Origin of the sequence: Streptococcus catagoni (assembly GCF_011421425.1) — a bacterium.
GTDB lineage: Bacteria > Bacillota > Bacilli > Lactobacillales > Streptococcaceae > Streptococcus > Streptococcus catagoni.
Genome location: NZ_WPCW01000002.1, coordinates 1 through 57,671, shown reverse-complemented (window position 1 = coordinate 57,671; position 57,671 = coordinate 1). Strand labels below are relative to the sequence as shown.

Here is a 57,671-nt window from a genome sequence, read left to right as displayed (position 1 = left end):
AAATTTCACTAAATTCCTACACCATTTCCCAGCCACTTGTTGTTTTAGAACCAAAACGCAATTTAGTTTTGTACTGCCAGCCATCAAGATTATCAAAATACATTTTAGCCTTTACCTTAATTCTTCGCTGGTCATTATCTGTTGGAAAAATTTCTGAAACCATATCTCTCATATTTACTTTATCTCTTGGAGTATCTCCGTTCCATTCTATCTGATCATTTGCATCCCGATAGGCAGTTCCCTTTTCTTCAAGGTCATAATAGTAATTTCTTCTATCGTGACTTTTAACAGATTTACTGTAAAAATCAGATGGAATGTAGGTTTCCAGATACCAGTTGATGCGCTCTATCACATCGTCAACGTACTTGTATTTTTCTCGTTCGGTAGCAATGAGTTTTCCATTTTCTTCAAAGTCATCATAATAAAGTTTACTATTCTCATAATATGATCTATAATAATTCCCCCAAATAGCAACTAAATCATCTTCTGAAATTTTCTTTAACTGCTCATTACTTGAATAGTTTACTTTTACGGGAATGAAGCGACGGTCTCCAGTTGCGTCCCCTAAGTGTTGAGTGTGGTTTGTAGTTCTAGTGTAGACAAAATCAACATTTGACCGTTTAGTTGTTCGCCCATATGGTGGACGATATGAAACTTTTGTCATTGTGATAGCCCGCTTCACTTCCTCAAAAGTACTTTTATGAGTGGCTACTAATTCATCATCATTGACAACCCAAGCACTGACCATTTTTATCAAATCATCCTTGCTATTGAATGTGCTGATTTCTTCGTAAAAACCTAAGAAGATTTGTCTTAAGAAGTTTGTTTTCCCTGCTCCTTGTTTACCGACTAAATCTAAGCAATAGTCAAACCGAACAGATGGCTCTAACACCCTTGCAATTGCTCCTCGAAAGAACAAATCTAAAACCACTCGATTGTACTCATTATCATCAATATTGAGGTATTTTTGAATAATTGGAAAAGGGTCAACATCTGGTGCATTAATTCTAGCTTTAGTGAGAAAGGATTTAATTGGATTGATAGAATTTTGTAAGGCAATAACTTCAACTTCTTCGGCTACTTCATGAGATTTAAAGTCAACATAATATGTATTGCTAATATACCCTGCTATTTGATTACTCACAGTATCATCAAAGAACCCTTTTTTTATTTTAGAGTTTTGTGGTAGGTTTCTATTATCTAGAATTTCAATCTCATGTGTGTTCTCGTTATAGCTGAATAAGTTCATCAAATTTTCATCAACTCTGGTCAAAATTCTAGTAAGATTTGCCCTACACTTTTGGACTTTATCTTTTTCTGTAACAATTAGTCCAGCCCATTTTGAAATATCAGTTACATTTGATTTTTTATTTTTTTTATCTTCAATTACATCATTAGTAATTAGGTCAAGTTCTTCTAAAACGTCTGTCATTCTACCCCCTTATATGTTTGATTCATCCTTTCTAAAAATAATTTTGAAAGTTCTTTGTTTGGTATCGTTAAATTTGTAAATAATTGCATTGTCTCATCATATGAGTAACCACTAAGGAAGAAGAGTTTTATAAAGTTAATAACATCTTTTCTTTCTCTTATTCCGTATGCTATCCAGTTAAAAACATAACCATTAATAACAACTCCAGAACCTACTCTTAACTGTGATAACACTTTTGTTTCAATCTGGTTCAGTGCCTGTATTAACTCTCCCTTAATACTTGCTACCTTTAACGGACGAACCAATTCCCAACCGTCTACAATTAAGCTATCTAATGGATCGTACTCTGTCACTTGGACTTTTACACCTTTGTAACTATAATTGATTAGTTCCACGTTTGGTGGCTTCCAATAGGTCAATAGAATATGCTTCCCTTTTTGCAATAACCTTGTAGGATTATCTTTCAGGAATGGAAATGCTGATAAAACATCAGTATGAAATTGTAGATTAATCATATCCATAGCATCACCCCTCAACGCCAAAGAATGACATCAAATCGTCAATTAGATAGAATTTTGTCCTTGAATCGTTGTAAGGTGGGATATAAGGTTTCAACCCCATTGACTCCCACTTGTCGATAGTTGGAGATGAAACTTTCAATTCTTCCATTATTGTTTTTTTACTAATGATTTTTAAGGCTCTTGGTTTTTGTTCTTTCATTACAGAAAGAGTTTTACTCATTTTATGAGTTAGATCGTCAATTTTACTCATGACATAGATATCTAACAAGTTTGGAGTAACTGAATTTCCGCTCACTCTGATTGTGTTGTATAACTCAATGACATTTTGTAAGCCATTGAGTTGTTCTGTCATTTGATTATTTGCCATAACTTCTCCCCCTTAATTGAAGTATCTACCCTGAGACTGAATATAAGCCCCATAGCGTGTGCTTACTGGTCTAACTGGTGTTTGCTTATCGTCCTCAATTTCTATGACTGTATAGCTCTTAAAATGGCTAAGAATGGCAGATAAGACGATTAGAAGAATGACCATTATGATCGCTTGTGCAGGTGTTAAATTTAGTTCATTTATCATTTCTAAACCACTCTAATTCTTTTTCATCATCAGCATTCAATAAATAGCAAGCAATTTCATCAAGTTTGCGGAATAGTTTTTCATTGATTGCATAAGTGGTATTAAGGTATTTGGTAATCATAAACATGAATGTTTCAGTGTCTTTGCGTTTTATAACCTCTAAACCTTCAATAGTAATATTGGCTAAGTCAATTTCATTGGTAAGCTCGTTAAGTTCTGCGCCAAAGGAATGTAATTCCTTGACAGTTAATAATACTTCATTAGTTTTCTTTTCCATGTTCTGAATCTCCATTTTTTGTATTATCCAGTTGTTAGATACTGGTAAACTCCCGTTGTAGCTTGATTTTTCGTGCCTTATTTGTTATAATATAAACAAATAAACTTTTACTAACGCCCTAAATTTATGCTTGCCTGCAAAATTTTGTGCTTAGTGTTCTGTAATTAAAAGCCTTTTCCAGTCGTCCAAACTTTGGAGGCTTTTTTTAATAGTCTTTTGCTAACCACTGCATGGCTTTTTCATAAACAATATTTTTGACATTGCCAGCTAAGGTGATTTTTTTGAAAGTGATAGGGTTTATCCCAATTTCTTCACTAGCTTTTTGGGAAGTAAGCATTAAGTCTGCCTGCTTTCTCCTAATAGCTCTAGCTTGTTCTTCAGAAATTTTCATTTAGAACGCTCCTTTCTAGTAAAGTATTACTTTACAAAAATAATATTATCAAGAAAATCTTTATAAGTCAATACTTTGTAAAAAAAAACTTTATTTTTAAAAAAATTTGTGTAATAATAAATACGAGGTGAAATATGAATAGACTAAAAAAACTTAGAAAAGAAAAGAAGCTAACTCAAGACGAACTATGTTTAAAGTTATCTGAATTTTATAAAGACGATTCTGATTTTAAAACAATCTCTAAAATGAATATTTCAAATTGGGAAAATGGAAAACATGAAATAAAACAAGATAAAGCAAAATATCTAGCAAATTATTTTGGAGTCCCAGTTTCTTATCTCTTAGGTTTAGAAGATATGACAATACGTGATTCACTCACTACACTCGCTGGGATGCAAAATGGTAAAATAGTTCCAGATCCCGACTTTATCAATAAAGAGAGTCAGAAGCAAAAAGAATTGTTTGATAACATTAGAATTCAAATGAATTATGAAAATAAACGATTGAAATTAATTGATATTGAGAAAAATCAAGAACGGGCTAAAATATTACTAAATTTAGTTCATGATTTCCAATTAGATATTTATAAGAACTTATTAAACAGAGAAACAGAACTTTCACAGAATGAAGAAGTGGCAGTTGATAAAATGTTATCTGACTTAAAAATTTACAGCGATGAGTTCCTTGATTTGATAAAATTGATTTCTGAAGCAAGAAAAAATCTTAGATAAATAGACTAGTTCTTCTAACTGACCGAAACCGTCTTTAAACTAAACCAATCTAACGCCCTAATGCTTGCCTGCAGATGTTAGAAAGGTTTTAAAATGAAAATTACAGAATACAAAAAGAAAAACGGTGCAACTGTGTATCGTTCTCAAGTCTATTTAGGTATCGATGTTGTTACTGGTAAGGAAGTAAAAACTAGGATAACCGCTCGAACAAAGAAAGAACTCAAGCTGCTAGCAAAGCAAAAACAAAACGAGTTCATAAGAAATGGATCTACAGTTCATAGTGAAATTAAAATCAAAAGCTACAAAGAACTTACTGACTTATGGTGGAATAGTTACAAGAATACTGTGAAACCAAACACGGTTGGCAGTGTCTCATTGCTACTTAAAAACCATATTATCCCAACTTTTGGAGACTATAAGCTTGATAAGATAACAACTCCATTAATTCAAAATAAGGTCAATAAATGGGCAGATAAAGCCAATAATAACGAGTCTGGTGCTTTTGCTCACTACGACAAATTACATGCTTTAAATAAGCGTATATTGCAATATGGAGTAACTATGCAACTGCTGGATAATAACCCAGCATTAAACGTTGTCTTGCCTCGTAAGAAAAAGAGAGAAAAAACTAGTCTGAAGTATTTTGATAATACTGAACTGAAAAAATTTCTTGATTACTTAGAAAATCTTGACCAATCAAATTACAGATACATGTTTGAAATTACTCTTTATAAGTTTTTATTGGCAACTGGATGCAGAATAAATGAAGCTTTAGCTTTAAGTTGGTCTGACATTGACCTTGAGAGCTCAAGTTTATCAATTACAAAGACACTTAACCGTTATGTTGAAGTAAATACCCCTAAGTCACAAGCTAGTATCAGAACTATTGATATAGATAAGGCTACCGTCTTAATGTTAAAACAATACCGAAACAGACAAAGGATTCAAGGTCTTGAAATTGGACTTGTACCAGATATTATTTTCTCTGATTTTATTAATAAGTATGTTAACGATCAGACGCTTTATACAAGACTAAGAACACACTTCAAACGAGCTGGGGTTTCCAATATTGGTTTCCATGGCTTTAGGCATACACATGCAACCTTACTTTATAATGCTGGTATTGACACTAAGGCTCTCCAACATCGACTTGGACATTCTACAATCTCAATGACATTGGATACTTATTCCCACTTATCAAAAGAGAACGCAAAAAAAGCCGTCTCATTCTTTGAAACGGCAGTTAATTCTTTATAACTCAGCTAAAATCGAAGCTAATGCTATTTCCCATATTTTACACATCAAAAAAAGCCTATTAAATAGGCTTTTAAAGTGTTTAATATAAGAATTAAAGCATTTTGTTGTAGAATTCAACGACAAGTGCTTCGTTAATTTCTGGGTTAATTTCATCACGTTCTGGAAGACGTGTTAATGAACCTTCAAGTTTTTCAGCATCAAATGATACAAAGGCTGGACGTCCAAGAGTTGCTTCAACAGCTTCAAGGATTGCAGGAACTTTCATTGATTTTTCGCGAACTGAGATTACTTGACCTGGTTCAACGCGGTATGATGGGATATCAACGCGTTTTCCGTCAACAAGGATATGACCATGGTTAACGAATTGACGAGCTTGACGACGAGTAGTTGCAAGACCTAAACGGTAAACAACGTTGTCAAGACGACGCTCTAAAAGAACCATGAAGTTGAAACCAAGAGTTCCTTCTTTGATTTTTGTAGCTTGTACGAATAAGTTACGGAATTGTTTTTCACCTAAACCGTATGAAAAACGTAATTTTTGTTTTTCAGCAAGTTGCAAACCGTACTCAGAAAGTTTGCTACGGTTGTTAGGACCGTGTTGACCAGGTACGTAGTTACGACGTGCTAATTCTTTACCTGTGCCTGTAAGTGACAAGCCAAGGCGACGTGATTGTTTCCATGATGGACCAGTATAACGTGACATATTAAATGTCCTCCTCTAAATTTTTTGAGGAAATAACTGTTTGAAAAATCCTGATTCGTGCAGGGGGTTTTCGCCTAAACAGCAAAGGTTACTTGAATAGTTAACCACCTGTTGACGAGCTTCATATCTTTCTGCTGTTATTTCACACGAGTCTCATTGTAACACATATTAGATAGTAAGTAAAGAGCTTTCCAATAATAGCTTAAAGAAAAAAGTAAGTCTATAAACCTACTTCCTAATCTTCATCAAAATAACGAATCAGTGTTTTTTCAGTTAGAATATCTGAATAAGTGTATGATTCAACATAAGCATTTCGAACTACCCCAGCCTGTTCAGGATGGTCATTGTACTCAATGATAAACAATGATGGGTAAACTTCAATGAGACGTCCAATCTTGTTTTTTTCTCTTTTTCTTCCATTTTCAAGAGTTAACTCAACTAATTGACCTTCGTGAGCCTTAATATCCTCTTTGATTTTTTTCATTTTTGCAACATCTGCAAATGCATCACTCATTATTTTTCCTCTTATCTCTCTTCAAACTGTGCTATGCTAGAAAATTTATTATACTCTTTTTGGAACATTAATTTAACGGTTCCACGCGCACCTGAACGGTTTTTTTCCAGAATAACCTCAATTGTATTATCTTCAATGCTATCTTCTGGATCTTCGCCTTCTTTTCGATAGTAGTCATCCCTATAAAGAAAGGCTACAATATCAGCATCTTGCTCAATAGATCCTGATTCCCTAATATCTGACAATACTGGCCTTTTATCTTGACGTTGTTCAACTCCACGAGAAAGCTGACTTAAGGCCACTACCGGAACCTTCAACTCTTTGGCAAGAATCTTCAATTGTCTTGAAATATCCGAAACCTCTTGTTGACGGTTTTCAGGTTTTGTTCCTGTGATAAGCTGCAAGTAGTCAATTACAATTAAACCTAGACCATCTTCAACTTCTTGTGAAAGCTTGCGAGCCCTAGCTCTAATTTCAGTAATCTTAATTCCAGGAGTATCGTCAATATAAATTGGAGCCTCTGCTAGAGCTCCTTGAGCAATAGTCACATTATTCCAATCCTGCTCTGTTAACTGACCAGTCCTCAAATGATGCGAATCTACCATTCCCTCTGCTGCAAGCATCCGGTCAACCAAACTTTCTGCCCCCATTTCAAGAGAGAATATGGCTACAGCTCTTTTTTGCTTGGTGCCAACATTCTGAGCAATATTTAAGACAAAGGCTGTTTTACCCACAGCAGGACGAGCTGCTAGGATAATAAGTTGATCGGGGTGTAAACCTGTTGTAATCTTGTCCAAATCACGAAAACCAGTTGGTAGCCCAGTAACATCACTTGTCTGTTTAGAACGAATTTCTAAATTCTCATAGTTTACTTTTAAGACATCTGATATTTTACGAAATCCACTACGATTGCTATGCTCATTGATTTCAATAAGTGCTCTTTCCGCACCAGCTATAATTTCTTCAGAGTCTGAACTACCTTCATAGGCTAGGTTTACAGTATCTGTCAACCTGTAAATAATGTCACGAAGCATTGCCTTTTCGGCAACTATCTTAGCATAATACTCAGCATTGGCACTGGTTGGAACACTATTGACCAATTCAACAATGTAAGATAGGCCTCCAATATTTTGAAGATCTCCTTGATCATCCAGCACTGTTCTGACAGTGGTCGCATCAATAGCGTCATTACGATCACTAAGAGTTATCATGGCCCGAAAAATTATTTTATGTGAATATTTATAAAAATCGTCTGGACTAATGAACTCTCGAACAGTTATTAGTTTCTCAGGTGATATGAATACTGATCCTAAGACTGATTGCTCCGCTAACAAATCTTGAGGTTGTACTCTTAGTTCTGGTACTTCAGGCAATCTTAATACCTCCAAATATTATAGCCATCATTTATGCATCAACAATTTTCAACTTAATTTCAGCACTCACTTCTTTGTGCAATTTAACCGGTACCTCAATAAGACCAATAGCACGAATAGGATGATCCAGCTGAATATGTCGCTTATCAATAGTGATATTAAATTGATTTTTTAATGCTTCAGATATTTTCTTTGTTGTAATAGAGCCAAAGGTACGACCATCTGGTCCTACTTTTTCTGTGAACTGAAGAACTGTCTTTTCATCTTCAAGAGCTTTTTTTGTAGCTTTTGCTTCAGCTAATAATTCAGCCTGCAACTTTTCTTCGGCTTTTTGTTTTCCTTTAAGTTCACCAATAGCTTGATTACTTGCTTCTTTTGCTAAATTTTTCTTAAGAAGAAAATTTTGGGCATAGCCAGTTGGAACCTCCTTAATCTCGCCTTTTTTACCCTTACCTTTAACATCTTGTAAAAAAATAACTTTCATTACTCTACCTCGTTTGTTTCATTTATTGTATTGGTAATTGTTTCGATTAACAATTCTTTAACACTATCAAAATCCTTATTTTCAATTTGGCAGGCAGCTAGGTTGAAATGTCCACCACCACCTAATTTTTCCATGATCCTCTGAACATTTATCTTACTGCGACTCCGAGCAGAGATCACTATCTTATCCTGTGACGACTTGACCATAGCAAAGCTGGCTTCAATACCTGCCATAGATAACATGGTATCGGCTGCCTTACTAGCAATGACATTAGAATATTGTTGGTCTTTGGGACCTGTCGCAACAATGATATTATCAGCAAGCCTTTCACCACCAAGGATAATTTCATTTATTTTTTTATATTCATCAAAATCAGTAGCAGAAATTTGCTGGATTTCAACACTATCACTACCTCTATTTCTTAAGTAACTTGCTACATCGAATGTTCTACTTGTTACCCTTGTTGAGAAGTTTTTGGTATCTAGCATAATACCAGCCATTAAGATGCTGGCTTGGATCTTACTTAAGCGTTTTTTGGCATTTTGAAATTGAATTAATTCTGTTACTAGCTCTGCAGCACTACTTGCTCCGCTTTCAATAAAGGTTAAAAGAGCATTCTCAGGGAAATCATCATCACGCCTATGGTGATCAACAATAATCACATCATGAAACATCTTATAAAACTCTCGTGATAAGGTTAAAGACACTTTAGAGTGATCCACCATCACCAAAAGAGATTGATCAGTTACTAATCTCATAGCCTGACTGACACTAATTAATCTGGTCTTACCATCTGCTTGCAGCCTCTCAACAGCCCTTTCAATATCTGCACCCATATCAGTTGGATCGTAGACAACAAAGCTATTTTCGATAATATTACTAGCAAAGAATTGCATGCCGACAGCAGAACCCAAAGCATCCATATCAAGCTTCCTGTGGCCGACCACAAAGATATTTTCAACGGTCTTAATCCGATCAGAAATGGCCGTCATCATTGCTCTGGTTCTCGTTCTAGAACGTTTTATGGTTGACACGGATCCGCCACCAAAATAAATAGGTGTTTTGCTATCATCATTTTCTCGGATGACCACCTGGTCACCCCCACGAACAAGGGCAATATTGAGATTTTCTAAGGCCACCGAACCAACCTCATTATGGTTCTTTTGACCAAAGGAAATCCCCATACTCAAGGTCAACCTTAATTGCTGCTCTTGAGCTTCTTTTCGAAATACTTCTAAGACAGCAAACTTATCATCCATTAAATCCTTTAAGATATGGTAGTCCGTAAAGAAATAATAGCGATCCATATTGACACGTCGATAAAAGATATGTCTACTTTCCATGAATTCAGCAATGAAGTTAGCCACAAAACTATTTATTTTAGAAACATCTGCATCTGTAAGGTTATCAGTAATATCATCATAGTTGTCAATTGAAATAATCCCAATAACGGGACGCAACATACTAGAATCAATAGATTGACGATTCCCAATAAAGGCATCAAAGAAATAGAAAACACCCGATGACTCATCTATATAGGAGGTATAGCGGTTACTGGAAACCTCAAAAGTTTGAGAGATATTTCCTTTACGTTTTTCAATGATAATATCTTGAATTAAATGCTCATCTAGTAAACCGTTTTCATTTGTGAAAATCAATTCAGCATATGGGTTATACCATTCAACTTCATTAGTTTCCAAATCAAATTGAATAACGCCAACCGGCATTTTATCTAAAAGCGTTTTTAAATTATTTTCCGTTTGCTCATTTAATTTTTCAATATGATCAAGTTCTGATAGTTCATAAACCTCTTTTTGATACCAGAGGAGGGCCACTACAAATAATAGCACAAGAAAAATAGCCAATAAAATCAGCATTTCTGATTGCATGATTCTAACACAAAGTGCTAGCAATCCAAATAAAATTAAACCCATCATTATTAAATGAATGGTTTCAAAACGAAATCTTTTCATCTTTTAACCTCTTAAAGATTCATTATAACATAAAACAGCCCTGAAATACAGAGCTGTCCTTGCCTATTGTGGTTACAATTTGATGACTATTTAGTTCTTGCGACGAGCCTTGCCATTTCCTTCAAGATAAACCATTAAAATAGAGATATCAGCAGGGTTAACACCCGAAATCCGGCTGGCCTGTCCTAAGGTTTCTGGGGCAATCTTCTTGAATTTTTGTCTAGCTTCTGTAGCAATAGAATCAATAGCATCCCAGTCAATTGTTTTAGGAATCCGTTTTTCTTCCATACGTTTCATCTTAGCAACCTGATCAAGTGCCTTTTTAATATAACCCTCGTATTTGATCTCAGTTTCTAGTAGTTCAATGAGTTTAGAATTGAGCTCCTCTTCAGCAGGCCCAACAAAGGAAACTGCGGTTTGGTAATCAATACCTGGACGACGCATAAATTCCTTAGCAGTCATAGCATCAGTCAAGGGCTTAAAGCCTAAAGCTACAATCTTATCATTAGTTTCTTTAATTGGTTTTAATTTGATACCATCAAGTCTTCTTAATTCATTTTCAAACTGCTTCTTTTTAAGGCAATAATGAGTCCAGCGAACATCGTCAACTAATCCAATCTCTCTTCCAATCTCAGTTAGACGTAGATCAGCATTATCATGTCTCAAGATCAGGCGGTATTCAGCACGAGAGGTTAAAAGACGATAGGGTTCAAGGGTTCCCTTTGTCACCAAATCATCAATCATTACACCAATATAAGCATCACTGCGTTTCAAAATCAGCTCTGGCTTACCTTGAACTTTAAGAGCAGCATTAATACCAGCAACTATACCCTGACCAGCAGCTTCCTCGTAACCAGAAGTACCATTGGTTTGTCCTGCTGTAAATAGCCCAGCTATAACCTTTGTTTCAAGTGTTGCACGCAATTGATGAGGTAGAACAATATCATATTCTATGGCATAACCAGTTCGCATCATTTCTGCATTTTCAAGACCCTTAATGGAATGAAGAAGCTCTTTTTGAACATCCTCAGGTAGACTAGTTGAAAGCCCCTGTACATAGACTTCCTCAGTATTTCTCCCTTCTGGTTCTAAGAATAATTGGTGTCGATCCTTGTCTACAAAACGAACAATTTTATCTTCAATTGAAGGACAATAACGTGGACCAACTCCCTTAACAATACCAGAAAACATAGGAGCCCGATATAAATTGTTATTAATAATATCGTGACTATCCTTATTAGTGTACGTTAACCAACATGGAATCTGATCTTTTAAATAGTCTTCATCACGAGACATAAAGGAAAAATGATTTGGCATTTCATCACCAGGCTGTATTTCAGTAGCCTCATAATCAATTGAAGAAGCCTTGACCCTAGGTGGGGTTCCTGTTTTAAAACGGCCAATTTCAAGTCCCAATTTTTTAAGGTTATCTGCTAAAGTTACTGAAGCAAGACTGTTATTGGGTCCTGAAGAATATTTTAATTCTCCTAGAATGATTTCTCCACGAAGAGCAGTTCCTGTAGTCACGATAACAGCTTTTGCAGAAAATTTCTGACCTGTTGCCGTTAAAACGCCAACAACTTTTCCATCCTCAACCAAGATATCATCAATAATGCTTTGACGAAGTGTCAGATTCTCTTGCTTTTCAACTGTTTTTTTCATTTCTAAAGCATAAAGAGACTTATCAGCTTGAGCACGTAGAGCCCTAACTGCTGGGCCTTTACCGGTATTAAGCATTTTCATTTGAATATAGGTTTTATCTATATTCTTACCCATCTCACCACCCAAGGCATCAATTTCTCTGACAACAATCCCCTTTGCGGAACCACCTATAGATGGATTACAAGGCATAAAAGCCAACATATCAATATTAATAGTTGCTAGCAAGGTCTTACAACCCATTCTACTACTTGCTAAGCTGGCTTCAACGCCTGCATGGCCAGCACCAATTACAATTACATCATAGTTTTCTGTATAATCATGTGTCATTTTAATCTTTCCCTATTCCTTTTACTTCTCTATTGACAATATGCTTGACAGTCCCATTCCATTTTGCCAATTCTTCTTTCAAAAACTCTGGAACAACATTTATCTACTTTAATTGGCTAAAGGCTACCCATTCACATTGTCTTAATTCTTTATTTTCAAGCATTTGCAGCGGTGGACTTGTCTCTGCTTCAGCAAAATAATGAAATTCAATATTATGCCATTTTTGCTGGCCACTGGTAAAATGATTTTCAACAACAAAAGCTAGTTGCTTATTACTAATACCGATTCCTAGTTCCTCAGTTGTTTCACGTGAAACTGCCTCATGGCTGAGCTCTCCAAACTGAACAGCCCCACCAACTGTATAATAGATATCTTGGTCTTTTACCAGTAAGACATGCTGATTTTTCACTAGTAAAAGAGAGCTTCGAACTTCCATTACTTTATCTTTTATCACTAACCGAAAATCTTCTACCATTTTATTCTCCACTGCAATAAAAAGGTCAAAACCCTAGGAATGTAAGCCAAAAAGGCCTACAATTTCCATGAGCTTTGACCATCACGCTGTTGTTACTATTATTTTATCAAAAGTTCTATTTTTGTCAATATAATACCTGTCAAGATTTTGTAAACTTAATTTACGCTATCGTAAACATTCTGTAAATCATCAATTCAACTTAAAAGCTCCGCGGATTCCTAAAAGCAACATCTGAATACCAATTGTTGTTAATATCAAACCCATCATCCGTGTAATGATACTCATTATGTTTTTACCCAGAAAGTTGGCGATTGGTTTGGCACTTAAGAGTAATAAATAAGTCAACAAACATAATAAAAAGAAAGCTAGTAAGGTTAGTACTTGATTTTCAAACTTCCCTTCGGATAGAGTGATAGCTGTAGCAATAGTCCCTGGACCAGCAAATAAAGGCATGGCCAAGGGAGAAGTAGCAATACTCATAGGATCGTTTGGTGTAGCATGTTCAATGTTCTTAGAGCCAGGAGAGTGGATCCCATTTATCATGTGATATCCTGTCAAGGCAACCAATATTCCACCTGCTATTCTTAAGGCATCAATTGTAATCCCAAATAAGGTAAAGATAAATTGTCCACTCAAGGTTACCAGTGCAATAATAACAAAAGCAATGATAAGACTTTTTCTTGCAATTTTTTTCGAAATGTTTTGATCATCATCTGCAACCAAGGCTATATAGGCTGGTAAATTTGATAAGGGATTCATAATGGCAAAAAATGCCATAAATATTAAGACAAATTTTGAAAGCATAATTTCTTCCTCTATAACTCACTTTTCAAATATATTGACAAGCTTTACCATCTTGATAAGCCATATCAATAATACCGCCGCCTAAGCATTCTTTATCTTGATAAAAGACAACTGCTTGCCCAGGAGTAATGGCCCGTTGAGCTTCAGCAAAAATAACCTCTGCTCTGTCACCCTTAACATGAACACTTACCTTTGAATCTGGCTGTCTATACCTAAATTTAGCCGTGCATTCCATTGTAAACTCTTCTGGCATATCTTTTGTAAAATGAATCATTGACGCATCTAAGCTAGTTGACATTAAGGATTTATGGTAGAAACCCTGTCCAACATACAAAATGTTTTGTGACAGATCTTTACCAACGACAAACCAAGGTTGATTATCCCCACCATGCTGACCACCGATTCCTAGACCACCACGCTGACCAATTGTATAATACATTAATCCCGCATGTTGTCCCATATCTCTGCCATCAACTGTCATCATTCGCCCCTTTTGAGCTGGTAAATAGTGACTGAGAAATTCTTTGAAGTTCTTTTCTCCAATAAAACAAATACCTGTAGAATCTTTTTTCTTAGCAGTTGCAAGTCCTGCTTTTTCTGCAATTGCTCTCACTTCTGACTTTTGTAAATGGCCGAGCGGAAACAGCGTTTTTTTCAACTGTTCCTGAGATAGTTGACTTAAAAAGTAGGTCTGATCCTTACCATTATCTACTCCACGTAACATGTGAACAGTCCCGTCAGCATCTCTTTCCACCTGAGCATAGTGACCAGTCGCTACATAATCAGCCCCTAATGTCATGGCATAATCAAGGAATGCCTTAAATTTTATTTCCTTGTTACACATAACATCAGGATTTGGAGTGCGGCCAGCCCGATATTCTGCTAAGAAATATTCAAATACCCTATCCCAATATTCCTTTTCAAAGTTTACAGAATAGTAAGGAATCCCAATTTGATCAGCCACCACAGCCACGTCCTTGTAATCTTCTGTAGCTGTACAGACACCAAATTCATCGGTATCATCCCAATTTTTCATGAAGACGCCTATGACGTCATAACCTTGTTCTTTGAGCAGTAGAGCTGTCACTGACGAGTCAACTCCACCACTCATTCCAACCACAACACGTGTGTTTGCATTATCCATTTACTTTCTCCCATCTTTTCGTTTAACGTACGATTTGAAGGTCGTCGTTTTCAAAAGTCGATTTGAAGGTCGATTTTGAGGCGTATTTACGCAAAACCTATTATAGCAATTATTAATATTAAATCAAATGATTTAAAGGTGAAATAAATTTTTATCATAAGAATAATTTTTTATTTATTTTGCTTACAAAATTATTTTTTTTGTTATAATGAGTATATAGAAACAAAAAACGGAGTTGCCATATGAAAACACAAAAATTTCAGTCAGTTTTTGATATCATTGGACCAGTCATGATTGGTCCATCAAGCAGTCACACAGCTGGTGCCGTAAGGATAGGAAAAGTTGTTCATTCGATTTTTGGTGAAATCCCAGACGAAGTGACCTTCCACCTATACAATTCATTTGCCAAGACCTACCAGGGACATGGAACGGACAAGGCGCTGGTTGCTGGAATTATGGGTATGGACACAGATAATCCTGACATCAAAAATTCCCTTGATATCGCTCATAAGAAAGGAATTCGAATTTACTGGGATATCTTAAAAGATAGTAATGCCCCACACCCAAATACTGTCAAAATTAGTGTTAAGAAAAAAGAAAAAAGTATGAGCATCACAGGAGTATCAATTGGCGGTGGTAACATCCAAGTTACTGAGATAAATGGATTTTCTGTTTCTCTATCTATGAATACTCCGACTTTGATCATTGTCCATCAAGACATCCCAGGTATGATTGCCAAAGTTACTGATATCTTATCTGATGATAACATCAACATTGCTCAAATGAATGTAACCAGAGAGAGTGCTGGTGAAAAAGCTATTATGATAATAGAAGTAGATTCACGAGATTGTCAAGATGCTGTCAAGAAAATTGAAAAAATTCCACATTTGTATAATGTCAATTTCTTTGACTAGAAAGAGTACCTATGTTTTACACTATTGAAGAACTTGTTCAACAAGCAGACCAAAACTATAATGGCAACGTTGCTGAATTAATGATTGCTACTGAAATCGAAATGACTGGACGGACAAGAGAGGAAATCATCCATCTCATGACACGCAATTTACAGGTTATGAGAGAATCAGTCGTTGAAGGCCTAACACCTAGTAAATCAATCAGTGGTTTAACAGGAGGCGATGCCCTCAAGATGGATACTTACATAAAATCAGGTAAAACCATCGCCGATACAACTATTTTAACGGCCGTAAGAAATGCCATGGCTGTAAACGAACTCAATGCTAAGATGGGATTAATCTGCGCAACACCAACAGCAGGAAGCGCAGGCTGCTTACCCGCCGTTTTAGTAACAGCTATTGATACTTTACACCTAAGTGAAGAACAACAACTTGACTTCTTGTTTACAGCTGGTGCATTTGGCCTTGTAATTGGAAACAATGCTTCCATATCAGGGGCAGAGGGCGGCTGTCAAGCAGAAGTAGGATCAGCCTCAGCAATGGGAGCTGCAGCACTTGTAAAAGCAGCCGGTGGAACAGCACACCAAGCTAGCCAAGCCATTGCCTTTGTTATCAAAAACATGTTAGGTTTAATTTGCGATCCCGTAGCTGGTCTAGTAGAAGTTCCTTGTGTCAAGCGTAATGCTCTTGGTTCTAGCTTTGCCATTGTAGCAGCTGATATGGCTCTAGCAGGTATTGAATCTCAAATACCAGTTGACGAAGTTGTTGACGCTATGTATCAGGTTGGTTCAGCCTTGCCAACAGCCTTCCGTGAAACAGCTGAAGGTGGCCTGGCAGCAACTCCTACTGGAAAACGTCACCGCAGTGAAATTTTTGGTGAGGAGTAAAAATGAAAGCAATTCTTTTTGATTTAGATGGTACTCTGGTTGATTCTAGTTTAGGAATCCTGAACGCTTTCCAAAGGACATTTAAACAATTAGATCTCAGCACACCAGACAAAGAAGTTCTATCAACCTATATCGGTCCACCTTTAGAAACCACCTTTGCCAACTATTTTTTAGAAGAATCAGAAATCAATTTAGCAATATCTCATTTTCGACAATTTTACAAAAAAGAAGGTGTTTACCAAGTCACCCTATATGAGGGGATAACAACCCTATTAAAGAAATTGAATGACTCAGGCTACTATCTCTATCTTACAACTAGTAAGCACGAACCTATGGCCAATGTCATGCTGGAAGAATTGGGAATAAAGCACTTTTTCAAGGCCATTTATGGTTCAAGAGAAGATCGTTTTTTAAAAGCAGATATCATTAAAGCCTGCTTGCTAGATTTTTCAATCAATCCTGAAGACGCTATTATCATAGGAGACACATCTTTTGATATTATTGGTGGCAAAGAAAATAAAATCAAGACATTAGGTGTTACTTGGGGATTTGGTAAAAAAACAGATTTTCAAGTGGCTGGAGCTGACCATATAGCAGACTCCCTCTTAGAGGTCTATAAACTTCTGGTAAAAAATAAATAATCCTATCCATGGCATTCCAACTGAGATCCAAGGTCTAAGATTGGGATGCTTTTCTCATATTTGTGAGGAATTTTCAAAAGAAGTTAAAAGACTTGATAGACCAAGAACTATTACTTAGATTAGACCAAAGAAAAAAGACAGAGCTCTAATAAAATAGAACTCTGTTCTTTTATATTCAACTTTGGGAATAAATCCCACACTATTGCTAATCTTTTAAGCTTTAGTAACCCCAGGCAGATAAACCTTGAGATCTATAAGCTCTTACGGCTGCATTAACCTGGTCTTGAACTGTTGCAGTAGAACCCCAACCTGGCATAGTCTGGAATAAACCTGAAGCTCCTGACGCATTGGCCACATTTGGATCACCATTGGATTCACGCGCAATGATAGCTTCCCAAGTTGCTTGAGAAACCCCTGTAGCTGCTGCCATTTGAGCTGCTGCTTGACTACCTACAGCACCAGCAGTATTACCATTAGCCTGATAAGTTGCAGGTGCTGCTGCATGTTGTTGTACTTGATCAGTTGGTTCAAGTTGCTCTACTTGATAGACTTCTGCAGCAGGAGCTGCTTGCGCTTCTACTGTAGCAACCTTAGCTGCTTCTGTCTCCTCATGAGTGGGAGCTTTTTCAGCACTTGCTTGACTAGATGAACTTGTTGTTGTTTTTGATTCTTCTTTTTTTGTAGAAGTTACACTTACTTTAGATGTTTTTTTAGCTTTCTCTACTGATTTAGTTTCAGTTTTTTTGACGTAAGATTCTGTATCAACGTTTTTGCCTGAAAAAGCAAAAACCAAGGCCACTAAGGCAATCGCAAATGCTAAAATACTAAAACTGATATAACGTTTTTTAAAACTTATTTTTTTCAACATAATATACCTCATTCCTCCGTAAATCATAATAACTTAATTATGTTACTTGGATATAGAGGATATATTAAAAATATTACAAGAATGTTGATTTTATAAGAATTCAGAACACTACCATAAGCTAAGAATCCATATACTACATCTAATTAGAAACTGGAGTTTTTAATGCAAATAAAACTATTCCCAACAAAATAACAATACAAATAGAAATACTATCTTTAAATGTCCACTTCAATAATCTATATTTACTTCGTCCATCTCCGCCACAATAACCTCTTGCTTCCATAGCGATAGCTAAGGCATCTGCCCTTTTAAAGCTAGATGCAAAGAGGGGAATAAGTATTGGAATGATTGACTTTACCTTTTGAATAAGACTGCCTTCACCAAAATCAACCCCTCTGGCCTTTTGTGCATTCATAATACGAGTAGTATCGTCCATTAGGGTTGGAACAAAACGAAGACTTAAAGAAAGCATGAGACCAATTTCATAGGCAGGAACCTTCAAGGGCTTTAAAGGCTTTAACAAAGATTCCACCGCATCAGATAGACTCAAAGGAGTAGTTGTCAAGGTCAATAAAGTTGAAAAGAAGATGATTAAAACAAAGCGCATAAAAATAAGAACGGCCTGACTTAATCCTAAGCTTGTAATTTTAATAATCCAGAAGTGAAAGAGTGTATCTCCGCTCTGAGTAAAAAATATTTGGAACATAGTGGTGAACAAAATGATTCCTATCATGGGTTTAAGACCTTTTAAAAAGAAGGAAAGCTTTATTTGGGACAAACAGACTGTCAACATTGTAAAGATAAGCATAATCAAATTTGTAACAAAATTATTAGCCCAAAAGATAATGATCAGATACACAAGCATTGCTAGTAACTTACTTCGGGGATCCAAACGATGAATGATTGAATTTCCTGGGATATATCTCCCAAGGATAAGCTTATCCATGTTTTAAAACCTCTCTTAGTTCATTTAGAGTAACTGGTAAGTAGGGTAAACGGAGTCCCCTTTTTACCATTTTCTGCGCAAATTTTGTGATTTTAGGAACTCCTAATTGTTTTTCTTCTAAAAAGTCTACTTTTTGAAAAATATCGTGAGGTTTTCCTGACATAATCACCTTGCCAGCCTCAAGCACATAGACATAATCTGCAAAATTAGCCACATCATCCATTAAATGTGTTACCAAGACAAGAGTCATTCCAGAATCATGTAAGGTCTTGAAAAGTTCCATTAACTCTCGTCGACCTTTGGGATCTAGACCCGCTGTGGGTTCATCTAAAACCAGGGCTTTAGGCTCCATGGCCAAGATACCAGCAATGGCTACTCGACGCATTTGACCACCAGATAATTCAAAAGGATTTTTTAGAAAAAGATCCTCTGATATGCCAACTAGTGCTAACTTTTCACGCGCTATTTTTTCTGCTTCTTCTTTTGAAATGCCAAAGTTTTGTGGGCCAAAGGCCACATCTTTCAGAACAGTTTCTTCAAAAAGTTGACTTTCAGGAAATTGGAAAACCAAACCAACATCTTTACGGATTAGTTTGATATCCTTATTTTTTGATCGATTGGTTATGACCTGCTTATCAACTGTAACAGCACCCCGAGTAGGCGTAAGGAGGCCATTTAAAAGTTGCATAATAGTAGATTTACCAGAACCAGTGTGTCCTATAAAGGCTGTATAAGAACCATCTATGATGTCAAGATTGATGTCAAAAAGGGCACGTCCTTCAAAAGGAGTCCCCGCTTGATAGGTATAACTTACGCCTTGGAAATTAATTGCCATAGCTGTTCTTCTAATTCCTTTTCTGTTTTATAGGAGTCATCAAGACTAAAGCCTTCTTCTCTAAGCACTTTAGTAACGGTACTAGTAAAGGGAATATCTAGCCCTAGATTAAGTAGTTCGTCTCCTCGTTCAAAAAGTTGATTCGGAGTAGAGCTAGACTCAACTTGTCCATTTTTCATCACAAGAACACGATCACTGAGTGCAACCTCATCCAGATCATGTGTGATAGAAATAACTGTAAGATCATATTCTCGACGGATATCTTGAATAGTCTTTATTAATTCTAATCTTCCCTGGGGATCAAGCATACTTGTTGCTTCGTCCAAGACAATTATCATTGGTCTTAAAGCAAGTGCACCTGCAATGGCCACTCTCTGCTTTTGTCCACCTGAAAGACGTGAAGGTTCTCTCTCTTTAAAATGCGACATTGCTACTATTTCCAAAGCATCTTCAACCCTTTTCACCATCGTGTTATAGGGAACACCTTTATTTTCAAGGCCAAAGGCAACATCATCTTCAACGGTAGCCCCTACAAACTGATTATCAGGATTTTGAAAAACCATTCCGATTTTTTGTCGAATTTCCCAGATGTTGTCAACAGTCAGCAATTGATTGTCCACAAAAATACTGCCAGATTCAGCCTCAATCAAACCATTTAGAAGCCTTACCGAAGTTGATTTTCCAGAACCATTATGCCCAATAATTGATAACCACTCGCCACGTTTCACATGAAACGAAACGTCATCAAGAATATAGTTTTCTTGTTCATTTTGATATTTAAATTTTATATTTTTTACTTCAATTATATGTGACATGTTTATTTAAAAGTATCCTTAAAGAGAAAACCAGCTCCTTTAAAGTAGTCATAGCCAGAATAGATTGTAAAGAAGAGAGCTATATACAGTAGTATATTACCAATAAGCATCCAATGACAAAGCAAGAAAATGATAGAAAACATCTGCGTTGCTGTTTTGATTTTACCAGGCATAGCTGCTGCTAAAATTTCTCCACCTGATTCAACAAGCAAAAGTCTCAACCCTGTTACAGCCAACTCACGACAAATGATGATAACAGCGATCCAAGCAGGTGCTAACTTTAAACCTACCAACATAATGAAGGCAGACATGACCAACATCTTATCTGCAAGTGGGTCTGCAAATTTACCAAAATTAGTTACAACCTTCCATTTTCTGGCTAAATAGCCATCTAAGTAATCTGTCAAACTTGCAATAGCAAAGATAATGGCAGCAAAGATATGCCAGCCCCTCTCACTAAAACAAGAAGTGATTAATATAAAAAGAGGGATCATAACTATACGAATTAAGGTTAGTAAATTGGGAATATTTTCTTTTTTAGACATTTTTTTACCTTATCATTTCTAAAGTGATATAACTGACATCAGGACTTGTGAGTGCAGATAAATCTAAAGGTTGACCATCAATAGTTACTGATACACCTTCTTTAACTCCTAAGGTTAATAGTGCTTCACTTATTTCCGCAGGAAGAGTCGCTGTATAGGTTGGATTATCTTTTGTCAAAGTTATTCCAGCTTCACCAATATCAGAATTAGTTAGTGAGATCCAAGCACTTTCTGCGTCTGTTAAAGAGACTGTTACTTCTACTGTGTCACTAGCTTTTGTAATAGTTGCTTTTAGATAATTATCTTGACCTTCAGTCACAATCTTTGTTTTCTTTTCGCTGCTAGTTGTTGAACTTGATTTTTTATCAGCTGTTTTATTGACAAATTCAGACCTAGCTTCATTTGCTTTATTTTCTTTAGAAAATTGTTGCCAAACTGCAAAGAAAATAAAACTTAAAATGGTCAGAGCAATCAAACTTAACAATAGGATTGAAAAAAATGATTTTGATTTTTTATCCTCAACCTTATATTTACTTAATCTTGAAACTTCTTGCTCATAGTCATCATTATCACTTTCATTTTTAAAATGTTCGTTAAACAAATAAGTGGAGCTAGGGGCAGAAGTTGTTGGAGGAGGGGTTGGGATTGGAAAGGGTGGAGGGCAATAAGCCTTATTTTCTTGCTTTTTACGACTTAATTTTTCCTCAACCAATTGTGTTACAGTTGGTTCTGATAAGTTGGTCTTTTTTAAACTTTGTTTTCTATATCTTTCTTTTAAATATAGAAAATCTAAACCAACAATATCTGCGTACTGCCTTAAAAAGGTATCAAACTTTTCTTCAGGAATTATCTTAAACTGATCTAATTCCATTGCTAATAAATAGTGAGATGAGATGCCTGTGCTATTTTCAATATCATCTAATGTGATTTGCCTTCTAACACGCGCTTCTCTTAGTAACTCACCGAGACTTTGTTCTCTCATACAGGTACCTCTAAATTAAAATATTATATCCATTATAACAGATTTCTCTTTATTTTGGAAAGACAGTGAAATCGGAGACTTCTGCCCTTCCGAAGAAATTTTCACCTACAGCAAGAATTTCCTCTAAGGTCACTTTAGCAATTATTTCTGGTATATCAAAGTAATTCTCCCCATCTGATAAAAAGTGATTAAATTGATTGCACACCTGTTCTACAGAATCCAGGCTTTGAAGAAAATCTCCGTACATTTCTTTCTTTAGAAGGGTGAGATGTTCATTATTGATATCTTTTGCTTTGGTAAATTGTTCAATCTTCTTTCTGATTTGACTGGACATGGCAATTGGTTGACTTGAATCTAAACTGATTAGAACAAAAGAGTAATCTTTTTGAATTTCTATTTCTATATCAAAGGACTCATCAACTTTACCATCACCGTACCAATCCTGATAGGTTTTTGAAGTCCAACCAAAAAGCATTGATAAAAGAAACTTTAAACAAATTTTATATTCTAAGAAAGAAAAGTCATTATCAAATTTAACTCCTCTGTAGGCAACCACTAGTTTTGAAGTTGAAATATCCATTGCAATGGAACCACTTTTTATAAGAGGAAGATAAGGTAGAGGCTCAATCTTTGCACGAGCTGGTCTTCTTGACTTATGATTTTCTTGACACTGTAAAACAGATTGGAAAGTTTCTTCCACATCAACTTCGCCTACTATCAATAGAGCCATATTAGAAGGATGGTAAAATTGTTTATAGTTTCTACGTAAAACATCGCCAGTAATCATGTCAATGGACTTTCTGCTCCCAGCAATGTCAGCTGCTAAATTTGAGCCTGGAAATAAATTTTGAAGAGCTCCTATATAAGACTGATATTCTGGATCATCCAAATACATATCAATTTCCTGACCAATAATTTTCTTTTCTTTATTGACAGATTCTTCAGTAAAAGACGCTGTCATGACAAAATCTTGCAATAGATTCAAGCTTTCAAGAAAGTGATCTGTGGTTGAAAAAAAATAAGAAGTCTTGTCAAAAGTAGTAAAGGCATTGACTTCAGCCCCCAAACTTGTAAACTTGAGTGATACATCTCCACCAGACTTATCTTCAAAAAGTTTATGTTCTAAGAAATGAGCAACCCCTTCTGGATTAGAGATCAGTCTTCCTCTACTTGTATATTGACTATCAAGTGAACCAAAATTGACAGTCAACATGGCTGATTTTTCATTGTAACCCGCCTTTGGTATGATGTAAACTTGTAAACCACTTTTTAGCTTTCCGTAATAGAGTTCTTCATTTATGGCACCATAGGAAATATGGGTTAATTTCTGCATTTTATTTCCCTTCTAAAAAATAAAGTGATTGTAACTTGACATGGTTTGCAGCCTTGACAATATCTCTCTTGCTGACACGATGAACATTTTTAATCCAGGTCTCTAAGTCATAGTTTTGATTAACATACTTACTGGTGTAATGCCTGTCAATGATTGCTTTACTGTAATCATCACTTTGTAAAGCATTGGTAAGAATCATCAACTTTGTCTTCTCAAGTAGGGCACTAGAAAAGCGACCTGTTTTAAGATCATTCAATTCCTTGGTTATAAGTTGTAAGGTTTTCGTTCTATTTTCCTTGTCAATACCAGCAGAAATAGCTAATCTTCCAGTGTAAACATCCAGTCTGCTTCCAATTGTATAGGCCATCCCTTCACTCTCTCGGATCGTTGTAAATAAAGGAGAATGTGCAAATGATCCAAGTAAACCATTTAAAAGAACCATTGACAGATTGTTTTCACTATAAGTTAGAGTTGGAAAATAATAGGACAATTCAAAAATAGACTGGTTTACAGGCTTTAATTCATTGACATCCTTTACAACATTGACATAGTCTTGCTGATAATAGTAAGACAATTCTTTTTGTCTAGCTTCAAAGGGAAACTGGTGTAGTAGTTGCAGGACACGATACTCGTCAAAATCGCCCATAATATAGATATCAATTTGATCCTCCATAAGCATCTTATGAAATTCTTGGTAGCTGGTATAGGCTGTTTCCTTCTCAATTAACTCAGTATTTCCATATTTTGAAACTTGTAAATCACTATCAGTATAAAAGAGTTTCTTAGCCTCTAAAGCACTGTAATAAAAAGAATCTTCATTATCTGATTCAATGTAATTGATAAGATTTGTCTTTTCAATTTCAAAAACTTTTGGCTGATATTGAGCCACTGAAAGAAGGGGATGAAATAGTATTCCCTTCAAGAATTGAATAACTTCATCCAACAATTTTTCCTCTTTAAGGGCAAACCTTTCCTGAATAAAGCTTATATCTATATCAACTATATGAACCAATCCTTTGGTAGAAACTGAAGTGGATAAGTTAGCTCCATAGAGCTGTGCTAATTTTTCTCTAAAATCCTTAGCAGTAGGATACAATTCATTGGCCGTTGCCATCATTTGTGCAACGAGAACTCTCTTAGCAACAGATTTTTGATTAAAATCCCCTGAAAATCTGAAAGTGATATGATTAGTTTTAAATTTTTCTGATTTTAATAAATGGAGTTGTACGCCATCAACAAGTTTCATAGACTGTCCTTAATAATATTGTGATTCCTAAATTATACCATTTTAGTGGTCATAGATTCATCATTTAACCTTCGAAAATAGGATAATAACAATGAAAAAGCACCTAGAGACTTCTAAGTGATGCTATTATAAACGAAAGTTAGCAAGGCATTTGATTCTTTTTTGCCTGATAGTGACAATAATAATTAATCTTTTTAAAAATGCACTCTCTTTGAATAGGTTTCTTTCCTAACCATATTATACAATGATTTGTATAAAAGTCAAAAGAGTAGCACCCAACACCAAGTGAAGGTAGAGTAAGGATCTCACTCAATTCAATGGTATCTAATAGTTTCAACTTATCATTGATTAAAGTTTATGCTATAATGACATCAATTATATAATGGAGAAAATGATGGACTACAAACTATTTACAGAATATATTACCTTACAAGCACTTCTAAAAGAAGTAGGGCTTATCCAAAGTGGAGGAGCTGTTAAAGCTTATCTAGCTGAACAGACTATTTTATTTAATGGTGAGGATGAAAAGCGTCGGGGTAAAAAAATCCGCATTGGAGATACTGTCTCCATTCCTGATCAGGGCCTAACTATTACTATTGTAAAGCCTAGTCAAGAAGAACTTGTCCTTTTCCAAGAGCAAACAGATGAAAAGGCGCGTGTCGCTAAACTTGTTAAAAAATTAAACAAAGATAAGAAGGAAGAGCTTAAAAAAGGTAAGAATAGTGTAAAAAGAGATAAGAATAAACCTGTTCGCTTTCCAGGTGCTTGATAATGTGGATTACAGAACTTCAACTAAAAAATTATCGAAATTACGATCATATTAAGGAAGAATTCTCTTCAACTTTAAATGTATTTATCGGAAATAATGCACAAGGAAAAACCAATTTTTTGGAAGCCATTTATTTTATTGCATTAACCAGAAGCCATCGAACCCGTTCTGATAAAGAATTAATTCAATTCTCCCAAAGTACTTTACAGGTGCTTGGCAAGCTTAGTCGTCTAAGTGGAAAGTTAAGTCTAGAAATATCCTTATCAGATAAGGGTAGAATAACTAAAATTAATTCTTTAAAGCAGGCAAAACTGTCAGAGTACATAGGAACCATGATGGTTGTATTATTTGCTCCTGAAGATTTACAGTTGGTTAAGGGTGCTCCAGGCCTTAGACGTAAGTTCATTGATATTGATTTAGGGCAGATTAAACCAGTCTATTTATCAGACCTCTCAAACTATAATCATGTTCTTAAGCAAAGAAACAGTTATTTAAAGGCTAATTTTTCCATTGATGATGACTTTTTATCCGTTTTAGACGAACAATTAGCAACATATGGAAGTAGGGTCATTGAACAACGCATCTCCTTTGTAAAGGCACTTGAACATGAAGCCAATAAACATCATAACGCGATATCTAATCAGTTAGAAAATTTAACTCTTTCTTACCAGGCTTCTTTACCACTAGCTGGTGAAAACACTAATATCAAGGAAATCTTTATAGAAGAACTCAAAAAAAATAGGAAAAAAGATATTTTTAGGAAAAATACCAGCTTAGGGCCGCATCGAGATGATATTATTTTTTATATCAATCAGATGGATGCTAACTTTGCCAGTCAAGGCCAACATAGAAGTCTTATTCTCTCTTTAAAAATGGCAGAAGTGAGTTTAATGAAAAAGACAACTGGAGATAATCCCATCTTATTACTTGACGATGTCATGAGTGAATTGGATAACACCAGACAAACCAAGCTATTAGAAGCCATTATTAAAGAGAATGTTCAAACCTTTATCACCACTACGAGTTTGGACCATTTATCACAACTACCCGAAAATATAAAAATATTCCATATTGACAATGGAACCATAAAGGCAGACTAAACAGTTTGCTTTTTTATTATCTTTTATGTTGAAACGATAGCTTTAAATAGCAATTTTAAAAATAAAAACTTTACGGGTTGTTGACGAAGTTGACAAAAAACTTTACAATATTGACAAGTATCTTTACAATTTTTAAAGAGCAAAAAAAGCCGGTTTATAGACTATAACCGACTTATTGTTTATTAATGAACAGAATAGTTAGGAGCTTCGTTAGTAATTTGTACATCATGAGGGTGACTTTCTATCAGACCTGCCCCAGACATTTCAACAAATTGTGCATTATCATGTAATTCTTTAAGGGTCCCAGCACCCACATAACCCATACCTGAACGAATACCTCCAAGCATCTGGAAGACAATATCTGCTGCTGCACCTTTATAAGCTACCCGACCTTCAATTCCTTCTGGTACCAATTTATTAGCTTCATTGACTGAACCTTGGAAATAGCGATCACTAGAACCTTTTTTCATAGCAGCAATAGATCCCATACCACGGTAAGTTTTAAATTTACGACCTTGGAAAATTTCTGTTTCACCAGGAGCTTCATCAGTTCCGGCAAACATAGAACCTAGCATGACAGCATTTCCACCGGCAGCAAGAGCCTTAACAATATCACCAGAATATTTAATACCACCATCAGCTATGATCGTTTTTCCGTATTCACGAGCAACTGCAGCTGCATCATAGATTGCTGTAATTTGAGGAACACCAACTCCAGCTACCACACGTGTCGTACAAATAGATCCAGGTCCGATACCAACCTTAACAACATCAACACCAGCATCATAAAGGGCACGTGCACCTTCAGCTGTTGCAATATTACCAGCAATTAAAGTTTTATCAGGGAAATGATCACGAATTTCAGAAATTTTTCTTAACACTCCAGCGGAGTGACCATGTGCAGTATCTATAACAATAGCATCTGCACCTGCTTCAAATAAAGCCTCTGCACGCGCAAATGTATCAGAAGTAACCCCAACCGCTGCAGCAACTAGCAAGCGACCAAACTCGTCCTTAGCAGCATTTGGAAATTCAATAACTTTTTCGATATCTTTGATGGTTATCAGACCAGATAGTCGTCCATTGTCATCAACCAAAGGTAGTTTTTCAATGCGGTGCTCATGCAAGATACGTTCTGCTGTTTCTAAGTCCGTTCCAACCTCTGCAGTTACAAGTTTTTCACTTGTCATATGATCAGAAATAGGCGCATCAAAATCACTGATAAAACGCATATCACGGTTTGTAATAATACCAACTAATTTACGATTAGAAAGAGTTTCAACAATTGGAACACCACTAATGCGGTAGCGCTGCATTAATTCTTCAGCTTCAGAAACCTTATGATTTGGTGTTAGGAAAAAAGGATCAATAATAACGCCATTTTCTGAACGTTTTACTTTTCGTACTTCCTCGGCTTGTTCACGTATTGACATATTTTTATGGACAACACCTAGACCACCTGCACGCGCAATAGCAATAGCCATCTTGCTATCAGTAACAGTATCCATGGCTGCTGTTATAATAGGAATATTCAATGTTAAATTTTTTGCTAATTTGGTTTGTAGTTTAACTTCATTTGGCAAAACATGACTTTCAGCTGGTATGAGCAATACATCATCAAATGTATAACCCTTTTTCAAAAATTTTGTGTCCCAATTTGACATTAAAAATATCCTCTTTTCCTTTTTATTAGTGTAAATAGACGCCGTCTAAATTTTTATTGTTACTATCATATCACGCTATATTGATTTGTCAACAAATTGTTACAAAGTTTATTATGAAAATCAATTATCAAAGTTATAATGTTCGTTTTTTAAAATAAAAAACACAAATTTTTATGTGTTTTTTTATTTTTTATTCGTATTTTTTAAAAATAATTAATTCCCATGGCAGATTTAACTTCTGACAAGGTTTGAGCAGCAACAGATCGAGCTTTTTGACTGCCTTCTTCTAACATCCGGAAAACTTCCCCCATGTCTTTAGCATACTCTAGACGACGCTCACGAATAGGGGATAATTCTCTTTCCAGAATATCTAACAAGAAACGTTTTGTCTTAACATCTCCTAAACCACCACGTTGGTAATGCTCTTTCATAGATTCAATTTGAGCTCTATCTTCTTCTTGACCGAAAATATCAAGGTAATGGAAAACCATATTTCCTTCAATTTGACCTGGATCTTCCACCTTAATGTGATTAGGATCAGTATACATACTCATGACCTTTTTCCGAACGGTGTCAGCGTCATCTGATAAGTAGATCCCATTTCCAAGGGACTTAGACATTTTAGCATTACCATCTAAACCAGGTAATCTTCCTGCACCTTCACTTGTAGGATAAATTCCTTCTGGTTCAACAAGACAATCCGTCTGGTAAGTATGGTTAAAACTTCTTACGATTTCTCTGGTCTGTTCTATCATCGGTTTTTGATCATTTCCTACAGGCACTAAATTAGCCTTAAAAGCTGTAATATCAGCAGCCTGTGAAATAGGATAGACTAAAAATCCACTTGGGATACTTGTTCCAAAACCTTTTTGAGCAATCTCTGTTTTAACAGTAGGATTTCTCTCCAAACGAGCCAAAGAAACAAGATTCATATAATACATGGTCAATTCAGCAAGTTCAGGAATCTGACTTTGGATGAAAATAGTTGATTTACTTGGATCTAATCCAACTGATAAGTAATCTAAAGCTACATTCCCAATAGATTCACGGATTTTTTCTGTCTCTTTTGCATGATCCGTTAAAGCTTGCTGGTCAGCTAAGAAAACAAACATATTATATTTATTTTCCTCTTGTAAAATAAAACGATTCTTCAAAGAGCCAACATAGTGTCCTAAATGTAGTTTACCAGTTGGTCTATCTCCTGTTAATATGACGGGTTTTTTCATTTCTTCTCCTTTATAAAGTAACAAAAAAAGCCCACACACAAGTTTCTTGTGTGAGGGCGTTATTACTAGTTAATACGCGGTACCACCTCAATTAACATTATCCATAGTAATGTCATCTCATCTTCTCTATTTAAAGAAGTTGCACGATAAGGGGTGCCAAACCTGAGTGTTATGTTTTCCTCTCAAATAAACAATTAGTCCATTTCATCTTTCCTTGCTACTAGCTCTCAGCAACCGCTAGCTCTCTTTAAGCAAAATAAAAATTACTCCTCTAATTTAGCCTCATTTTATGAAATTTCAGGGTATTTGTCAAGTTTCCTTATTTTTGGAATATAAGACTTGACGCAACTGGTATTTTTAGGAGATAATGAGTGTCTATATATATGAATTAAAAGGAGTAAGAGAAATATGAAAAGAAGGGTAATGGACTTTTTGTATGTGACGATTGGTTCTATTATTACAGCAGTCGGTTTCAATACTATGTTTGTCCACAATAATATTGCTTCAGGTGGTATGGTCGGTATTTCAGTAGTTATCAAAGAACTATTTGGAATAAGTCCATCACTTTTTTTAATGGTTAGTAATATTCCCCTACTCTTGCTTTGCTATTTCTTTTTAGGAAAACAAACCTTTGTAAAAACACTCTATGGGTCATGGATCTATCCTATTGCCATTCGCATGACTAATTTTTTACCTACTCTAACACACAATCAATTACTGGCATCTATATTTGGGGGCATCATTGTCGGTATAGGTTTAGGGATGGTTTTTTGGGGAAATTCCTCTACAGGTGGTACTGGTATCCTGACCCAAATTTTACATAAATTTTCTCCTTTAACTCTTGGAGTTTCAATGACAATTGTCGATGGTATAAGTGTTATTTTAGGTCTTATAGCGCTTTCAGCAGATGATGTGATGTATTCAACCATTGGACTACTAGTCATTGGATATGTTATTGGCATTATGGAAAATGGTTTTGATTCTTCTAAGAATGTCATGATTATTTCTAACGAGTATCAAGCTATAAGAGAGCATATCACTACTGTCATGGATCGTGGCGTTACCAAAATTCCCATTCGTGGAGGTTACACCACATCTGATAAGGTCATGCTTATGGCAGTCGTATCAACCTATGAACTACCAGCTTTACAAGAAAAAATCTTAGAAATAGATGAAATGGCCTTCCTTGTTGTAATGCCAGCTGCCCAGGTTATGGGACGTGGATTTAGTCTTACGAAAAATTATCGTCTTGAAGACAAAGATGTTTTATTACCAATGTAAGGCTGCAATTGCCCCTTCTATTTGAAAAAAGGGGCTTTTTCAGGTACAATGAAGTCTAGATAAATAATATGAGGTGAAGAATTGCTAACAGTTTCTGATGTGTCGCTACGTTTTAGCGATCGAAAACTTTTCGATGAGGTCAATATTAAATTTACTGCAGGAAATACCTACGGTTTGATAGGGGCTAATGGTGCTGGAAAATCAACTTTTTTAAAAATACTTGCAGGAGATATTGAGCCTACAACAGGACATATCTCGCTTGGTCCTGATGAGCGTTTGTCAGTCTTACGACAAAATCATTTTGATTATGAAGAAGAACGTGCTATTGATGTTGTTATCATGGGAAATGAACAACTGTATGACATTATGAAAGAAAAAGACGCTATCTATATGAAAGAAGATTTTTCTGAAGAAGATGGTGTTCGTGCAGCTGAACTAGAAGGTATTTTTGCTGAGCTAGGAGGTTGGGAAGCAGAAAGTGAAGCATCTCAATTGCTTCAAAATCTAAATATCTCGGAAGACCTTCATTACCAAAACATGAGTGAACTAGCAAATGGGGAAAAAGTTAAGGTTCTCCTTGCTAAAGCTTTATTTGGTAAACCAGATGTACTCCTTTTAGACGAACCAACAAATGGACTTGATATTCAATCTATTTCTTGGTTAGAAGATTTCTTAATTGACTTTGAAAACACTGTTATTGTTGTTTCCCATGACCGTCACTTTTTAAATAAAGTTTGTACCCACATGGCTGATTTGGACTTTGGAAAAATCAAACTCTATGTTGGTAACTATGATTTTTGGAAACAGTCTTCTGAGTTGGCTGCGCGTCTTCAATCAGATCGTAATGCTAAGGCTGAAGAAAAAATCAAAGAATTGCAAGAATTCGTTGCACGCTTTTCAGCTAATGCTTCTAAATCAAAACAAGCTACTTCTCGTAAGAAAATGCTTGATAAGATTGAACTAGAAGAAATTGTACCATCAAGTCGTAAATATCCTTTTATTAACTTCAAAGCAGAACGTGAAATGGGAAATGACTTTTTAACGGTTGAAAATCTATCCGTAACAATTGATGGTGAAAAAATACTTGATAATATTAGCTTTATATTACGTCCAGGTGATAAAGCAGCAATTATTGGACAAAATGACATCCAAACTACCGCTTTAATGCGGGCCCTTATGGATGATATTGACTATGAAGGAACCATAAAATGGGGAGTAACTACTAGTCGTTCTTACCTTCCAAAAGATAATTCTCGTGACTTTGCTAGTGGTGAATCTATATTAGAATGGCTTCGTCAATTTGCTGCTAAGGGTGAAGACGATGATACTTTCTTACGTGGTTTCTTAGGCCGTATGCTCTTTTCAGGTGATGAAGTTAAAAAATCTGTTAACGTCTTATCAGGTGGTGAAAAAGTACGTGTTATGCTATCAAAAATCATGCTTTTGAAATCAAATGTCTTGATCCTAGACGATCCTACAAATCACTTAGATCTAGAATCAATTTCTAGTTTAAATGATGGAATCAAAGATTTTAAAGAGTCTGTTATTTTTGCCAGTCATGACCATGAGTTTATTCAAACAATAGCAAATCACATCGTTGTTATCTCAAGTAATGGTGTCATTGACCGTATTGATGAAACTTATGATGAATTCCTTGAAAATACCGAGGTTCAAAATAAGGTAGCTCAACTTTGGAAATAAAAATAAGGCGGAAACGCCTTATTATTTTTTTCAGATATTGTTTTAGAAAGTCTTTTATATTTTTATGATCAAACAAAGTAAAAAATGGATATTTTTAACCTACCTAGCAAGCTTCTTTATGCCATTTTTCATTATGTTTTTTGTTCTCTATGCAAAAGGCATCTATTTTGGAAGTTCAAAAACAATTTTGGCAAGTGATGGTTTTCATCAATATGTTATCTTTGCTCAAAATCTAAGAAATATTCTTCATGGCTCAGATAGTCTCTTCTATACTTTTACTAGTGGTCTAGGATTAAATTTTTATGCACTCATAAGTTATTATTTAGGCAGTTTTTTCTCTCCACTATTTTATTTTTTCACTTTAGAAAATATGCCTGATGCTATCTACCTATTTACCTTAATAAAGTTTGGTTTAATAGGCTTATCCACTTATTTTTCCTTTCATAAAATATACCCTAAAATAAAAAAAGTTTACATCTTATCATTAAGTCTAAGCTTTTCTTTGATGAGCTTTTTGACCAGCCAACTTGAAATAAATACTTGGTTAGATGTCTTTATCTTAATTCCCTTAATTATATTAGGTTTACATCTTCTTTTAAAAAGTAAACTTATTTTTCCTTATTATCTTAGCCTGTCTATTCTTTTTATTCAAAATTATTACTTTGGCTATATGATATCTATCTTCCTTTTCCTCTATATTTTGGTTCTATTAACTGAAATAGAGAGCTGGAAGGCAAAAATTTATTATTTTTCTAGATTTACAGTGGTGTCAATTTTATCTGCCCTAACTAGTGCTATCATGTTATTGCCTACTTATCTAGATTTATCAACTCATGGGGAAGAGTTTACACGTCTAAGCAAGTTGTTTACAGATAATACCTGGTATCTAGATTTATTGACAAAAAATATCCTTGGAACTTATGATACTACACAATTCAACTCTATCCCAATGCTCTATGGTGGATTATTTCCTGTATTTTTAGCTTTTATTTACTTTACTTTACAGTCAATTAAGTGGCAAACAAAGCTTGCTTATGGAGCACTAATCCTTTTTATTTTTATTAGCTATTATTTACAACCCCTTGACCTATTTTGGCAAGGCATGCATGCTCCAAATATGTTCTTACATCGTTATTTTTGGACTGTTCCTTTGCTCTTTATTATCCTGTCTTGTGAGGTGTTACATCGTTTAGAAGAGATCAAAATTAAAGATATTGTCCTAGCCTTTATCAGTATTAGTTTGTTACTAGCTATCCCTTATCTCTTTCTGGAAAAATATAGTTTTTTGACACCAGCCTTATTCTTTTTAAGTATTTCCTTTTTAACAGCTTATGCCATAATTTTTCTGAGCATTAAGGAAAAAAATGTTCCTTTACTGATCATTTTTATATTTACAGTAATCTTTACAGCTTTAGAAAGCTCTTTAAATACTTATTATGTCATAAGTGGTCTAGAAAAAGAATGGGGATTCCCTAGCAAAGAAGACTATGAGCGTCACTCAAAGGATATTACAAAACTCATTGCAAGAACTAAAAAAGAGAATGCTAATTTTTACCGGACTGAAAGAATCCTTGGACAGACTGGTAATGATAGTATGAAGTTTAATTATAATGGAATTTCACAATTTTCTTCAATTAGAAACCGGACTTCTAGTCGTGTCTTAGACAGATTAGGTTTTAAATCTGAAGGTACCAATTTAAACCTTCGTTATCAAAATAATACTATTATTATGGATAGTCTTTTGGCCGTCACCTATAATTTGAGTGAAGATCAGATTAATAAATACGGCTTCGAAAAAATTGATAGTAGTGATAAAACTAAACTTTATCAAAATACAAATGCAAGTAGCTTGGCCATCTTAACAAAACAACCTTACATAAATAGGAAATTTTCTGTTAATACCTTGGATAACCAGACAAAATTATTAAATCAATTAAGTGGTAAAAATTACACCTATTTTCAGGAACAAAATAATAAACTACTAGGAAAAAATAATTACATTAATAATAGATTGACAAGTAAGGCTGCTAAAGATTCAAAGGATACTATTATTCATTATCAAGTTTCTCTTCCAAAAGATAGCCAATTATATATCAGTATTCCAAATATTACCTTTTCAGATGGACATGATAAGAGAGTCCTTATCAGAATAGATGGTAAAACATCTGAATACAGTACAGATAACGCCTTTACCTTCTTTAACCTGGGTTATTACCAAGAGACCCGAACAATTGATGTAGATCTTATATTTCCTCAAAATCCTACTATTTCCTTTGATAAACCGCATTTTTATAGCTTAGATACTAGGAAATATCAAGAAGCTATTTCAGCAGTCAATAAAAATAAAGTGAAAGTAAAGACTGTAAAAAATAACCTTATTGCTTCTTATCAGGCTAAAAGAGACAGCTCCTTATTTTTAACCATTCCCTATGATAAAGGCTGGTCAGCTAAAATAAATCAGCAGGAAGTAGCAATTAAGAAAGCTCAAGATGGTTTCATGTCTATTGATGTCAAAAAAGGAAAAGGTAAACTCCTTATGACCTTTGTACCAAATGGCTTAAAAGAAGGAATCTTCATTTCAATTTTTGCCTTTTTCTTAGCAAGTATTTATCAATTTCTTACAATTTATAAATCCAAAAAAAGACTATGAAAATCATTTCTGATTTTCATAGTCTTTTTGTTTTCTGACTCCGGCAGTAGGACTCGAACCTACGACATCATGATTAACAGTCATGCGCTACTACCAACTGAGCTATGCCGGAAGAACAAAAAAAATTGCTTAACGCAATTACGATAGTCCGTACGGGATTCGAACCCGTGTTACCGCCGTGAAAAGGCGGTGTCTTAACCCCTTGACCAACGGACCAGAAGTCGCTATAGAGTACTAACTCTTTAACACTCTTATTATTATATCAGAATGTTTCTATTTGTCTACTACTTTTTTAAAAAATAATTATCTTTTTTTAAAAATATAAGGTTTAAAAAGTCAAACTTATTCAATGAAGGATTTCAATAAAAATAAAGATTGACAGAAAGGAAGTTTTTCTGTTAGAATAAGGGAGTTGAGGTCTCATAGCTCAGCTGGATAGAGCATTCGCCTTCTAAGCGAACGGTCGCAGGTTCGAATCCTGCTGGGATCAAATAAAAAGTTGAAGAGAAAATCTTCAACTTTTTTTGTTTCATGTGAAACATACTTACTTATGATAGGGACTGCCTTCTTGTATCATAAAAGCGCGATAAATTTGTTCTATCAACACTAGTCGCATTAATTGATGAGGAAAGGTCAATAGTCCAAAACTCATTAAAAGGTTGGATCTCTTTTTAAGAGACTGATCAAGACCTAAACTTCCTCCAATAAGAAAGGTAATATCAGAATATCCCTTAAGTGTAATATCAGATAGTTGCTGGCTAAAGAGTTCTGAAGGAAATTGTTTGCCTTCAATAGCTAGGGAAATAACATAATCTCTCTGACCAATTCTTTTAGAGATCCGTTCTGCTTCTTTTTCCATAATCTTCTTTTTTTCTAAGTCACTGGCCTTTTCAGGTGTTTTTTCATCATTGAGTTCAATAATTTCAAATTGGCAAAACCTAGAGAGTCGTTTCTGATATTCTGCTATGCCATCTTTTAAATATTTTTCTTTTAATTTTCCTACGCAAATTATTTTAATTTTCATAACTCTATTGTACCACAGAAAAAATGCTCAACTTATCCACACTCCTAAAAAAATTTAGCTTCTTTTTTGTTCCCTAAATAGTTGACTTATCCAAGTTTTTTAAAAAGTTTTCCACAAGCTGTGGATTTCTTTTCTTTTTAATCTATTTAAGGTATAATTAAGCAGAGTTTTATATGATAACAAAAAAGATGGTTGGAGGAAGATTTGTGTCAAAATTTAAATCAATTAAAAAAACTTTTTTGGTATTACTGGTAGGTTTTTTAGGAGGTATTATTGCCTATTTTGTGATGAACTCCTTTAATAATTCGGATTCTCAAGGAAATTTTATTTCTAATCCAACCTCTACTAGTAAGGTTACTTATAAAAATACAACAAATACAACCAAGGCTGTTAAAGTTATTCAAGATGCTGTTGTCTCGGTTATTAATTACCGAGAAGTAGATGGCTCCAATGATTTAGGAAATTTATTTGGTAGAAGTAACTCTAATGCAAAAGAAAATGATGGTTTACAGATCTATAAGGAAGGATCTGGTGTTATCTACAAGAAAGAAGGAAAAACAGCTTATCTGGTTACAAATAACCACGTTATTGATGGAGCTAAAAGAATTGAAATCCTTTTAGCAGACGGATCAAAAGTGGTCGGTAAATTAATTGGTTCTGATACCTATTCAGATTTAGCTGTTGTTAAAATTTCATCAGAAAAATTAAAAGCAGTTGGATCATTTGCCAATTCTTCAAAAATTAATGTTGGTGAAGTTGCAATTGCCATTGGAAGTCCTCTAGGTACAGAATATGCTAATTCTGTTACTGAAGGTATCGTCTCAAGTTTAAGTAGAACAGTAACCCTTAAAAATGAAGAAGGAAAGACTGTCTCTACCAATGCCATCCAAACAGATGCTGCTATAAACCCTGGAAATTCTGGTGGTCCCCTTATTAATATTGAAGGTCAAATTATTGGTATTAACTCAAGTAAAATTTCATCCACTCTTTCAGATTCAGGCGGAGCAGTAGAAGGTATGGGATTTGCAATTCCTTCAAATGATGTTGTAAAAATTATCAATCAATTAGAAGGAAAAGGTCATGTTGTCCGTCCAGCCTTAGGAATTACAATGGTTAATCTAGGTAATCTGTCAACTAATGCCCTAAACCAATTAAAAGTACCACAAAATGTTACTGGTGGAATTGTCGTTACTTCAGTTAAAGATGGTATGCCAGCTTATGGAAAACTAGAACAATATGATATCATCACTGAAATTGATGGAGAAACTGTCAATAATACAAGTGATTTACAAAGTATACTTTATGGTCATGAGATTGGTAAATCTATCAAGGTAACTTTCTATAGAGGAACAAATAAGAAAACAACCACAATCAAGCTTACTAAAACGACTCAAGATTTAGAAAAATAAGCTTGACAATACCTTTAAAATACCTTTACAATATTGTAAAGGTATTTTACTATCATCTGGAAGGTAAATTATGGCAGAAATATACAAAAAAATTGCTACCAAAGATATCGTAGCTAATCCTCATCAGCCAAGACTACATTTTAAAAGTGAAGAATTAAAAGAGCTAGCTGATTCTATAAAATTAAATGGCTTAATTCAACCTATTATTGTCCGCAAATCTGAGATCTACGGTTATGAATTAATAGCTGGGGAAAGACGCCTGAGAGCCTCCCAATTAGCTGGTTTAACAGAAATTCCTGCTATCATAAAGGAAATATCAACTAAAGAAAGTATGAATCAAGCTATAATTGAAAACCTTCAAAGATCTGATTTAAGCCCAATTGAAGAAGCTAAGGCCTATCAAAACATCATTACAAAAAATCATCTTACACATGAACAATTAGCCAAATTTATGGGAAAATCAAGGCCTTATATCACTAACAGTTTGAGATTATTGCAACTTCCAAAAAGTATCGAAGTAGCTATTGAAGAGGGGGAAATTAGCCCAGGACATGCTAGGGCTCTCCTTTCTTTAGAAAATCCTAAGGAACAAGAACACTACTTGCAAAGAATTATCAAACAAGGATTAAATGTCAGACAAACTGAAGACCTCCTAAAAACACATCAAAGAAAAAATATAAAAAACAAAGAAAAAAATATTTTTATTCAAGCTATTGAAAAAGATTTGGCTAAAAGGTTAGGAGTGGGTGTCCACATTAGCCAAAAAAAGGATATGAGTGGAAGCTTAAGTTTTCATTTTTCAAACGAAGAAGAATTTAACAGAATTATCAACAATCTAAAATAGGATGTTCATATCCTATTTTTTTAATACTCATTTTTCCACAAGTTTGAAATAGGTTAAAGCTTAACATGACTTAGTTTTTAAACTTTTCCACAAGTTGTGGAAAAGTCTTATAAGCATTGTTTATTTATTTTCCACAAGCTGTGGGTAAGTCGTAAAGTTTATCCGTGTGACTGTGGAAAACTTCCTTTATTTGTGTTAGAATAGTCCTAGAATTATCCATAGAAGGAACCTAACATGACTGAAAATGAACAAATTTTTTGGAATAGGATCTTGGAATTAGCTCAAAGTCAGTTAAAACAAACAACCTATGAGTTTTTTGTATTAGATGCACGCTTATTAAAGGTTGAAAATCAAGTTGCTACCATTTATTTAGATCCCATGAAGGAATTGTTCTGGGATAAAAATTTAAACAATGTCATCTTAACAGCAGGTTTTGAAATCTATAATGAACAAATAGCTGTTAAATATGTCTTTGAAGAAGCATTAGAACCTGAAACACAAGCATTCCAAAATGATGAAGTCTTTACAAGACAAAATATAACTTCCTTGCCCATTGTAAACTCTGATTTAAATCCTAAATATAGTTTTGATAATTTTGTCCAAGGTGATGAAAATCGCTGGGCTGTAGCTGCTTCAATTGCTGTGGCAAATACCCCAGGTTCAACTTACAATCCCTTATTTATCTGGGGGGGACCTGGCTTAGGAAAAACTCACTTGCTAAATGCTATTGGTAACTCTGTCCTTTTAGACAATCCAAATGCGCGTGTTAAATATATAACAGCTGAAAACTTTATTAATGAATTCGTCACACATATTAGGTTAGATACTATGGATGAATTGAAAGATAAATTTAGAAATTTAGATTTACTTTTAATTGACGATATTCAATCTCTTGCAAAGAAAACACTTCAAAGTACACAGGAAGAGTTCTTTAATACCTTCAATGCTTTACATAATAATAATAAGCAAATCGTACTAACTAGTGACCGTACTCCTGATCATCTCAATGATTTAGAGCAACGTTTGGTTACTCGTTTTAAATGGGGATTAACCGTTCAAATTACACCTCCTGATTTTGAAACACGAGTGGCTATCTTGACTAACAAAATTCAAGAATATAATTTTTCATTTTCCCAAGATACAATAGAATATTTGGCAGGACAATTTGATTCCAATGTTCGAGACTTAGAAGGTGCTTTAAAGGATATTAGTCTAGTCGCAAATTTTAAACAAATTGATGTTATAACTGTTGATATTGCAGCAGAAGCCATTCGTGCAAGAAAGCAAGACAGTCCTAAGATGACTATTATCCCTATTGAAGACATTCAAGTACAAGTCGGAAAGTTCTATGATGTGACGGTTAAAGAGATCAAGGCAACAAAGCGAACGCAAAATATTGTCCTAGCAAGGCAGGTTGCCATGTTTCTAGCCCGTGAGATGACTGATAATAGCCTTCCTAAGATCGGAAAAGAATTTGGTGGTAGAGACCATTCAACAGTTCTTCATGCCTATAATAAAATCAAAAATATGATTGTGGAAGATGAGAGTCTTCGAATTGAAATTGAGACTATCAAGAATAAAATAAAATAAGCCTGTGCATAAGTCAATTATTTTAAAAAAACTTATACACAGCTTGTGAACAGATCCTAGTTCTTGCTATCACTCATTTTAGCCCACTTATCCCCTGTATACACAAGACCTATTACTACTACTAACTATAATACTTATAAAATAAAGGAGTTTTCATGATTCAATTTTCTATAAATCGTTCTCTTTTCATCCAAGCTTTAAATGCAACTAAAAGAGCTATTAGCAGTAAAAATGCTATTCCTATACTTTCAACTATTAAAATCGAAGTTAGCCAATCTGACATTACCCTAACAGGTTCTAATGGACAAATTTCTATTGAAAATACTATTCCAGTAACAGATGAAAATGCAGGCTTATTGATTTCATCAACAGGTTCTGTTTTGCTTGAAGCAAATTTCTTTATTAACATTATTTCAAGCCTACCAGATCTAACCTTAGATTTTAAAGAAATTGAACAGCATCAAGTTGTTTTAACCAGCGGAAAATCAGAAATAACCTTAAAAGGTAAGGATGTTGAACAATATCCAAGGCTTCAAGAAGTATCTACTGAGAATCCTCTTATCTTAGAAACAAAATTATTAAAATCTATTATTTCTGAAACAGCTTTTGCTGCAAGTGTCCAAGAAAGTCGTCCTATTTTAACAGGTGTTCATATTAGCTTACAAAATAATAACGAATTTAAGGCAGTAGCTACAGACTCACATCGTATGAGCCAAAGAAAACTTAACTTGGAAAAAAATGCTAATAATTTTGATGTCGTTATTCCAAGTCGCTCATTGCGTGAATTTACAGCAGTATTTACAGAAGATATTGAAACAGTTGAAATTTTCTTTTCTCCAAGCCAAATTTTATTTAGAAGTGAGCACATTTCTTTTTATACAAGGCTATTAGAAGGAAACTATCCTGATACTGATCGTCTTTTGATTAATCAATTTGAAACGGAAGTTGTCTTTAATACGCAATCTCTAAGATATGCTATGGAACGTGCTTACCTAATTTCTAATGCTACGCAAAATGGAACCGTAAAACTAGAAATAAATCAAGAAAATGTAAGAGCTCATGTTAACTCACCAGAAGTTGGGAAAGTTAATGAAGAATTAGATACCGTTGAAAAATCAGGAGAAGATTTAACAATTTCTTTTAATCCTACCTATTTGATTGAATCACTTAAAGCACTTAAGAGTGAGACAGTTAGAATAAGATTTATTTCACCTGTAAGACCATTTACACTTACTCCTGATGATAATGAACAAGATTTTATTCAATTAATTACTCCAGTTCGTACAAATTAAAGTTAAAGAACCATCTAAGCAAGCTTGGATGGTTTTATTCAACTTAACTTATGTTATAATTATTAGCAAGATGACAGTCTATATTATCGCTAATCCCCATGCGGGAAATCGCCAAGCTAGAACCATTGTAGAAAAAATAAAGAGCTACTTTACTGAGGAAGTTGTTGTTTTTTATACAGAGAAAAAAGATGATGAAAAAAGACAGGTTGAAAAACTCCAAAAAGTATTTGTAAAATCTGATCAGATAATGATTTTAAGTGGTGATGGAACCCTATCAAAAGTCTTATATTATCTGCCTGTGGAAATACCTGTGGCTTATTATCCAGTGGGGTCTGGTAATGACTTTGCTAATGCTTTAAATCTACCTGGTTTAGAAGATACTATTAATGCTATGAAATCAGGTACAATTAAATCTTTTAATTGTTTTAAGTATGATTCAGGATTAATGATTAACAGTCTTGATATGGGTTTTCCAGCTTATGTAGTCAATAAGGCTTCAAAGTCCAAATTAAAAGCTTTTTTAAATAAAATTTATTTAGGAAAATTAACTTATATTGCTATGGCTATAAAATCCCTATTTAAAACGCCTCTGGCTCAAGTTAGTCTTGAAAAAGAAAATGGTCAAATTTTACATTTAGATCACTTATATCTCTTTTCTTTGGCAAATAACACCTATTTTGGTGGAGGAATAACAATTTGGCCTGATGCTCTGGCCTTTCATTCAAATTTAGATCTTGTTTATGCTAAGGATTTCTCTTTTTATAAAAGAATTGTCCTCTTACTCAGTATAGTCTGTAAAAAACATAAGCTAAATTCCCATCTGAAACATGAAAGTTTGACTAAACTTTCAATTAGTTTTTCTGAGAATAGCTTAATTGAAATTGATGGGGAAATTCTAAATTTAGAGCATATAACACTGAATAGTGAAAGGCGTTTCCTATATATGTGAGGTAAAAAATGTATCAATTAAATTCTTTAGTAGAAATGAAAAAGCCCCATGCTTGTACTGTTAAATCAACAGGAAAAAAGGCTAATGAATGGAAGATTATCAGATTAGGTGCTGATATCAAAATTCAGTGTTGTAATTGTGATCATATTGTGATGATGAGCCGCCATGATTTTGAAAGAAAGTTGAAAAAAGTGTTGCAACTGTAAAAAAGCTTGTTTAAATCACTGTTTACAAACAGTTTGCTACCTATAGTTGCCTGAAAAAGTGCTAGATTTTTGAGAAAATTCTTATTGGTGTAGAGTTATCAACAGAAAGTAATATCTATAGATGAATAAGTTTTCAGAGCAGTTAAACTATTTACGACTTAAAAAAATTTTTTTCACAAGATTATTTAGCAGAGCAACTGTTTATTTCAAGACAAGCTATTTCCAAATGGGAAAATAATGAAGCATGTCCAGATATGACAAATTTAATTAAACTGGCCACTATTTTTGAGGTTAGTTTAGATCAATTAATATTGGGTAAAAGTTCAGAATTAATTGTGGAGCGGATTTTTGAGAAGAAACCTCTTGATATCAAATTACTTATCAGAAATTTCTGGCTAATTTTTGGAAATATTTTAATAGCCCTATTTATTTTATATACGATTTTTCTTTTTCTTGATTCTTTAGGACTAGCACCTCAGATTTTAAGGAAATTATTTTATTAATTCGTCATTTAGTCTGTCATTTGCCAGGCTTTTTTTAGTTGTTTTATGCTATAATGATACTGATTGAATTTTTGAACGGAGACTTAATAAATATGGCTTTAACAGCTGGAATTGTCGGTTTGCCAAATGTTGGTAAATCAACCTTATTTAATGCTATTACTAAAGCAGGGGCAGAAGCTGCTAACTATCCTTTTGCAACTATTGATCCTAATGTTGGTATGGTTGAAGTACCTGATGAACGTTTAGATAAATTAACAGAACTGATCACCCCTAAAAAAACAGTCCCAACAACTTTTGAATTTACAGATATTGCTGGTATTGTAAAGGGAGCTTCAAAAGGTGAAGGCCTTGGTAATAAATTCTTAGCTAATATCCGTGAAGTTGATGCTATTGTTCACGTGGTTCGTGCTTTTGATGATGAAAATGTTATGCGTGAACAAGGTCGTGATGATGCCTTTGTAGATCCCTTGGCAGATATTGATACCATCAATTTAGAATTGATTTTGGCGGACCTAGATTCTATTAATAAACGCTATGCGCGTGTTGAAAAAATGGCTCGTACACAAAAAGATAAAGAGTCAGTGGCAGAATTTAATGTCCTTCAAAAAATCAAACCTGTTCTAGAAGATGGTAAATCAGCACGTACCATTGACTTTACAGATGAGGAAGCTAGAGTTGTCAAAGGTCTATTCTTATTAACAACCAAACCAGTCCTTTATGTGGCAAATGTTGATGAAGACAAAGTTGCTGATCCAGATGGTATTGACTATGTTAAGCAGATTCGTGAATTTGCTGAGACTGAAAATGCAGAAGTCGTTGTCATTTCTGCGCGTGCAGAGGAAGATATTTCAGAACTTGATGATGAAGACAAGGAAGAGTTTTTAGAAGCCATTGGTTTAACAGAATCAGGTGTAGATAAATTAACTCGTGCAGCCTATCATTTATTAGGTCTTGGTACCTACTTTACAGCAGGAGAAAAAGAAGTTCGTGCGTGGACCTTTAAACGCGGTATCAAAGCTCCTCAAGCTGCAGGGATCATCCATTCTGACTTTGAAAGAGGTTTTATCCGAGCAGTTACCATGTCTTATGACGATTTGATGACATATGGTAGTGAAAAGGCTGTTAAAGAAGCTGGTAGACTTCGTGAGGAAGGTAAAGAATATATTGTGCAAGATGGCGATATCATGGAATTTCGCTTTAATGTGTAATAAGATTAAAGCAAATAATGAAAAGGTTGGAAACTATTTCCAGCCCTTTTCCTGTTTATAAAGAAAGAAGAGTATAATCTATGGTTAAATTGATCGTTGGACTAGGAAACCCTGGTTCTAAATATAATGATACAAAACATAATGTGGGTTTTATGGCTATTGACAAGATTGTAAAGGATCTTGACATAAGCTTTACAGAGGAAAAAAATTTTAAAGCTCTTATTGGTTCGACTTTTTTGAATCAGGAAAAAGTCTATTTTGTTAAACCGACAACTTTTATGAATAATAGTGGTATTGCTGTTAAGGCTTTAATGACTTATTTCAATATTGTTAGAGAAGACCTAATTGTAATATATGATGATTTAGATATGGAAATAGGTAAAATTCGTTTCCGTCAAAAAGGCTCGGCTGGAGGTCATAATGGTATAAAATCAATTATTGCACATCTTGGAAGTCAGGAGTTTACAAGAATCAAAATTGGTATTGGGCGTCCTCCTCAGGGAATGACTGTTATCAATCATGTTTTAAGTAAGTTCAATAAAGATGATCGAATCACAATTAATCTTAGTTTAGAAAAAGTTGACAAAGCTGTAAAATATTGTTTACAGGAGCAAGATTTTGAAAAAACCATGCAAAAATATAACGGGTAAATATGAATATATTAGAACTTTTTAGTCAAAATAAAACCTTGCAATCTTGGTATTCAGGTACAAGAACTTTAGGTAGGCAGTTAGTAATGGGATTATCTGGATCAAGTAAGGCCCTAGCAATTGCTTCAAACTTTAATAGTAATGATGAAAAAATAGTAATTATCACTTCAAGTCAAAATGAAGCTGAAAAATTGGCCAGTGACTTGTCAATGTTATTGGGAGAAGAAAAAATTTATCAGTTTTTTTCAGACGATGTAGCTGCTGCTGAATTTATCTTTTCATCCTTAGATAAGGCTATTTCAAGAATTGAAGCCATTAATTTTTTAACTCAAAAAATAAGAGAGGTATATTACTAACTAGTATAGTTGGCTTGAGGGTACTACTGCCAAATCCTATTATTTTTAAGACAAGTGAAATGACCTTAACAGTTGGCAATGAATATGACATTGACAAACTTGTAAAGCAATTATCACATATTGGCTATCAAAAAGTAAGTCAAGTTCTGAATCCCGGAGAATATAGCAAAAGAGGTGACATCTTAGATATTTTTGAAATAACTAAGGAAGAGCCTTATCGTCTTGAATTTTTTGGAGATGAAATTGATGGTATTAGACAGTTTGATAGTGAGACACAAAAATCTACTGAGCAAGTAAAGGAAATAAGTATTAGCCCTGCCAGTGATCTTATTGTAAGTAGTGATGATTTTGCTCGAGGTATAAAAAATATAGAAGAAGCTTCTGTCTTAGCTAATCAAGAGACAAGAGCCTACTTAGATGATCTTATTAGTGTTTCTAAAGATCATTATCGGCATAAGGATCTGAGAAAATTTGTCTCTCTTTTTTATGAAAAAGAGTGGACCTTATTGGATTATATTCCTAAAGGAACACCAATATTCTTTGATGATTTTCAAAAGATAATGGATAAGAATACTAAATTTGATCTAGAAATTGCTAATTTGCTTGCTGAAGATTTACAGCAGGGTAAAGCTTTGTCACAACTAGCTTATTTTGCAGATAATTATAGACAATTTAGAACCTATAAACCTGCCACCTTCTTTTCGAATTTTCATAAGGGTCTTGGGAATATTAAGTTTGACAAAGTACACCAATTAACACAATATTCCATGCAGGAATTCTTCAATCAGTTTTCTCTATTAGTTGAGGAAATAAAAAGGTATGAAAAGTCTAAGGCAACAATTATTATTCAAGTTGAATCTCCTAAGGCTTATGATCATTTACAAGAAAATTTGGAAGAGTATCACTTTCACCTTCCATTAGTTTCCAGCAATAAAATTGAAAAAGCGAAAATACAAGCTATTATTGGAAATATTTCAAGTGGCTTCTATTTTGCTGATGAAAAAATTGTCCTTATTACCGAACATGATATTTATCACAAAAAGATAAAAAGACGGGTAAAACGTTCTAATATTAGTAATGCTGAGCGTTTGAAAGATTATAATGAACTTATTAAGGGAGACTATGTTGTTCATAGTGTTCATGGTATCGGCCGCTTTTTAGGAATTGAAACAATCCAGATTCAAGGAATACATCGTGATTATGTGACTATTCAGTATCAAAATTCTGATAGGATTTCTCTTCCTGTGGAACAAATTGAGAGCTTATCAAAATATGTTTCAGCTGATGGTAAAGAGCCCAAAATAAACAAACTCAATGATGGAAGATTTCAAAAAACAAAGCAGAAAGTTTCTAAACAGGTTGAAGACATAGCAGATGATCTTTTAAAACTTTATGCTGAGAGAAGTCAAAAGCAAGGTTTCCAGTTTTCACCAGATGATGATTTACAAGAAGCTTTTGATAATGATTTTCCTTTTGTTGAAACTGAAGACCAAATACGTTCCATAAAAGAAATTAAAAAGGATATGGAAAGTAAACATCCAATGGATCGGCTTTTAGTTGGTGATGTTGGATTTGGCAAAACAGAAGTAGCAATGAGAGCTGCCTTTAAGGCTGTTAATGATCATAAGCAAGTAGCTGTCTTAGTACCGACAACAGTTTTAGCCCAACAGCATTATGAAAATTTCAAGGAAAGATTTGAAAATTACCCTATAGAAATTGATGTTTTAAGTCGCTTTAGAAGTAAAAAAGAACAAAATGAAACCCTTGAAAAATTAAAGAATGGCCAAGTTGACATTATTATTGGAACACATCGACTCTTGTCCAAAGATGTCCAATTTTCAGATATTGGCTTAATTGTTGTGGATGAGGAACAACGTTTTGGAGTAAAACATAAAGAAAAATTAAAAGAACTAAAAATAAAGGTGGATGTTTTAACTCTAACAGCTACACCTATTCCGAGGACACTTCACATGTCAATGCTTGGTATTCGAGACTTATCAGTTATTGAAACACCTCCTACTAATCGTTATCCCGTTCAAACCTATGTCTTAGAAACTAATCTTGGAATAGTAAGAGAAGCCATTATTAGAGAAATAGATCGCGGTGGCCAAGTTTTTTATGTTTACAATAAGGTTGACACCATTGACAAGAAAGTGTCTCAGCTTCAAAAACTTGTCCCTGAGGCTTCTATTGGACTTGTCCATGGACAAATGAGTGAAATACAGCTAGAAAATACTCTGATTGACTTCATTAATGGTGATTATGATGTCTTAGTGGCAACAACCATCATTGAAACAGGAGTTGACATTTCAAATGTGAATACCTTGTTTGTAGAGAATGCTGATCATATGGGACTGTCAACTTTGTATCAACTTAGAGGACGTGTGGGACGATCCAATCGTATTGCTTACGCCTACTTGATGTATAAACCAGATAAGGTCTTGTCTGAGATATCAGAGAAAAGATTAGAGGCTATAAAAGGATTTACTGAGTTAGGTTCTGGTTTTAAAATTGCTATGCGGGATTTATCCATTCGCGGAGCTGGAAATATTTTAGGTGCCTCACAAAGTGGCTTTATTGACTCAGTTGGCTTTGAAATGTATTCACAATTACTAGAACAAGCCATAGCAAATAAACAAGGAAAATCTACTGTCAGACTAAAAGGAAATGCTGAAATTAGCCTTCAAATTGATGCCTATCTTCCTCAAGAATATATTAAAGATGAACGTCAAAAAATTGAAATTTATAAACGTATTAGAGAAATTGAGAACAGAGAAGATTACCTTAATTTACAAGATGAAATAATTGATAGGTTTGGAGAATATCCAGATCAAGTAGCCTACTTGTTAGAAATAGGTTTGTTGAAATCTTATATGGATAAGGCATTTGCTCAATTACTTGAACGCAAAGATAATGTTATTTCTGTCCGTTTTGAAAAAGCATCTTTGAAGTATTATTTGACTCAAGATTACTTTGAAGCATTGTCTAAAACACATTTGAAAGCAAAAATTGGAGAAAATAATGGAAAAATTGAAATTATTTTTGATGTAAGAAATAAAAAAGATTATGAAATTCTAGAAGAATTAATGTTATTTGGAGAAATGCTTGGTGAAATTAAAAATAGAAAAGCTACAAAATCAGACAAGTAGATCTAGTTTACTGATTGTTCTAAGTGGCTTTATTTCCAAAATATTAGCAGCTATTTATCGTATTCCTTATCAAAATATCGTTGGAGATAGGGGATTTTATGCCTATCAACAAATTTATCCCATGCTTGCTATTGTTAGTGCACTAAGCTTAACAGCTTTTCCTAATGTCATTGCAAGTTTATCCCAAAATAAAGATGAGAAAGATTTACAAACCTTATTTAAATTTCAATTAGTTTGCAGTCTACTGGCTTCTCTTATTTTAATTGTCTTTCATGCGCCTTTAGCAGTTATGATTGGAAGTCCTAAGCTGTCTCCAAGTATCATAGTAACTGGGATTGTCATCTTAACGGTACCCTTTATTTCTTTTTATAGGGGCCTAGCCCAAGCACAATCCAATATGAAACCAACGGCTATTAGTCAAGTTATTGAACAGATTGTAAGAATAATGATTATTATAATCTCTGCTCTAGCTTATTATACTTTTCATTGGACTATTTATTTAACAGCAAATGTTGCTGCCTGTGGTAATTTGGTAGCCAGTCTCTTTGTCTTACTTTATTTAATAAGAAGAAATGATTATCCTCTAAAAGGTTTATTAACTAGTGGTCGAGTATCCTTAAAAAATAGTAGGTTAATTGGTTTTTCCAGTGTGACTTTCATATTTTACACCTTGTATCTTTTACTATTTCAACTGATTGATTCTCTTTTTATTAAGAATAGTTTGGTTCTTAGTGGCTATTCTGATCTTACTTCAGAAATTAGCAAGGGAATTTTTGATCGAGGTCAACCGTTAATTCAGTTTGGCCTGATTTTTACAACAGCCTTTTATACCACCTATTTACCTATATTGACAAAAAAATATTACGACCATGATCAAGGCTATCAGGCAGACAGTCAACATTTTTTTGATTTTATCTTTTATTTTAATCTGGCTTTGACAATAGGGTTTATGGGGATTTTAGCTGCAATGAATAGGGTTTTATTTGAAGATAATAAAGGTTGGCTTGCCTTATTGATTTTTTTAAGTCTTATTCTTTTATCAAGTTTGATACAATTTTTTCATCAAAAATTATTTATTGAGAAACAATCAAAAAAATCATTTATTATTTTATGTCTGGGTCTTATCTTAAAGGGGCTCTTGACCCCTTTATTGACCTATCATTTTGGGATTGTTGGAAGCTCTGTCTCTAGTGTTATTCCATTAGTCTTTGTTTTATTTTTGTATGCTATTTTTTCTGATATTCGTTTTTTAGTCTTTAAAAATGTGAAATATTTTTGCTTATTGATAATAATGTTTGTTATAGTATGCTTTAGTCAAACATTTTTCCCAGGACAAACTAGATTGGAAAGCTTAATATCCTTACTTGTTTCAACATTTATAGGTCTAGGTGTTTTTATAGTTATTTCCAAGAAACTACTGGTCTTTGATCAGAAATTATGGTCTTATCTACCATTTAATGGAGAAAAATGATAGAATGGAAGAGACTGTGAGGTAAATAATGAGATTAGATAAATACTTGAAAGTATCACGCATTATCAAGCGTCGAACAGTGGCTAAAGAAGTCGCTGATAAGGGTAGAATAAAAGTTAATGGTGTTCTTGCTAAAAGCTCTACAGATTTGAAATTGAATGATCAGGTGGACATTAGGTTTGGAAACAAGTTATTGACCATTAAAGTCTTAGAAATGAAAGATAGCACTAAAAAAGAAGATGCCATTAAGATGTATGAGATTTTAAAGGAAACAAGGGTTGAAAACCATGAAGAAGTCTAGTATTGTTCAATTAAATAATCAATTTATTAATCAGGAAAATTCAAAAAAACGATTTGAAGAAGAAGAAAATCAAAAAAGAAATCGTTTTATGGGGTGGATTCTGGTTATTGTGATGTTTTTGTTTATTTTGCCAACCTATAATCTGGTAAAAAGTTATATAGGCTTAAAAGAACAAAATCAACAGGTTATAAAACTTCAAAAAGAATATAAAGAGCTAGAAAAAAAGACAAATTCTGAAAAAAAATTAGCTAAACAGTTGAAAAATGAAGATTTTGTCAAAAAATATGCACGTGCCAAGTATTATCTTTCTAGAGAAGGAGAATTCATTTATCCTATACCAGGATTATTACCTAAATAATATGGATGATATTGTCAAAAAAATTGAAACTTTTTTAGCCTATTCAGAAGAAAAACTAGAAGAGTTAAAAAAGCAAAATCAGGCCTTAAAAGAAGAGAAAAAAAGCTGAGGAATAGAAAGGAGATAAAATGAAAAAATTATTTGCATCTATGCTGATGTTTTTTTTCCTATCTCCTTTACCAATTATCAGTACTGAAAAGGATATCAACTTTTCTAATGCTAACCTCTATCAGTTAAAGCAGGGAATTGTTTCAGATAGTCTTTATTATAGGGATATTCCAGAAAATCCTAATGTCTATGAAGACCAAGCTAGCTTTACAGATCCTGAGTTAACTCTTGTCTCAAAAACAATAAGTCCTGATACTGATTTTCAAATAAAAGACCTTATCCTTAATAAAAATAATATTCCTATATTTGTTTTGTCAGATGGTAGCTACATAGAGGCAAGTCGACAAAAGATTTATAGTGATGCTACTTTTAATCAAGAAGAGGTTGATCTTACTTTTTGGACTCAAAAAGATTTTTTAATTTACAAGCAACCTTTTGTAAAAGGAATTACTCCTATAAAAACTTCTTTGAAGCCTTATAAAAAGGTACATGCTAGTAAATTAGCTCAAACAGAACGTGGAAACTATTATTATATTGATAATAAAGGCTGGATATCAGAAAATGATCTGTCTACCTCTGATAATAGGATGATCTTAGTTCAAGAGATGTTAAGTCAAAAATATAATAAGGATAATTATTCTATCTTTGTTAAACAAATTAAGACTCAGGCTAGTTCTGGAATTAATGCTGATAAAATAATGTATTCTGCCAGTGTGGCAAAATTAGCAACCCTTTATTATACTCAAGAACAGTTGAACACTGGACAATTAACACTAGATAAAAATTTAAAATATAAGGATGAGGTTAATGACTTTGAGGGTGCCTATGATCCTTCAGGTAGTGGAGAATTACCTAAAAAACCTGATAATAAGAATTACCGGGTGGAGACTCTTTTAAAAGCTGTTTCCCAGAACTCTGACAATGTGGCTTCAAATATTTTAGGCTATTATGTCGCAGATCAATATGGTCAGAATTTTTATTCAAAGATAAATGCTATATCGGGAATAGATTGGAATATGAAAAAAAGAATGCTTTCATCAAGAGCAGCTGCTAATTTAATGGAATCCATTTATTACCAAAATGGCCAAATTATTTCATATCTATCGGATACTGCCTTTGACAATGAACGTATTTCTAAAAATATTTCTGTACCCGTTGCTCATAAGATAGGAGATGCTTATGATTATAAACATGATGTTGCCATTGTTTATACAGATTCACCTTATATTATTTCTATTTTTACAAATCACTCTTCTTATGACAACATCACTGAAATTGCCGATGATGTTTATTCAATATTAAAATAATGTATTCAAAAATTTTTAATTATATCCAAAAAAAAGCTTTATTTGATAAAGACAAAAAAGTTTTAGTAGCTGTATCAGGTGGAGTAGATTCAATGAATCTACTGCATTTTTTACACACTTATCAGGATGCCTTAGCTATTGAGATTGGTATTGTTCATGTTAATCATAAACAAAGACTTCAATCTGAAGAGGAAGAAAAGTTCTTAAAAAAATGGGCCAAAGAAAATAATGTACCTATTTATATAGGCTATTTTTCTGGAAATTTTTCTGAAAAAAAAGCGCGTGATTTTCGTTATCACTTTTTCAAAGAAATTATGGATGAGCAGGGCTATACTGTATTAACAACGGCACATCATGCTAATGATCAGGCTGAGACTGTTTTAATGAGGCTGATCCGGGGAAGTCTACTCAGACATTTGTCTGCTATCAAAGAAGTTCAACCATTTGGTAAGGGAAAACTTATACGACCCTTTCTTCATTTTGAAAAAACAGACCTACCTAATCCTTTTCATTTTGAAGATCAGTCAAATTCTGACAATACCTACTTTAGAAATAGAGTAAGAAACCACTATTTACCTGAGTTTAGTAGGGAAAATCCAAGAATTAATCAGGCACTAAGAAAGTTGGCTTTTGAAACGCAATTATTATTTGAAGCTTTTGCTGATTTAACAAAAGACTTTGAAATAACAAAAATTGCTTTATTTAGGAATCAAACAGAAGCTGTTCAACATTTTTTATTACAAGACTATCTCTCTCATTTTGAAGATTTGCAGCTTACCGCTAAGCAGTTCCAAGAACTTTTATATATCATTAAGCATAAGAGCAGTGGTAGTTATCCTATAAAAAACAGTTATTGTTTATATATCGATAAAGAATCGTTCGATATCAAAAAAATCATACCTAAGACTGAGAACAATGCAGACAGTATTTTGGTAGAATATGATTCGGCTGCTATTTATGGGGATTACAAATTTTCCTTTGGTCAGGATAAATTTGTAAACTCTTTATATTTGTCAGTTTCACTCAGTAGTAAATCTCCTATTACTTTGAGACGGCGTCAGAGTGGTGATAAAATAAATTTTGGAACATTTTCAAAAAAATTGAGACGACTTTTTATAGATGAAAAATTTACGCATCAAGAACGAGAAGAGGCAATAGTTGCTTTGCAAGAAAATCAAATTATATTTGTGATAGTTGCAGGTAAAACTTATTTGAGAAAAGCTTCAAATCATGATATAATGAGGGCTACGCTATGTATTGAAAATTTAGAAAAAAGGTGACATCATGCTGGAGCAAGATATTAAAAAAGTTCTGTACTCAGAAGAAGAAATAATTTTAAAGACAAAAGAACTTGGCCAACAATTAACCAAGGATTATCAAGGGAAAAATCCTTTGATGGTTGGTGTTTTGAAAGGCTCTGTTCCTTTTATGTCTGAACTAATGAAGCATATTGATACTCACGTCGAAATAGATTTTATGGTAGTATCAAGTTACCACGGTGGAACTACAAGTAGTGGTGAAGTTAAAATTTTAAAAGATGTTGACACAAATATTGAAGGTAGAGATATTCTTTTTGTCGAAGATATTATTGACACTGGACGTACTTTGAAATATCTTAGAGATATGTTTAAATATCGTAAGGCAAAATCTATTAAAATTGTAACTTTATTTGATAAGCCAGAAGGTCGAGTTGTTGATATTGATGCAGATTATGTCTGCTATGATATCCCTAATGAGTTTATTGTAGGCTTCGGCTTAGACTATGCAGAAAACTACCGTAACCTACCATATGTTGGTGTATTAAAAGAGGAAATCTATTCTAAATAGAAAAAGGTCAATTATTACTTTATGAAAAATAAGAAAAATAATGGTTTTGTGAAAAATTCTTTTATTTATATCCTATTGATTGTTGTTGTCATAACAGGGTTTCAATATTATTTAAAAGGAACAAGTACCCAAAATCAACAGATTAGCTACACTACCTTAATCAAGCAAATTAAAGCTGGTGATGTCAAAACACTTACTTATCAACCAAGTGGAAGTGTTGTTGAAGTAAGAGGTAAGTATGAAAAACCTAAAAAGGTATCTTCAGAACCAGGTTTAACTTTCTTTGGTTCAGGAACCTCTACTACCGTAACAGGTTTTACTTCGCTTGCATTACCAAGTGATTCAAATCTAAAAGAAGTAACTGATGCTGCTAACAAAAATGGAACAGAGATTCATGTGAAACAAGAGAGTTCGAGTGGAACTTGGATTTCATTCTTGATGAGCTTCCTTCCAATCATTATTTTTGCAGCATTCATGATGATGATGATGAATCAAGGTGGTGGCGGAGCCCGCGGGGCAATGAGTTTCGGTAAAAATAAGGCAAAAACACAAAGTCAAGCTGACGTTAAGGTTAGGTTTACTGATGTTGCCGGGGCAGAGGAAGAAAAACAAGAATTAGTTGAAGTTGTTGATTTCCTAAAAAATCCGAAAAAATATAAATCCTTGGGCGCAAGAATACCTTCAGGTGTCTTATTAGAGGGCCCTCCTGGTACAGGTAAAACCCTTCTAGCAAAAGCTGTTGCTGGTGAAGCTGGAGTACCTTTCTTCAGTATTTCTGGTTCAGATTTTGTAGAAATGTTTGTTGGGGTTGGTGCTAGTCGAGTTCGTTCACTTTTTGAAGACGCAAAAAAAGCAGAACGTGCTATTATCTTTATCGACGAAATTGATGCTGTTGGCCGTCGTCGCGGTGCCGGAATGGGTGGTGGTAATGATGAACGTGAACAAACTTTAAACCAACTTTTGATTGAAATGGATGGTTTTGAAGGAAATGAAAGTATCATTGTTATTGCAGCTACAAACCGTAGTGATGTCCTTGACCCAGCCCTTCTAAGACCAGGTCGTTTTGACCGTAAGGTACTTGTTGGTCAACCTGATGTTAAAGGTAGAGAAGCTATACTTCATGTGCATGCTAAGAATAAACCACTGGCAGAAGATGTTAATTTGAGAGTGGTAGCTCAACAAACACCTGGTTTTGTTGGTGCAGATTTAGAAAATGTCTTAAATGAAGCGGCCTTAGTTGCAGCTCGTCGTAATAAAACGAAAATTGATGCAAGTGATATAGATGAGGCTGAAGATAGAGTTATAGCAGGACCTTCTAAGAAGGATAGAACCATCTCACAAAAAGAAAGAGAAATGGTTGCTTATCATGAAGCCGGACACACTATCGTTGGTTTAATTCTTTCAAATGCTCGTGTTGTTCATAAGGTAACAATTGTTCCTCGTGGACGTGCTGGTGGTTACATGATTGCACTTCCTAAAGAAGATCAAATGCTTCTTTCTAAGGATGATCTAAAAGAGCAATTAGCAGGTTTAATGGGTGGACGTGTTGCTGAGGAGATTATATTCAACGCTCAAACAACAGGTGCTTCAAATGACTTTGAACAAGCTACCCAACTAGCAAGAGCAATGGTTACAGAATATGGAATGAGTGAAAAACTTGGTCCAGTTCAGTACGAAGGAAATCATGCTATGATGCCTGGACAACTATCACCTGAAAAATCTTATTCGGCTCAGACTGCCTTATTAATTGATGAAGAAGTAAGAGAACTTTTGAATCAAGCACATAGCAAGGCTGCTGATATTATAAAAGAAAATCGTGAGACTCATAAACTTATTGCAGAAGCCTTGTTGAAATACGAAACATTGGATGCTGCGCAAATTAAATCAATCTTTGAGACTGGCAAAATGCCAGTAGATTCTGAAAAAGATGAAGATGATGTACACGCTTTATCTTATGATGAAATTAAAGATAAAATGGTTGACGAAGACTAATCACAGTTAAGTCTGGAATAAAAAGTTTTTCTATTCAGAAATTCTTTATAAAATAACTTTTAGTCCGATATTATCAATAAAAAAGCGAACATATTCTACCTTTTGATTATCATAAAGTGTAGGTTGTTCGCTTTTTTTATTGTTGTTTAGACTTTTGTCTCATATTCAGTTTTTTCTGAAATTTACAAGCTTATTTAACTGTGTTAAACTTAATGGTATTAAAACAAGAATGGTAAAAAGTAATGCATATTTTTAGAAAAAAGAATAATAGTGGCAATAAAACAGAAATGAGAAGGCACCTAAAAGTTACAGATTTAATATTTTTAGGCTTAGGTTCAATGGTAGGAACTGGTATATTCACCATTACAGGGATTGGTGCAGCTCAATATGCTGGACCAGCATTGACTATTTCAATTATTATTTCTGCTTTAGCCATAGGGATATTAGCTCTTTTTTATGCTGAATTTGCTTCACGCATTCCTGCCAATGGTGGTGCTTATAGCTATGTCTATGCAACCTTGGGAGAATTTCCTGCCTGGATTGTAGGTTGGTATATTATTATGGAATTTCTTACAGCCATTTCTAGTGTAGCTGTAGGCTGGGGAAGTTACCTCAAAGGCTTGCTCTTAAATTATGGTATTCACATTCCAAAAGCACTAAGTGGAACATTTAATTTAAAAGAAGGTACTTATGTTGATATCCTGCCAGTTTTAGTAATGTTTCTTGTGACAGCCATAGTCTTAATGAATTCGAAAACTGCTCTGCGATTTAACAGTATATTGGTCATCTTAAAATTCTCTGCTCTAGCTGTTTTTATTGTAGTAGGTTTGTTTTTTATTGATCCACATAATTGGACTGATTTTTCCCCTTATGGACTAGGTCAGATCTATGGTGGCAAGACTGGTATATTTGCTGGTGCCTCTGTCATGTTCTTTGCCTTCTTAGGCTTTGAATCTATTTCAATGACAGTGGATGAGGTTAAAAATCCACAAAAAAATATTGCTAGAGGGATTGTTTATTCCTTGGTCATTGTTACTATCTTATATGTTGTAGTGACAACAATATTGACAGGTATTGTTTATTATAAAAACTTAAATGTTTCAGATGCTGTTGCCTTTGCTCTAAGGAGTATTGGAATCAATTGGGCTGCAAATTATGTTTCAGTTGTAGCAGTCTTAACTTTGATTACAGTTTGTATTTCCATGACTTTTGCTTTAGCTAGGATAGTTTATAGTATTAGTAGAGATGGATTATTACCTAAGAGTCTTTATAAGATAAATGAAGAAAGTTTTGTTCCTCAAAACGCTACTGTGTTAGTAGGATTAATTTCTATGATTTGTGCAGGAATAGTTCCCTTAGCAAGTCTTGCAGAGTTTGTAAACATTTGTACTTTGGCTTATCTAGCTATCATGTCTTACGCTATTATTAGACTAAGAAAAATAGAAGGTTTACCTAAAAAAGGTGAATTTAAAACACCTTTAGTTCCTTTACTTCCTATCATAGCTATACTTATTTGTCTTTCATTTATGTCACAGTACATGTTGATCACCTGGATTGCCTTTATAGTTTCAACCTTAGCGGGTACCTTAATTTACTTTTTTTATGGCTATAAAAACTCAAAAGAAAATAAGTAAAGAAAGTCAGGTAGGCTAGTTTTAGTGGTTTGATGTTACAAATATATTACAAAGATATTTTTGTAAAAAACTTGAAACAAAAATGGAAAATCCCTTGACAAACTTCTATATAATAGCTATACTAGTTAAGCTGTCAAGAGCGGAAAAAGACTATGTAACAAAGAAGTAAAAAAAGCAAAAAAGATATTGACAAAGTTAACCGCACCTGATAGAATAAAATAGTTGTCTCGTAAGAGAAACAAGACCTTTGAGAACTGAATAAGACGAACCAAACGTGCAGGGTGATATGATTATGCATATTACCTGTCAATAAAAAAACGAAAAAAATCTGTCAGCGACAGAAACAATGAGTGAAAGACTCAAACTTTTAATGAGAGTTTGATCCTGGCTCAGGACGAACGCTGGCGGCGTGCCTAATACATGCAAGTAGAACGCTGCGGACTGGTGC

General features: G+C 34.2%; 53 protein-coding genes, 3 tRNA genes, 1 rRNA gene, 2 pseudogenes and 1 other annotated feature. Of the genes and pseudogenes, 31 read left to right on the top strand and 28 right to left on the bottom strand.

All coding sequences use genetic code 11. The features are described from left to right. Window positions 1-16: 16 nt before the first annotated feature. The 6 genes from HBN42_RS04145 to HBN42_RS04120 form a co-directional block, all read right to left on the bottom strand. The gene (locus HBN42_RS04145; RefSeq protein ID WP_165993816.1) at window positions 17-1,432 is read right to left on the bottom strand and encodes a VapE domain-containing protein; all 1,416 of its coding nucleotides are present in this window, start codon (window positions 1,430-1,432) and stop codon (window positions 17-19) included. Next, window positions 1,429-1,953, bottom strand: coding sequence for a hypothetical protein (locus HBN42_RS04140; protein WP_165993815.1), 525 nt, complete (start codon window positions 1,951-1,953; stop codon window positions 1,429-1,431). Before HBN42_RS04140 ends, HBN42_RS04145 begins: the two co-directional genes overlap by 4 nt. A gap of 4 nt (window positions 1,954-1,957) precedes the next feature. Then, window positions 1,958-2,320 carry a hypothetical protein gene (locus HBN42_RS04135; RefSeq protein ID WP_165993814.1) on the bottom strand — a complete coding sequence of 121 codons (363 nt, stop codon included), beginning with the start codon at window positions 2,318-2,320 and terminating at the stop codon, window positions 1,958-1,960. Window positions 2,321-2,332: 12 nt separating this feature from the next. Beyond that, window positions 2,333-2,527, bottom strand: coding sequence for a hypothetical protein (locus HBN42_RS04130; RefSeq protein ID WP_165993767.1), 195 nt, complete (start codon window positions 2,525-2,527; stop codon window positions 2,333-2,335). Continuing rightward, window positions 2,517-2,819: a hypothetical protein gene (locus HBN42_RS04125; RefSeq protein ID WP_235925332.1), complete on the bottom strand. Its 303-nt coding sequence runs from the start codon at window positions 2,817-2,819 to the stop codon at window positions 2,517-2,519. Before HBN42_RS04125 ends, HBN42_RS04130 begins: the two co-directional genes overlap by 11 nt. A 190-nt stretch (window positions 2,820-3,009) precedes the next feature. After that, the gene (locus HBN42_RS04120; protein WP_165993813.1) at window positions 3,010-3,195 is read right to left on the bottom strand and encodes a hypothetical protein; all 186 of its coding nucleotides are present in this window, start codon (window positions 3,193-3,195) and stop codon (window positions 3,010-3,012) included. A gap of 134 nt (window positions 3,196-3,329) precedes the next feature. Between HBN42_RS04120 and HBN42_RS04115 the strand changes: the two genes are divergently transcribed. Together HBN42_RS04115 and HBN42_RS04110 are read left to right on the top strand one after the other, a co-directional pair. Then, window positions 3,330-3,926 (top strand): helix-turn-helix domain-containing protein, encoded by a 597-nt coding sequence (locus tag HBN42_RS04115; protein WP_165993812.1) that lies wholly within the window; start codon window positions 3,330-3,332, stop codon window positions 3,924-3,926. Between the two features lie 93 nt (window positions 3,927-4,019). Then, window positions 4,020-5,183 (top strand): tyrosine-type recombinase/integrase, encoded by a 1,164-nt coding sequence (locus tag HBN42_RS04110; RefSeq protein ID WP_165993811.1) that lies wholly within the window; start codon window positions 4,020-4,022, stop codon window positions 5,181-5,183. 91 nt (window positions 5,184-5,274) lie between these two features. Here HBN42_RS04110 and rpsD read toward each other — a convergent pair whose 3' ends face one another. The 9 genes from rpsD to mnmA form a co-directional block, all read right to left on the bottom strand. Continuing rightward, on the bottom strand, window positions 5,275-5,886 hold the full coding sequence (rpsD, locus tag HBN42_RS04105; protein ID WP_165993810.1) for a 30S ribosomal protein S4: 612 nt from the start codon (window positions 5,884-5,886) through the stop codon (window positions 5,275-5,277). Window positions 5,887-6,121: 235 nt separating this feature from the next. Further along, window positions 6,122-6,400, bottom strand: a complete 279-nt coding sequence (locus tag HBN42_RS04100; RefSeq protein WP_165993809.1) for a Veg family protein — start codon at window positions 6,398-6,400, stop codon at window positions 6,122-6,124. A gap of 11 nt (window positions 6,401-6,411) precedes the next feature. Beyond that, window positions 6,412-7,788, bottom strand: a complete 1,377-nt coding sequence (gene dnaB, locus HBN42_RS04095) for a replicative DNA helicase (RefSeq protein WP_207927409.1) — start codon at window positions 7,786-7,788, stop codon at window positions 6,412-6,414. Between the two features lie 16 nt (window positions 7,789-7,804). Continuing rightward, window positions 7,805-8,257, bottom strand: coding sequence for a 50S ribosomal protein L9 (rplI, locus tag HBN42_RS04090; RefSeq protein WP_165993807.1), 453 nt, complete (start codon window positions 8,255-8,257; stop codon window positions 7,805-7,807). Beyond that, window positions 8,257-10,230: a DHH family phosphoesterase gene (locus tag HBN42_RS04085; protein WP_165993806.1), complete on the bottom strand. Its 1,974-nt coding sequence runs from the start codon at window positions 10,228-10,230 to the stop codon at window positions 8,257-8,259. Before HBN42_RS04085 ends, rplI begins: the two co-directional genes overlap by 1 nt. A 90-nt stretch (window positions 10,231-10,320) precedes the next feature. Beyond that, on the bottom strand, window positions 10,321-12,219 hold the full coding sequence (gene mnmG / locus HBN42_RS04080; protein WP_165993805.1) for a tRNA uridine-5-carboxymethylaminomethyl(34) synthesis enzyme MnmG: 1,899 nt from the start codon (window positions 12,217-12,219) through the stop codon (window positions 10,321-10,323). A 103-nt stretch (window positions 12,220-12,322) separates the two neighbouring features. Next, window positions 12,323-12,694, bottom strand: a complete 372-nt coding sequence (locus HBN42_RS04075; protein WP_235925333.1) for an NUDIX hydrolase — start codon at window positions 12,692-12,694, stop codon at window positions 12,323-12,325. Between the two features lie 189 nt (window positions 12,695-12,883). Continuing rightward, window positions 12,884-13,498 carry a MarC family protein gene (locus HBN42_RS04070; RefSeq protein WP_165993804.1) on the bottom strand — a complete coding sequence of 205 codons (615 nt, stop codon included), beginning with the start codon at window positions 13,496-13,498 and terminating at the stop codon, window positions 12,884-12,886. Between the two features lie 25 nt (window positions 13,499-13,523). Continuing rightward, on the bottom strand, window positions 13,524-14,642 hold the full coding sequence (mnmA, locus tag HBN42_RS04065) for a tRNA 2-thiouridine(34) synthase MnmA (protein WP_165993803.1): 1,119 nt from the start codon (window positions 14,640-14,642) through the stop codon (window positions 13,524-13,526). Between the two features lie 242 nt (window positions 14,643-14,884). On the opposite strand from mnmA, the gene sdaAB reads away from it, so the two are divergent. The 3 genes from sdaAB to HBN42_RS04050 are packed head-to-tail and all read left to right on the top strand — an operon-like array spanning window position 14,885 to window position 17,084. Next, window positions 14,885-15,556, top strand: a complete 672-nt coding sequence (sdaAB, locus tag HBN42_RS04060; RefSeq protein ID WP_165993802.1) for an L-serine ammonia-lyase, iron-sulfur-dependent subunit beta — start codon at window positions 14,885-14,887, stop codon at window positions 15,554-15,556. Between the two features lie 11 nt (window positions 15,557-15,567). Beyond that, window positions 15,568-16,443, top strand: coding sequence for an L-serine ammonia-lyase, iron-sulfur-dependent, subunit alpha (gene sdaAA / locus HBN42_RS04055; RefSeq protein WP_165993801.1), 876 nt, complete (start codon window positions 15,568-15,570; stop codon window positions 16,441-16,443). A gap of 2 nt (window positions 16,444-16,445) precedes the next feature. After that, a complete protein-coding gene (locus HBN42_RS04050) occupies window positions 16,446-17,084 on the top strand; it encodes an HAD hydrolase-like protein (RefSeq protein WP_165993800.1) in 639 nt (212 codons plus the stop codon). A gap of 220 nt (window positions 17,085-17,304) precedes the next feature. Here HBN42_RS04050 and HBN42_RS04045 read toward each other — a convergent pair whose 3' ends face one another. The 8 genes from HBN42_RS04045 to yfmF form a co-directional block, all read right to left on the bottom strand. Continuing rightward, window positions 17,305-17,952 carry a transglycosylase SLT domain-containing protein gene (locus HBN42_RS04045; RefSeq protein ID WP_165993799.1) on the bottom strand — a complete coding sequence of 216 codons (648 nt, stop codon included), beginning with the start codon at window positions 17,950-17,952 and terminating at the stop codon, window positions 17,305-17,307. 139 nt (window positions 17,953-18,091) lie between these two features. Further along, window positions 18,092-18,898 carry an energy-coupling factor transporter transmembrane component T family protein gene (locus HBN42_RS04040; protein ID WP_165993798.1) on the bottom strand — a complete coding sequence of 269 codons (807 nt, stop codon included), beginning with the start codon at window positions 18,896-18,898 and terminating at the stop codon, window positions 18,092-18,094. Then, window positions 18,891-19,733, bottom strand: a complete 843-nt coding sequence (locus tag HBN42_RS04035) for an energy-coupling factor transporter ATPase (RefSeq protein ID WP_165993797.1) — start codon at window positions 19,731-19,733, stop codon at window positions 18,891-18,893. Before HBN42_RS04035 ends, HBN42_RS04040 begins: the two co-directional genes overlap by 8 nt. Continuing rightward, window positions 19,709-20,548, bottom strand: coding sequence for an energy-coupling factor ABC transporter ATP-binding protein (locus HBN42_RS04030; RefSeq protein ID WP_165993796.1), 840 nt, complete (start codon window positions 20,546-20,548; stop codon window positions 19,709-19,711). The genes HBN42_RS04035 and HBN42_RS04030 overlap by 25 nt, the downstream gene beginning before the upstream one ends. Window positions 20,549-20,550: 2 nt before the next feature. Further along, window positions 20,551-21,093: a CDP-diacylglycerol--glycerol-3-phosphate 3-phosphatidyltransferase gene (pgsA, locus tag HBN42_RS04025; protein ID WP_165993795.1), complete on the bottom strand. Its 543-nt coding sequence runs from the start codon at window positions 21,091-21,093 to the stop codon at window positions 20,551-20,553. 4 nt (window positions 21,094-21,097) lie between these two features. Continuing rightward, window positions 21,098-22,075, bottom strand: coding sequence for a helix-turn-helix domain-containing protein (locus HBN42_RS04020; RefSeq protein ID WP_165993794.1), 978 nt, complete (start codon window positions 22,073-22,075; stop codon window positions 21,098-21,100). A 49-nt stretch (window positions 22,076-22,124) separates the two neighbouring features. Then, entirely contained in the window at window positions 22,125-23,408 is a 1,284-nt protein-coding gene (gene yfmH, locus HBN42_RS04015) for an EF-P 5-aminopentanol modification-associated protein YfmH (RefSeq protein ID WP_165993793.1), read from the bottom strand. A 1-nt stretch (window position 23,409) separates the two neighbouring features. After that, complete coding sequence (yfmF, locus tag HBN42_RS04010) at window positions 23,410-24,654, bottom strand: EF-P 5-aminopentanol modification-associated protein YfmF (protein WP_165993792.1); 1,245 nt, start codon at window positions 24,652-24,654, stop codon at window positions 23,410-23,412. Window positions 24,655-25,048: 394 nt separating this feature from the next. Between yfmF and yaaA the strand changes: the two genes are divergently transcribed. Together yaaA and recF are read left to right on the top strand one after the other, a co-directional pair. Then, entirely contained in the window at window positions 25,049-25,423 is a 375-nt protein-coding gene (gene yaaA / locus HBN42_RS04005) for a S4 domain-containing protein YaaA (protein ID WP_165993791.1), read from the top strand. Window positions 25,424-25,425: 2 nt separating this feature from the next. Further along, window positions 25,426-26,523 (top strand): DNA replication/repair protein RecF, encoded by a 1,098-nt coding sequence (gene recF, locus HBN42_RS04000; RefSeq protein ID WP_165993790.1) that lies wholly within the window; start codon window positions 25,426-25,428, stop codon window positions 26,521-26,523. 182 nt (window positions 26,524-26,705) lie between these two features. Here the strand turns inward: recF and guaB are convergent, their stop codons facing one another. Then, entirely contained in the window at window positions 26,706-28,187 is a 1,482-nt protein-coding gene (gene guaB, locus HBN42_RS03995) for an IMP dehydrogenase (protein ID WP_165993789.1), read from the bottom strand. A gap of 203 nt (window positions 28,188-28,390) precedes the next feature. After that, complete coding sequence (trpS, locus tag HBN42_RS03990; RefSeq protein WP_165993788.1) at window positions 28,391-29,413, bottom strand: tryptophan--tRNA ligase; 1,023 nt, start codon at window positions 29,411-29,413, stop codon at window positions 28,391-28,393. Between the two features lie 49 nt (window positions 29,414-29,462). After that, window positions 29,463-29,702, bottom strand: a binding site (T-box leader). A 119-nt stretch (window positions 29,703-29,821) separates the two neighbouring features. Between trpS and HBN42_RS03985 the strand changes: the two genes are divergently transcribed. The 3 genes from HBN42_RS03985 (at window position 29,822) to HBN42_RS03975 (ending at window position 35,045) form a co-directional block, all read left to right on the top strand. Then, a complete protein-coding gene (locus HBN42_RS03985; protein ID WP_165993787.1) occupies window positions 29,822-30,694 on the top strand; it encodes a YitT family protein in 873 nt (290 codons plus the stop codon). 81 nt (window positions 30,695-30,775) lie between these two features. Further along, the gene (locus tag HBN42_RS03980) at window positions 30,776-32,395 is read left to right on the top strand and encodes an ATP-binding cassette domain-containing protein (protein ID WP_165993786.1); all 1,620 of its coding nucleotides are present in this window, start codon (window positions 30,776-30,778) and stop codon (window positions 32,393-32,395) included. A gap of 64 nt (window positions 32,396-32,459) precedes the next feature. Beyond that, on the top strand, window positions 32,460-35,045 hold the full coding sequence (locus HBN42_RS03975) for a YfhO family protein (RefSeq protein WP_165993785.1): 2,586 nt from the start codon (window positions 32,460-32,462) through the stop codon (window positions 35,043-35,045). A 38-nt stretch (window positions 35,046-35,083) separates the two neighbouring features. Here the strand turns inward: HBN42_RS03975 and HBN42_RS03970 are convergent. Together HBN42_RS03970 and HBN42_RS03965 are read right to left on the bottom strand one after the other, a co-directional pair. Next, window positions 35,084-35,157: transfer RNA gene (locus tag HBN42_RS03970), tRNA-Asn, on the bottom strand. Window positions 35,158-35,189: 32 nt separating this feature from the next. Then, a tRNA-Glu gene (locus HBN42_RS03965) sits at window positions 35,190-35,261 on the bottom strand. A 200-nt stretch (window positions 35,262-35,461) separates the two neighbouring features. Here HBN42_RS03965 and HBN42_RS03960 point away from each other — a divergent pair. Then, window positions 35,462-35,535: transfer RNA gene (locus tag HBN42_RS03960), tRNA-Arg, on the top strand. Between the two features lie 54 nt (window positions 35,536-35,589). Here HBN42_RS03960 and rlmH read toward each other — a convergent pair. Continuing rightward, window positions 35,590-36,069 carry a 23S rRNA (pseudouridine(1915)-N(3))-methyltransferase RlmH gene (gene rlmH, locus HBN42_RS03955; RefSeq protein ID WP_165993784.1) on the bottom strand — a complete coding sequence of 160 codons (480 nt, stop codon included), beginning with the start codon at window positions 36,067-36,069 and terminating at the stop codon, window positions 35,590-35,592. A 206-nt stretch (window positions 36,070-36,275) separates the two neighbouring features. Between rlmH and HBN42_RS03950 the strand changes: the two genes are divergently transcribed. The 20 genes and pseudogenes from HBN42_RS03950 to HBN42_RS03860 form a co-directional block, all read left to right on the top strand. Continuing rightward, on the top strand, window positions 36,276-37,478 hold the full coding sequence (locus HBN42_RS03950) for a S1C family serine protease (protein ID WP_165993783.1): 1,203 nt from the start codon (window positions 36,276-36,278) through the stop codon (window positions 37,476-37,478). A 70-nt stretch (window positions 37,479-37,548) separates the two neighbouring features. Beyond that, window positions 37,549-38,322 carry a ParB/RepB/Spo0J family partition protein gene (locus tag HBN42_RS03945; protein ID WP_165993782.1) on the top strand — a complete coding sequence of 258 codons (774 nt, stop codon included), beginning with the start codon at window positions 37,549-37,551 and terminating at the stop codon, window positions 38,320-38,322. Window positions 38,323-38,556: 234 nt separating this feature from the next. Next, the gene (gene dnaA / locus HBN42_RS03940) at window positions 38,557-39,912 is read left to right on the top strand and encodes a chromosomal replication initiator protein DnaA (protein ID WP_165993781.1); all 1,356 of its coding nucleotides are present in this window, start codon (window positions 38,557-38,559) and stop codon (window positions 39,910-39,912) included. Between the two features lie 155 nt (window positions 39,913-40,067). Next, a complete protein-coding gene (gene dnaN, locus HBN42_RS03935; protein WP_165993780.1) occupies window positions 40,068-41,204 on the top strand; it encodes a DNA polymerase III subunit beta in 1,137 nt (378 codons plus the stop codon). Between the two features lie 70 nt (window positions 41,205-41,274). Next, a complete protein-coding gene (locus tag HBN42_RS03930; RefSeq protein ID WP_165993779.1) occupies window positions 41,275-42,153 on the top strand; it encodes a diacylglycerol/lipid kinase family protein in 879 nt (292 codons plus the stop codon). A gap of 8 nt (window positions 42,154-42,161) precedes the next feature. Then, the gene (locus tag HBN42_RS03925; RefSeq protein ID WP_165993778.1) at window positions 42,162-42,359 is read left to right on the top strand and encodes a DUF951 domain-containing protein; all 198 of its coding nucleotides are present in this window, start codon (window positions 42,162-42,164) and stop codon (window positions 42,357-42,359) included. 121 nt (window positions 42,360-42,480) lie between these two features. Further along, window positions 42,481-42,862 (top strand): annotated as a pseudogene (locus HBN42_RS03920) (helix-turn-helix domain-containing protein). Between the two features lie 92 nt (window positions 42,863-42,954). Then, entirely contained in the window at window positions 42,955-44,070 is a 1,116-nt protein-coding gene (gene ychF, locus HBN42_RS03915) for a redox-regulated ATPase YchF (RefSeq protein WP_165993777.1), read from the top strand. 80 nt (window positions 44,071-44,150) lie between these two features. After that, window positions 44,151-44,720 (top strand): aminoacyl-tRNA hydrolase, encoded by a 570-nt coding sequence (gene pth / locus HBN42_RS03910; protein WP_165993776.1) that lies wholly within the window; start codon window positions 44,151-44,153, stop codon window positions 44,718-44,720. 2 nt (window positions 44,721-44,722) lie between these two features. Further along, window positions 44,723-48,225 (top strand): annotated as a pseudogene (gene mfd / locus HBN42_RS03905) (transcription-repair coupling factor). After that, on the top strand, window positions 48,185-49,696 hold the full coding sequence (locus HBN42_RS03900; RefSeq protein ID WP_165993775.1) for an oligosaccharide flippase family protein: 1,512 nt from the start codon (window positions 48,185-48,187) through the stop codon (window positions 49,694-49,696). The pseudogene mfd and the gene HBN42_RS03900 overlap by 41 nt, the downstream one beginning before the upstream one ends. 28 nt (window positions 49,697-49,724) lie before the next feature. After that, window positions 49,725-49,997 (top strand): RNA-binding S4 domain-containing protein, encoded by a 273-nt coding sequence (locus tag HBN42_RS03895; RefSeq protein WP_165993774.1) that lies wholly within the window; start codon window positions 49,725-49,727, stop codon window positions 49,995-49,997. Then, window positions 49,984-50,355 (top strand): FtsB family cell division protein, encoded by a 372-nt coding sequence (locus HBN42_RS03890; RefSeq protein ID WP_165994177.1) that lies wholly within the window; start codon window positions 49,984-49,986, stop codon window positions 50,353-50,355. The genes HBN42_RS03895 and HBN42_RS03890 overlap by 14 nt, the downstream gene beginning before the upstream one ends. Window position 50,356: 1 nt before the next feature. Then, complete coding sequence (locus HBN42_RS10195; RefSeq protein ID WP_268895582.1) at window positions 50,357-50,464, top strand: SP_0009 family protein; 108 nt, start codon at window positions 50,357-50,359, stop codon at window positions 50,462-50,464. A 19-nt stretch (window positions 50,465-50,483) separates the two neighbouring features. Further along, entirely contained in the window at window positions 50,484-51,770 is a 1,287-nt protein-coding gene (locus tag HBN42_RS03885) for a serine hydrolase (protein ID WP_165993773.1), read from the top strand. After that, complete coding sequence (gene tilS, locus HBN42_RS03880) at window positions 51,767-53,050, top strand: tRNA lysidine(34) synthetase TilS (protein ID WP_165994176.1); 1,284 nt, start codon at window positions 51,767-51,769, stop codon at window positions 53,048-53,050. The genes HBN42_RS03885 and tilS overlap by 4 nt, the downstream gene beginning before the upstream one ends. A 4-nt stretch (window positions 53,051-53,054) precedes the next feature. Then, window positions 53,055-53,597, top strand: a complete 543-nt coding sequence (hpt, locus tag HBN42_RS03875; RefSeq protein ID WP_165993772.1) for a hypoxanthine phosphoribosyltransferase — start codon at window positions 53,055-53,057, stop codon at window positions 53,595-53,597. A 21-nt stretch (window positions 53,598-53,618) separates the two neighbouring features. Further along, on the top strand, window positions 53,619-55,589 hold the full coding sequence (ftsH, locus tag HBN42_RS03870) for an ATP-dependent zinc metalloprotease FtsH (RefSeq protein ID WP_165993771.1): 1,971 nt from the start codon (window positions 53,619-53,621) through the stop codon (window positions 55,587-55,589). 242 nt (window positions 55,590-55,831) lie between these two features. Then, a complete protein-coding gene (locus HBN42_RS03865; protein ID WP_165993770.1) occupies window positions 55,832-57,223 on the top strand; it encodes an APC family permease in 1,392 nt (463 codons plus the stop codon). Between the two features lie 366 nt (window positions 57,224-57,589). After that, window positions 57,590-57,671 (top strand): 16S ribosomal RNA (locus tag HBN42_RS03860); the annotation flags it as partial.

What these genes read in the sequence shown, in the direction of transcription:
- HBN42_RS04145 (WP_165993816.1), bottom strand. Translation starts at nt 1,432, where the DNA reads ATGACAGACGTTTTAGAAGAACTTGACCTAATTACTAATGATGTAATT.
- HBN42_RS04140 (WP_165993815.1), bottom strand. Translation starts at nt 1,953, where the DNA reads ATGGATATGATTAATCTACAATTTCATACTGATGTTTTATCAGCATTT.
- HBN42_RS04135 (WP_165993814.1), bottom strand. Translation starts at nt 2,320, where the DNA reads ATGGCAAATAATCAAATGACAGAACAACTCAATGGCTTACAAAATGTC.
- HBN42_RS04130 (WP_165993767.1), bottom strand. Translation starts at nt 2,527, where the DNA reads ATGATAAATGAACTAAATTTAACACCTGCACAAGCGATCATAATGGTC.
- HBN42_RS04125 (WP_235925332.1), bottom strand. Translation starts at nt 2,819, where the DNA reads ATGGAGATTCAGAACATGGAAAAGAAAACTAATGAAGTATTATTAACT.
- HBN42_RS04120 (WP_165993813.1), bottom strand. Translation starts at nt 3,195, where the DNA reads ATGAAAATTTCTGAAGAACAAGCTAGAGCTATTAGGAGAAAGCAGGCA.
- HBN42_RS04115 (WP_165993812.1), top strand. Translation starts at nt 3,330, where the DNA reads ATGAATAGACTAAAAAAACTTAGAAAAGAAAAGAAGCTAACTCAAGAC.
- HBN42_RS04110 (WP_165993811.1), top strand. Translation starts at nt 4,020, where the DNA reads ATGAAAATTACAGAATACAAAAAGAAAAACGGTGCAACTGTGTATCGT.
- rpsD (WP_165993810.1), bottom strand. Translation starts at nt 5,886, where the DNA reads ATGTCACGTTATACTGGTCCATCATGGAAACAATCACGTCGCCTTGGC.
- HBN42_RS04100 (WP_165993809.1), bottom strand. Translation starts at nt 6,400, where the DNA reads ATGAGTGATGCATTTGCAGATGTTGCAAAAATGAAAAAAATCAAAGAG.
- rplI (WP_165993807.1), bottom strand. Translation starts at nt 8,257, where the DNA reads ATGAAAGTTATTTTTTTACAAGATGTTAAAGGTAAGGGTAAAAAAGGC.
- HBN42_RS04085 (WP_165993806.1), bottom strand. Translation starts at nt 10,230, where the DNA reads ATGAAAAGATTTCGTTTTGAAACCATTCATTTAATAATGATGGGTTTA.
- mnmG (WP_165993805.1), bottom strand. Translation starts at nt 12,219, where the DNA reads ATGACACATGATTATACAGAAAACTATGATGTAATTGTAATTGGTGCT.
- HBN42_RS04075 (WP_235925333.1), bottom strand. Translation starts at nt 12,694, where the DNA reads ATGGTAGAAGATTTTCGGTTAGTGATAAAAGATAAAGTAATGGAAGTT.
- HBN42_RS04070 (WP_165993804.1), bottom strand. Translation starts at nt 13,498, where the DNA reads ATGCTTTCAAAATTTGTCTTAATATTTATGGCATTTTTTGCCATTATG.
- mnmA (WP_165993803.1), bottom strand. Translation starts at nt 14,642, where the DNA reads ATGGATAATGCAAACACACGTGTTGTGGTTGGAATGAGTGGTGGAGTT.
- sdaAB (WP_165993802.1), top strand. Translation starts at nt 14,885, where the DNA reads ATGAAAACACAAAAATTTCAGTCAGTTTTTGATATCATTGGACCAGTC.
- sdaAA (WP_165993801.1), top strand. Translation starts at nt 15,568, where the DNA reads ATGTTTTACACTATTGAAGAACTTGTTCAACAAGCAGACCAAAACTAT.
- HBN42_RS04050 (WP_165993800.1), top strand. Translation starts at nt 16,446, where the DNA reads ATGAAAGCAATTCTTTTTGATTTAGATGGTACTCTGGTTGATTCTAGT.
- HBN42_RS04045 (WP_165993799.1), bottom strand. Translation starts at nt 17,952, where the DNA reads ATGTTGAAAAAAATAAGTTTTAAAAAACGTTATATCAGTTTTAGTATT.
- HBN42_RS04040 (WP_165993798.1), bottom strand. Translation starts at nt 18,898, where the DNA reads ATGGATAAGCTTATCCTTGGGAGATATATCCCAGGAAATTCAATCATT.
- HBN42_RS04035 (WP_165993797.1), bottom strand. Translation starts at nt 19,733, where the DNA reads ATGGCAATTAATTTCCAAGGCGTAAGTTATACCTATCAAGCGGGGACT.
- HBN42_RS04030 (WP_165993796.1), bottom strand. Translation starts at nt 20,548, where the DNA reads ATGTCACATATAATTGAAGTAAAAAATATAAAATTTAAATATCAAAAT.
- pgsA (WP_165993795.1), bottom strand. Translation starts at nt 21,093, where the DNA reads ATGTCTAAAAAAGAAAATATTCCCAATTTACTAACCTTAATTCGTATA.
- HBN42_RS04020 (WP_165993794.1), bottom strand. Translation starts at nt 22,075, where the DNA reads ATGAGAGAACAAAGTCTCGGTGAGTTACTAAGAGAAGCGCGTGTTAGA.
- yfmH (WP_165993793.1), bottom strand. Translation starts at nt 23,408, where the DNA reads ATGCAGAAATTAACCCATATTTCCTATGGTGCCATAAATGAAGAACTC.
- yfmF (WP_165993792.1), bottom strand. Translation starts at nt 24,654, where the DNA reads ATGAAACTTGTTGATGGCGTACAACTCCATTTATTAAAATCAGAAAAA.
- yaaA (WP_165993791.1), top strand. Translation starts at nt 25,049, where the DNA reads ATGGACTACAAACTATTTACAGAATATATTACCTTACAAGCACTTCTA.
- recF (WP_165993790.1), top strand. Translation starts at nt 25,426, where the DNA reads ATGTGGATTACAGAACTTCAACTAAAAAATTATCGAAATTACGATCAT.
- guaB (WP_165993789.1), bottom strand. Translation starts at nt 28,187, where the DNA reads ATGTCAAATTGGGACACAAAATTTTTGAAAAAGGGTTATACATTTGAT.
- trpS (WP_165993788.1), bottom strand. Translation starts at nt 29,413, where the DNA reads ATGAAAAAACCCGTCATATTAACAGGAGATAGACCAACTGGTAAACTA.
- HBN42_RS03985 (WP_165993787.1), top strand. Translation starts at nt 29,822, where the DNA reads ATGAAAAGAAGGGTAATGGACTTTTTGTATGTGACGATTGGTTCTATT.
- HBN42_RS03975 (WP_165993785.1), top strand. Translation starts at nt 32,460, where the DNA reads ATGATCAAACAAAGTAAAAAATGGATATTTTTAACCTACCTAGCAAGC.
- rlmH (WP_165993784.1), bottom strand. Translation starts at nt 36,069, where the DNA reads ATGAAAATTAAAATAATTTGCGTAGGAAAATTAAAAGAAAAATATTTA.
- HBN42_RS03945 (WP_165993782.1), top strand. Translation starts at nt 37,549, where the DNA reads ATGGCAGAAATATACAAAAAAATTGCTACCAAAGATATCGTAGCTAAT.
- dnaA (WP_165993781.1), top strand. Translation starts at nt 38,557, where the DNA reads ATGACTGAAAATGAACAAATTTTTTGGAATAGGATCTTGGAATTAGCT.
- dnaN (WP_165993780.1), top strand. Translation starts at nt 40,068, where the DNA reads ATGATTCAATTTTCTATAAATCGTTCTCTTTTCATCCAAGCTTTAAAT.
- HBN42_RS03930 (WP_165993779.1), top strand. Translation starts at nt 41,275, where the DNA reads ATGACAGTCTATATTATCGCTAATCCCCATGCGGGAAATCGCCAAGCT.
- HBN42_RS03925 (WP_165993778.1), top strand. Translation starts at nt 42,162, where the DNA reads ATGTATCAATTAAATTCTTTAGTAGAAATGAAAAAGCCCCATGCTTGT.
- ychF (WP_165993777.1), top strand. Translation starts at nt 42,955, where the DNA reads ATGGCTTTAACAGCTGGAATTGTCGGTTTGCCAAATGTTGGTAAATCA.
- pth (WP_165993776.1), top strand. Translation starts at nt 44,151, where the DNA reads ATGGTTAAATTGATCGTTGGACTAGGAAACCCTGGTTCTAAATATAAT.
- HBN42_RS03895 (WP_165993774.1), top strand. Translation starts at nt 49,725, where the DNA reads ATGAGATTAGATAAATACTTGAAAGTATCACGCATTATCAAGCGTCGA.
- HBN42_RS03890 (WP_165994177.1), top strand. Translation starts at nt 49,984, where the DNA reads ATGAAGAAGTCTAGTATTGTTCAATTAAATAATCAATTTATTAATCAG.
- HBN42_RS10195 (WP_268895582.1), top strand. Translation starts at nt 50,357, where the DNA reads ATGGATGATATTGTCAAAAAAATTGAAACTTTTTTAGCCTATTCAGAA.
- HBN42_RS03885 (WP_165993773.1), top strand. Translation starts at nt 50,484, where the DNA reads ATGAAAAAATTATTTGCATCTATGCTGATGTTTTTTTTCCTATCTCCT.
- hpt (WP_165993772.1), top strand. Translation starts at nt 53,055, where the DNA reads ATGCTGGAGCAAGATATTAAAAAAGTTCTGTACTCAGAAGAAGAAATA.
- ftsH (WP_165993771.1), top strand. Translation starts at nt 53,619, where the DNA reads ATGAAAAATAAGAAAAATAATGGTTTTGTGAAAAATTCTTTTATTTAT.
- HBN42_RS03865 (WP_165993770.1), top strand. Translation starts at nt 55,832, where the DNA reads ATGCATATTTTTAGAAAAAAGAATAATAGTGGCAATAAAACAGAAATG.